54 protein-coding genes, 1 tRNA gene, 1 other RNA gene and 4 pseudogenes (2 of these 60 running past the window's edge) are annotated in these 57,391 nt (G+C 48.7%); 40 read left to right on the top strand and 20 right to left on the bottom strand.

From position 1 onward, the window contains the following. Positions 1-837, bottom strand: partial view of a sugar ABC transporter ATP-binding protein gene (locus ACX1CU_RS19100; RefSeq protein ID WP_459399806.1) — the 5' portion only. Its footprint begins 705 nt before the window's first position; 837 of the gene's 1,542 nt are visible here — the first part of the coding sequence; its start codon is at positions 835-837; its stop codon lies off the left edge, out of view. 374 nt (positions 838-1,211) lie between these two features. On the opposite strand from ACX1CU_RS19100, the gene ACX1CU_RS19095 reads away from it, so the two are divergent. The 3 genes from ACX1CU_RS19095 (at position 1,212) to ACX1CU_RS19085 (ending at position 3,616) form a co-directional block, all read left to right on the top strand. Further along, on the top strand, positions 1,212-2,030 hold the full coding sequence (locus tag ACX1CU_RS19095) for an IclR family transcriptional regulator (protein ID WP_459399805.1): 819 nt from the start codon (positions 1,212-1,214) through the stop codon (positions 2,028-2,030). Positions 2,031-2,187: 157 nt separating this feature from the next. Then, positions 2,188-2,805, top strand: a complete 618-nt coding sequence (gene argO, locus ACX1CU_RS19090; protein ID WP_459399804.1) for an arginine exporter ArgO — start codon at positions 2,188-2,190, stop codon at positions 2,803-2,805. A gap of 82 nt (positions 2,806-2,887) precedes the next feature. Continuing rightward, positions 2,888-3,616, top strand: coding sequence for an oxidative stress defense protein (locus tag ACX1CU_RS19085; RefSeq protein WP_459399803.1), 729 nt, complete (start codon positions 2,888-2,890; stop codon positions 3,614-3,616). Between the two features lie 225 nt (positions 3,617-3,841). On the opposite strand, the gene ACX1CU_RS19080 is transcribed toward ACX1CU_RS19085, so the two are convergent. Beyond that, the gene (locus tag ACX1CU_RS19080) at positions 3,842-4,735 is read right to left on the bottom strand and encodes a LysR family transcriptional regulator ArgP (RefSeq protein ID WP_459399802.1); all 894 of its coding nucleotides are present in this window, start codon (positions 4,733-4,735) and stop codon (positions 3,842-3,844) included. A gap of 153 nt (positions 4,736-4,888) precedes the next feature. On the opposite strand from ACX1CU_RS19080, the gene rpiA reads away from it, so the two are divergent. After that, positions 4,889-5,548 (top strand): ribose-5-phosphate isomerase RpiA, encoded by a 660-nt coding sequence (gene rpiA, locus ACX1CU_RS19075; protein ID WP_459399801.1) that lies wholly within the window; start codon positions 4,889-4,891, stop codon positions 5,546-5,548. Positions 5,549-5,990: 442 nt separating this feature from the next. Next, entirely contained in the window at positions 5,991-7,229 is a 1,239-nt protein-coding gene (gene serA / locus ACX1CU_RS19070) for a phosphoglycerate dehydrogenase (RefSeq protein ID WP_459399800.1), read from the top strand. 46 nt (positions 7,230-7,275) lie between these two features. Here the strand turns inward: serA and ACX1CU_RS19065 are convergent, their stop codons facing one another. From ACX1CU_RS19065 to zapA, 3 genes are all read right to left on the bottom strand, one after another. Continuing rightward, positions 7,276-7,884 carry a 5-formyltetrahydrofolate cyclo-ligase gene (locus ACX1CU_RS19065; RefSeq protein ID WP_459399799.1) on the bottom strand — a complete coding sequence of 203 codons (609 nt, stop codon included), beginning with the start codon at positions 7,882-7,884 and terminating at the stop codon, positions 7,276-7,278. Between the two features lie 34 nt (positions 7,885-7,918). Beyond that, a non-coding RNA gene (gene ssrS / locus ACX1CU_RS19060) (6S RNA) lies at positions 7,919-8,102 on the bottom strand. Between the two features lie 41 nt (positions 8,103-8,143). After that, complete coding sequence (gene zapA, locus ACX1CU_RS19055; RefSeq protein WP_021179791.1) at positions 8,144-8,473, bottom strand: cell division protein ZapA; 330 nt, start codon at positions 8,471-8,473, stop codon at positions 8,144-8,146. A gap of 309 nt (positions 8,474-8,782) precedes the next feature. Here zapA and ACX1CU_RS19050 point away from each other — a divergent pair, with 309 nt between their 5' ends. Genes ACX1CU_RS19050 through ubiI form a run of 4 tightly spaced genes read left to right on the top strand, consistent with a single transcriptional unit; the run spans position 8,783 to position 13,161 of the window. Continuing rightward, positions 8,783-9,361, top strand: coding sequence for a YecA/YgfB family protein (locus ACX1CU_RS19050; protein WP_459399798.1), 579 nt, complete (start codon positions 8,783-8,785; stop codon positions 9,359-9,361). Positions 9,362-9,419: 58 nt separating this feature from the next. Then, positions 9,420-10,733, top strand: coding sequence for a Xaa-Pro aminopeptidase (pepP, locus tag ACX1CU_RS19045; RefSeq protein WP_459399797.1), 1,314 nt, complete (start codon positions 9,420-9,422; stop codon positions 10,731-10,733). Between the two features lies 1 nt (position 10,734). Next, positions 10,735-11,913 carry a 2-octaprenyl-6-methoxyphenyl hydroxylase gene (gene ubiH / locus ACX1CU_RS19040; protein ID WP_459399796.1) on the top strand — a complete coding sequence of 393 codons (1,179 nt, stop codon included), beginning with the start codon at positions 10,735-10,737 and terminating at the stop codon, positions 11,911-11,913. Between the two features lie 45 nt (positions 11,914-11,958). After that, entirely contained in the window at positions 11,959-13,161 is a 1,203-nt protein-coding gene (ubiI, locus tag ACX1CU_RS19035) for an FAD-dependent 2-octaprenylphenol hydroxylase (protein ID WP_459399795.1), read from the top strand. Positions 13,162-13,377: 216 nt separating this feature from the next. Here the strand turns inward: ubiI and ACX1CU_RS19030 are convergent, their stop codons facing one another. Together ACX1CU_RS19030 and ACX1CU_RS19025 are read right to left on the bottom strand one after the other, a co-directional pair. Then, positions 13,378-13,830: an outer membrane lipoprotein gene (locus ACX1CU_RS19030; protein ID WP_459399794.1), complete on the bottom strand. Its 453-nt coding sequence runs from the start codon at positions 13,828-13,830 to the stop codon at positions 13,378-13,380. A gap of 3 nt (positions 13,831-13,833) precedes the next feature. Next, positions 13,834-14,394 (bottom strand): YajG family lipoprotein, encoded by a 561-nt coding sequence (locus ACX1CU_RS19025; protein WP_459399793.1) that lies wholly within the window; start codon positions 14,392-14,394, stop codon positions 13,834-13,836. 717 nt (positions 14,395-15,111) lie between these two features. On the opposite strand from ACX1CU_RS19025, the gene gcvT reads away from it, so the two are divergent. From gcvT to gcvP, 3 genes are all read left to right on the top strand, one after another. After that, on the top strand, positions 15,112-16,209 hold the full coding sequence (gene gcvT, locus ACX1CU_RS19020; RefSeq protein ID WP_459399792.1) for a glycine cleavage system aminomethyltransferase GcvT: 1,098 nt from the start codon (positions 15,112-15,114) through the stop codon (positions 16,207-16,209). 30 nt (positions 16,210-16,239) lie between these two features. Then, positions 16,240-16,626: a glycine cleavage system protein GcvH gene (gcvH, locus tag ACX1CU_RS19015; protein WP_459399791.1), complete on the top strand. Its 387-nt coding sequence runs from the start codon at positions 16,240-16,242 to the stop codon at positions 16,624-16,626. A 92-nt stretch (positions 16,627-16,718) separates the two neighbouring features. Then, positions 16,719-19,598 (top strand): aminomethyl-transferring glycine dehydrogenase, encoded by a 2,880-nt coding sequence (gene gcvP, locus ACX1CU_RS19010; protein ID WP_459399790.1) that lies wholly within the window; start codon positions 16,719-16,721, stop codon positions 19,596-19,598. A 101-nt stretch (positions 19,599-19,699) separates the two neighbouring features. On the opposite strand, the pseudogene ACX1CU_RS19005 reads toward gcvP, so the two are convergent. The 7 genes and pseudogenes from ACX1CU_RS19005 to ACX1CU_RS18975 all read right to left on the bottom strand — a co-directional run. Next, positions 19,700-20,038: pseudogene (locus ACX1CU_RS19005) on the bottom strand (sensor histidine kinase); the annotation flags it as partial. 58 nt (positions 20,039-20,096) lie between these two features. Then, positions 20,097-20,330, bottom strand: a pseudogene (locus tag ACX1CU_RS19000) (DDE-type integrase/transposase/recombinase); the annotation flags it as partial. Between the two features lie 544 nt (positions 20,331-20,874). Then, a complete protein-coding gene (locus ACX1CU_RS18995) occupies positions 20,875-21,066 on the bottom strand; it encodes a YlcI/YnfO family protein (protein ID WP_459399789.1) in 192 nt (63 codons plus the stop codon). 100 nt (positions 21,067-21,166) lie between these two features. After that, a complete protein-coding gene (locus ACX1CU_RS18990) occupies positions 21,167-21,637 on the bottom strand; it encodes a hypothetical protein (protein ID WP_459399788.1) in 471 nt (156 codons plus the stop codon). A gap of 149 nt (positions 21,638-21,786) precedes the next feature. Beyond that, positions 21,787-22,410 (bottom strand): helix-turn-helix domain-containing protein, encoded by a 624-nt coding sequence (locus tag ACX1CU_RS18985; RefSeq protein ID WP_459399787.1) that lies wholly within the window; start codon positions 22,408-22,410, stop codon positions 21,787-21,789. 147 nt (positions 22,411-22,557) lie between these two features. Continuing rightward, positions 22,558-22,821: a hypothetical protein gene (locus ACX1CU_RS18980; protein WP_459399786.1), complete on the bottom strand. Its 264-nt coding sequence runs from the start codon at positions 22,819-22,821 to the stop codon at positions 22,558-22,560. A gap of 539 nt (positions 22,822-23,360) precedes the next feature. Next, positions 23,361-24,048 (bottom strand): annotated as a pseudogene (locus ACX1CU_RS18975) (IS6 family transposase). A 771-nt stretch (positions 24,049-24,819) separates the two neighbouring features. On the opposite strand from ACX1CU_RS18975, the gene ACX1CU_RS18970 reads away from it, so the two are divergent. From ACX1CU_RS18970 to ACX1CU_RS18950, 5 genes are all read left to right on the top strand, one after another. After that, positions 24,820-25,341, top strand: a complete 522-nt coding sequence (locus ACX1CU_RS18970) for a fimbrial protein (RefSeq protein WP_459399785.1) — start codon at positions 24,820-24,822, stop codon at positions 25,339-25,341. Positions 25,342-25,408: 67 nt separating this feature from the next. Beyond that, positions 25,409-26,143 carry a fimbrial biogenesis chaperone gene (locus ACX1CU_RS18965; RefSeq protein WP_459399784.1) on the top strand — a complete coding sequence of 245 codons (735 nt, stop codon included), beginning with the start codon at positions 25,409-25,411 and terminating at the stop codon, positions 26,141-26,143. A gap of 40 nt (positions 26,144-26,183) precedes the next feature. Continuing rightward, on the top strand, positions 26,184-28,751 hold the full coding sequence (locus tag ACX1CU_RS18960; protein ID WP_459399783.1) for a fimbria/pilus outer membrane usher protein: 2,568 nt from the start codon (positions 26,184-26,186) through the stop codon (positions 28,749-28,751). Further along, a complete protein-coding gene (locus ACX1CU_RS18955) occupies positions 28,748-29,923 on the top strand; it encodes a fimbrial protein (RefSeq protein ID WP_459399782.1) in 1,176 nt (391 codons plus the stop codon). The genes ACX1CU_RS18960 and ACX1CU_RS18955 overlap by 4 nt, the downstream gene beginning before the upstream one ends. Before the next feature lie 615 nt (positions 29,924-30,538). Then, complete coding sequence (locus ACX1CU_RS18950) at positions 30,539-31,168, top strand: LuxR C-terminal-related transcriptional regulator (protein WP_459399781.1); 630 nt, start codon at positions 30,539-30,541, stop codon at positions 31,166-31,168. A 577-nt stretch (positions 31,169-31,745) separates the two neighbouring features. Here the strand turns inward: ACX1CU_RS18950 and ACX1CU_RS18945 are convergent. Then, a complete protein-coding gene (locus ACX1CU_RS18945) occupies positions 31,746-33,167 on the bottom strand; it encodes an EAL domain-containing protein (RefSeq protein ID WP_459399780.1) in 1,422 nt (473 codons plus the stop codon). Positions 33,168-33,698: 531 nt separating this feature from the next. On the opposite strand from ACX1CU_RS18945, the pseudogene ACX1CU_RS18940 reads away from it, so the two are divergent. The 3 genes and pseudogenes from ACX1CU_RS18940 (at position 33,699) to ACX1CU_RS18930 (ending at position 35,306) form a co-directional block, all read left to right on the top strand. Continuing rightward, positions 33,699-34,389, top strand: a pseudogene (locus ACX1CU_RS18940) (IS6 family transposase). A gap of 3 nt (positions 34,390-34,392) precedes the next feature. Then, positions 34,393-34,539, top strand: coding sequence for a MipA/OmpV family protein (locus ACX1CU_RS18935; protein ID WP_459402860.1), 147 nt, complete (start codon positions 34,393-34,395; stop codon positions 34,537-34,539). 20 nt (positions 34,540-34,559) lie between these two features. Next, positions 34,560-35,306 (top strand): SDR family oxidoreductase, encoded by a 747-nt coding sequence (locus tag ACX1CU_RS18930; RefSeq protein WP_459399779.1) that lies wholly within the window; start codon positions 34,560-34,562, stop codon positions 35,304-35,306. 32 nt (positions 35,307-35,338) lie between these two features. Here ACX1CU_RS18930 and ACX1CU_RS18925 read toward each other — a convergent pair whose 3' ends face one another. After that, complete coding sequence (locus ACX1CU_RS18925; RefSeq protein WP_459399778.1) at positions 35,339-35,947, bottom strand: HD domain-containing protein; 609 nt, start codon at positions 35,945-35,947, stop codon at positions 35,339-35,341. A gap of 213 nt (positions 35,948-36,160) precedes the next feature. On the opposite strand from ACX1CU_RS18925, the gene trhA reads away from it, so the two are divergent. Continuing rightward, positions 36,161-36,817, top strand: coding sequence for a PAQR family membrane homeostasis protein TrhA (gene trhA / locus ACX1CU_RS18920; RefSeq protein ID WP_459399777.1), 657 nt, complete (start codon positions 36,161-36,163; stop codon positions 36,815-36,817). A gap of 44 nt (positions 36,818-36,861) precedes the next feature. Here the strand turns inward: trhA and ygfZ are convergent, their stop codons facing one another. Then, positions 36,862-37,854: a tRNA-modifying protein YgfZ gene (gene ygfZ, locus ACX1CU_RS18915; protein WP_459399776.1), complete on the bottom strand. Its 993-nt coding sequence runs from the start codon at positions 37,852-37,854 to the stop codon at positions 36,862-36,864. A gap of 367 nt (positions 37,855-38,221) precedes the next feature. Here ygfZ and sdhE point away from each other — a divergent pair, with 367 nt between their 5' ends. The 5 genes from sdhE (at position 38,222) to creD (ending at position 42,480) form a co-directional block, all read left to right on the top strand. Continuing rightward, on the top strand, positions 38,222-38,488 hold the full coding sequence (gene sdhE / locus ACX1CU_RS18910; RefSeq protein WP_459399775.1) for an FAD assembly factor SdhE: 267 nt from the start codon (positions 38,222-38,224) through the stop codon (positions 38,486-38,488). Then, complete coding sequence (locus tag ACX1CU_RS18905; RefSeq protein WP_459399774.1) at positions 38,469-38,885, top strand: protein YgfX; 417 nt, start codon at positions 38,469-38,471, stop codon at positions 38,883-38,885. The genes sdhE and ACX1CU_RS18905 overlap by 20 nt, the downstream gene beginning before the upstream one ends. Further along, entirely contained in the window at positions 38,885-39,580 is a 696-nt protein-coding gene (gene creB, locus ACX1CU_RS18900) for a two-component system response regulator CreB (RefSeq protein ID WP_459399773.1), read from the top strand. Before ACX1CU_RS18905 ends, creB begins: the two co-directional genes overlap by 1 nt. Next, positions 39,577-40,995 carry a two-component system sensor histidine kinase CreC gene (gene creC / locus ACX1CU_RS18895; protein ID WP_459399772.1) on the top strand — a complete coding sequence of 473 codons (1,419 nt, stop codon included), beginning with the start codon at positions 39,577-39,579 and terminating at the stop codon, positions 40,993-40,995. The genes creB and creC overlap by 4 nt, the downstream gene beginning before the upstream one ends. Positions 40,996-41,079: 84 nt before the next feature. Continuing rightward, on the top strand, positions 41,080-42,480 hold the full coding sequence (gene creD / locus ACX1CU_RS18890) for a cell envelope integrity protein CreD (RefSeq protein WP_459399771.1): 1,401 nt from the start codon (positions 41,080-41,082) through the stop codon (positions 42,478-42,480). A 35-nt stretch (positions 42,481-42,515) separates the two neighbouring features. Here the strand turns inward: creD and fldB are convergent, their stop codons facing one another. Further along, positions 42,516-43,034 (bottom strand): flavodoxin FldB, encoded by a 519-nt coding sequence (gene fldB / locus ACX1CU_RS18885; protein ID WP_459399770.1) that lies wholly within the window; start codon positions 43,032-43,034, stop codon positions 42,516-42,518. Between the two features lie 106 nt (positions 43,035-43,140). Between fldB and xerD the strand changes: the two genes are divergently transcribed. From xerD to ACX1CU_RS18850, 7 genes are all read left to right on the top strand, one after another. Beyond that, on the top strand, positions 43,141-44,040 hold the full coding sequence (xerD, locus tag ACX1CU_RS18880) for a site-specific tyrosine recombinase XerD (RefSeq protein ID WP_459399769.1): 900 nt from the start codon (positions 43,141-43,143) through the stop codon (positions 44,038-44,040). A 27-nt stretch (positions 44,041-44,067) separates the two neighbouring features. Next, on the top strand, positions 44,068-44,781 hold the full coding sequence (gene dsbC / locus ACX1CU_RS18875; protein WP_459399768.1) for a bifunctional protein-disulfide isomerase/oxidoreductase DsbC: 714 nt from the start codon (positions 44,068-44,070) through the stop codon (positions 44,779-44,781). A gap of 6 nt (positions 44,782-44,787) precedes the next feature. Then, positions 44,788-46,521: a single-stranded-DNA-specific exonuclease RecJ gene (gene recJ / locus ACX1CU_RS18870; protein WP_459399767.1), complete on the top strand. Its 1,734-nt coding sequence runs from the start codon at positions 44,788-44,790 to the stop codon at positions 46,519-46,521. Positions 46,522-46,669: 148 nt separating this feature from the next. Further along, a protein-coding gene (gene prfB / locus ACX1CU_RS18865) for a peptide chain release factor 2 (RefSeq protein ID WP_459399766.1) occupies positions 46,670-47,768 on the top strand; the annotation gives its coding sequence in 2 pieces (ribosomal slippage) (positions 46,670-46,744 and positions 46,746-47,768; 1,098 coding nt in all). A gap of 9 nt (positions 47,769-47,777) precedes the next feature. After that, a complete protein-coding gene (gene lysS, locus ACX1CU_RS18860) occupies positions 47,778-49,295 on the top strand; it encodes a lysine--tRNA ligase (RefSeq protein WP_459399765.1) in 1,518 nt (505 codons plus the stop codon). 166 nt (positions 49,296-49,461) lie between these two features. Next, a tRNA-Gly gene (locus ACX1CU_RS18855) sits at positions 49,462-49,535 on the top strand. A gap of 623 nt (positions 49,536-50,158) precedes the next feature. Then, the gene (locus ACX1CU_RS18850) at positions 50,159-50,980 is read left to right on the top strand and encodes an RES domain-containing protein (protein ID WP_459399764.1); all 822 of its coding nucleotides are present in this window, start codon (positions 50,159-50,161) and stop codon (positions 50,978-50,980) included. Positions 50,981-51,115: 135 nt separating this feature from the next. Here the strand turns inward: ACX1CU_RS18850 and ACX1CU_RS18845 are convergent, their stop codons facing one another. Beyond that, positions 51,116-51,814 carry a HEPN domain-containing protein gene (locus ACX1CU_RS18845; RefSeq protein ID WP_459399763.1) on the bottom strand — a complete coding sequence of 233 codons (699 nt, stop codon included), beginning with the start codon at positions 51,812-51,814 and terminating at the stop codon, positions 51,116-51,118. A 101-nt stretch (positions 51,815-51,915) separates the two neighbouring features. After that, positions 51,916-52,464 carry a tyrosine-type recombinase/integrase gene (locus tag ACX1CU_RS18840; protein ID WP_459399762.1) on the bottom strand — a complete coding sequence of 183 codons (549 nt, stop codon included), beginning with the start codon at positions 52,462-52,464 and terminating at the stop codon, positions 51,916-51,918. A 773-nt stretch (positions 52,465-53,237) separates the two neighbouring features. Here ACX1CU_RS18840 and ACX1CU_RS18835 point away from each other — a divergent pair. The 7 genes from ACX1CU_RS18835 to ACX1CU_RS18805 all read left to right on the top strand — a co-directional run. Beyond that, on the top strand, positions 53,238-53,858 hold the full coding sequence (locus ACX1CU_RS18835; protein ID WP_459399761.1) for a hypothetical protein: 621 nt from the start codon (positions 53,238-53,240) through the stop codon (positions 53,856-53,858). Between the two features lie 1,103 nt (positions 53,859-54,961). Beyond that, positions 54,962-55,171, top strand: a complete 210-nt coding sequence (locus tag ACX1CU_RS18830; RefSeq protein ID WP_459399760.1) for a hypothetical protein — start codon at positions 54,962-54,964, stop codon at positions 55,169-55,171. A 178-nt stretch (positions 55,172-55,349) separates the two neighbouring features. Then, positions 55,350-55,505 (top strand): hypothetical protein, encoded by a 156-nt coding sequence (locus ACX1CU_RS18825; RefSeq protein WP_459399759.1) that lies wholly within the window; start codon positions 55,350-55,352, stop codon positions 55,503-55,505. Further along, a complete protein-coding gene (locus ACX1CU_RS18820; RefSeq protein ID WP_459399758.1) occupies positions 55,483-56,181 on the top strand; it encodes a DUF6945 domain-containing protein in 699 nt (232 codons plus the stop codon). Before ACX1CU_RS18825 ends, ACX1CU_RS18820 begins: the two co-directional genes overlap by 23 nt. 500 nt (positions 56,182-56,681) lie before the next feature. Continuing rightward, positions 56,682-57,047: a hypothetical protein gene (locus tag ACX1CU_RS18815; protein WP_459399757.1), complete on the top strand. Its 366-nt coding sequence runs from the start codon at positions 56,682-56,684 to the stop codon at positions 57,045-57,047. Further along, positions 57,040-57,357 (top strand): hypothetical protein, encoded by a 318-nt coding sequence (locus tag ACX1CU_RS18810; protein ID WP_459399756.1) that lies wholly within the window; start codon positions 57,040-57,042, stop codon positions 57,355-57,357. Before ACX1CU_RS18815 ends, ACX1CU_RS18810 begins: the two co-directional genes overlap by 8 nt. After that, on the top strand, positions 57,354-57,391 hold the beginning of the coding sequence (locus tag ACX1CU_RS18805; RefSeq protein WP_459399755.1) for a hypothetical protein. 295 nt of this gene lie beyond the right edge of the window; the window shows 38 of its 333 coding nt (coding positions 1-38); the start codon lies at positions 57,354-57,356; its stop codon lies off the right edge, out of view. Before ACX1CU_RS18810 ends, ACX1CU_RS18805 begins: the two co-directional genes overlap by 4 nt.

The following is a 57,391-nucleotide window of genomic DNA, read 5'->3' as shown; positions in this document are numbered from 1 at the left end:
ACTGACCGGGCCGATCTCACCGATCACCACGTTACTGAGCTGTAGCACCGGCGGTTGCAGCTCCGGCAGCGGTTCGCGCTGATCGCCCGTCATCGCTTCACCGACGATCGTCTGTACCAGATCGCGCAGGGAATAATCGGCGGTATTGCCCCCGGCGACGTAGCGCCCGTCGCGCATCACGCACACCCGATCGGCAATCTCTATCACTTCATCCAGACGATGGGTGACATAAATCATGCCGACCTTTTTGGCCCGCAGCCGGTTGATGACGGCGAACAGATGGCGCACGTCGTTGGCGGGCAGTGATGCGGTGGGTTCATCCAGCACCAGCAGTTCGGCGTTCACCGCCACCGCCCGCGCGATCGCCAGCAGCGATTTCTCGGTGCGGGAAAGTTCGAACACCCGAGCATCCGGATCCAGCGCAATGCCGACATCCTGCAAGGCCTCGCTGGCACGTTGGCGAATGGCGCGCCAGTCGATCAGCCCGAAACGGCGTGGGAAGCCCATCACCAGCGCCATGTTTTCCGCCACCGTCATCCATTCAATCAGCCCCAAATCCTGATGGATAAAGGCGATCGGCTGGCGGCTGGCGCTTTTTAGCGCTGCTGCTGAAACAATACTCTGGCCCTGAAAGCGAATATCACCGCCGTCGCGCGGGTAAACGCCAGCCAGCACCTTGATCAACGTCGATTTGCCGGCACCGTTTTCACCCAGCAGCGCCAAGACTTCACCGGGCATCACCTGCAAGCTGACATCGTTAACCGCGATGTTGCCGCCAAATCGCTTCACGATGTTGCTGAGTGTCAGAATGGGTTGATCCGCATTGCTATGAGTCATGTGATGCACCCTTTGTGTCCGGTTCGCGCAACTTGTTTGTGGCAAGTTAGTGAAAATATGGTGATTAAATCTACGGTATATTTCATTATGCGAAATTCAATTTCAAAAATGATATGCCGAACGCTGAGCTAAAGCAAAGCCGGCTGGGTTTTAATTGTTATTAATAAACAATGGGTTATTTTTATCTTTGCGAATTTGTGACCTATAACTCACTTCGTAAGTTGCCAAAATGTTGCGCGTTTTAACGCTGCTGCTGACAATGAAACGGCGTTCCATCTTCACCTGATGCAACCATTGGAGTAACATCCCCGGTAATGAGCCTGCTGATCGTGCCGTAGCCTAGACGGGTGGTTCGACATTGGAGAGATTTCGCTATGAGCCTGAAAGCTGTTGATGAAAAAGATGATAAGAAAGACAAACCGTTGGGCAGCCAAAGCCTGTTCCGTGGATTGCAACTGATTGAGATATTGAGCAATTTCCCCAATGGCTGCCCGTTGGCTCACCTCTCCGAACTGGCAGAGATGAACAAGAGCACGGTACACCGCCTGTTGCAGGGGTTGCACGCCAGCGGTTACGTCACCCAGGCACCGTCCCCCGGCAGCTATCGCCTGACCACCAAGTTCATTTCTATTGGCCAGAAGGCGCTTTCCTCGCTGAATATTATCCACGTGGCAGCACCGCATCTGGAGCAGTTGAATCTGGAAGTGGGCGAAACGGTGAACTTCTCCAGCCGCGAAGACGATCACGTGATCCTGATCTACAAGCTGGAACCGACCACCGGCATGATGCGTACCCGTGCCTATATCGGCCAGCACATGCCGCTGTACTGCTCGGCGATGGGCAAGATTTTCATGGCCTACGGCAAGAGCGATTACCCGGATCATTACTGGCAAACCCATCAGCAGACAATCCAGCCGTTAACGCGCAATACCATTACCCAATTGCCGAAAATGTATGAGGAACTGGCGGATATTCGCAAACAGGGCGTGGCGATGGACCGTGAAGAGAACGAACTGGGCGTCTCCTGCATTGCCGCGCCGGTGTTCGACATTCAGCAACGGGTGCCTTATGCGGTGTCGGTTTCTCTGCCGACCGCCAAGCTGCAACAGGTTGGAGTGAAATCGCTGATGAAACCGGTACTTGCCACCGCGCAGCGCATTTCCCAAGAACTGGGGTTTGTGACCCACGGTTGAGCATTAGCCTAACTGATGCCTGATTAGAAATATCCATTTCCCCTAATAATTATCTCTTCGTATGATGCGCGTGTTGAACAGCACGCGCCGCTTTTCTGGCATTATCGCCTTCGAGGCATCGCCAAAAGCCCTGCATTCTATCGCCAGAGGAAACAAAATGTTAACCATCTTTTTGCAAGGCTTTGCCTTGAGCGCCGCGATGATCCTGCCGCTGGGGCCGCAAAACGTATTTGTGATGAACCAGGGGATCCGCCGCCAATATCATCTGATGATCGCTTCGCTGTGTGCGTTGAGCGATATCGCCCTGATCTGCGCCGGTATTTTCGGCGGCAGCGCCTTGCTGAGCCGTTCGCCGCTGTTGTTACTGTTGGTCACCTGGGGCGGGGTGGCGTTTCTGCTGTGGTACGGCTGGGGCGCTTTCCGCACCGCGTTCAGCCAGCACTTGGCATTCGCCACCGCCGAAGAGATGAAGCAAAGCCGCTGGCGCATTGTGGTCACAATGTTGGCGGTCACCTGGCTGAACCCGCATGTGTATCTCGATACCTTTGTGGTGCTCGGTAGCCTTGGCAGCCAACTTGCACCGGAGATCCGCTCCTGGTTTGCCTTAGGTGCGGCCAGCGCATCGATCACCTGGTTCTTCGCCCTGGCTTTGCTGGCTTCCTGGCTGGCTCCGTGGCTGCAAACTCAGACCGCACAACGGATTATCAACGTTCTGGTCGGGCTGGTGATGTGGGCCATTGCGCTACAATTAGCCTGGAATGGCGCAAATCTATAGAATTTGTCACTAATCCGAATTTAAATCTCCGCCGGATATGTTAGGTTTTAGGCTCAGTAATGAGCCATTTTAAGGAGACACCGTGAAGCTGAAAGCATTGGCCATGGCCGCAATGATTGGATTTGGGGCGTTACCTTTAGCGTTGCAGGCGGCAGAATTACCCGAAGGGCCGCACGTAGTCACTTCCGGTAGCGCCAGCGTGGACGCTACCCCGGATATCGCCACGTTGGCGATCGAAGTCAGCGTTACCTCCAAAGATGCCGCCCAGGCGAAAACGCAGGTCGACGAGCGCGTGGCGCAATATTTCGATTTCCTGCAAAAAAACGGTATTGAAAAGAAAGATATCAACGCGGCCAATCTGCGCACGCAGCCGGAATATGATTACCTGAAAACCGGCGAGTCGGTGCTGAAAGGCTATCGTGCGGTGCGTCAGGTGCAGGTGACGTTGCGCCAGTTGGATAAGCTGAATGCACTGCTGGACGGGGCGCTGAAGTCTGGCCTCAATGAGATCCGCTCGGTTGAGCTGGGTGTGGCCAATCCGGACGTTTATCGCGAACAGGCGCGCCAGAAAGCGATTGAAGATGCCACTCAGCAGGCGGCTTCATTGGCGAAGGGCTTTAAGGTTACCCTGGGGCCGGTTTACAGCATCCGCTATCACGTCGCCAACGCTCAACCGATGCCGGTAGCGCGCATGTTTAAAGCGGCTGCTGCACCGGAAAGCGATGCGGCGCAAACCTACGAGCAGCAGAGCATTCGCTTTGACGATCAGGTAGATGTGGTGTTTGAGTTGCAGCGTAACGCAGCACAGTAATAGCCCGCAGGGCGCAGCCATTGCGCCCTCTATACCCGTCATACTTCAAGTTGCTTGGGTGTTGGCTGCCCTCGCTCACCCCAGTCACTTACTGGAGTAAGCTCCTGGGGCTTCGCTCTGTTGCCGCCTACAAGCAACTCGAATTATTTGGGTATATACCCAATAGATTTCAATATGCAGGAAAGCGCAACCAACATACCTGCAACTTGAAAGATGAAGGGTATATCAGTCTTGCCTTAGTACCTGATGCCCATGAGCTAACAGCGCGTCGGTAACCTTGCGCATCATGCGGCTTTCCGGAGCAAAACGGTGCCAGAACAGCATGCGGCGCTGGAACAGACCCGGCGTCAGATCGATCAACTCCCCTGAAGCCAGTTCTCTCTCTATTTGCAGATGCGGGATCATACAGCAGGTGGTGCCTTGCCTTGCCAACTGCACAAAGGCTTCTGAAGAGTTAACGATATGGCACGGCACGCTGCCCGGTGAAAGATCGAAGTTCTGCTGCAAAAATGCCTGATGCATATCGTCGAGGTGATCAAACGCTACCGCCGGGGCTTTCAGCAGGGCGGAGCGGGTCACGCCGTTGGGGAAATAGCGCTCGGCAAACCCTTTGGACGCGACAAACAGATAATCCAGTGCGCCCAATTGATCCACCAGGCAGCTCGGCAGCGGCTGCGGTTGGATACTCACTGCGCCCACCACTTCACCCCGGCGCAGGCGCTCTTGGGTGCGGGTTTCGTCTTCGACCTGCAAATTCAGGCGGATCGGCGAGTCTGTCAGGACGGATTGCAGCGCCGGTAACAGCCAGGTTGCCAGACTGTCGGCGTTGACCGCCAGCGACAGCAGCAACGGGGTATCGACGCCGTTATCATTCCCCAGCCACTCTTCTTCAAGCAGTTCAACCTGATGCAGCAACGCCAGCAGTTTCTGCCCCTGTTCTGTTGGGCGCGGCGGCACGGTGCGCACCAACAGCGGTTGGCCGAACAGGTTTTCCAACTGTTTGATGCGCTGGGATACTGCCGATTGGGTGATACACAGTTTTTGTGCCGCGCGCTCAAAGCCACGCTCACGGATCACCGCGTCCAGCGCTTGCAGCGTTCGATAGTCTGGGCGTTTCATCGGAGATATATCCCTATAAAAAGAAATTGATACCGGCACTATGCCACATTTCTACGCTTTTTCGGGTGAAATAAGTGTGATCCCGTCTGAGTGCAAAACGGCGATTTACCCTATAATACGCACACGTTTTCGCACATAGGCAGTAAACACATCATGACTCAGGATGAACTGAAAAAAGCGGTAGGTTGGGCGGCGCTGGAATATGTGAAACCAGGCACCATTGTGGGGGTCGGCACCGGTTCTACGGCGGCTCATTTTATCGATGCGCTCGGCTCGATCAAAGATCAGATCGAAGGTGCGGTGTCCAGCTCCGACGCCTCTACCGCCAAACTGAAAAGCCTGGGGATCCACGTTTTTGACAGCAACGAAGTGGATTCGCTGGATATCTATGTTGACGGCGCGGATGAGATCAACGGCCATATGCAGATGATCAAAGGCGGTGGCGCAGCCCTGACCCGCGAAAAAATCATTGCCGCGATTGCCCGCAAGTTCATCTGCATTGTCGATTCAACCAAGCAGGTTGATGTGTTGGGCAAATTCCCGCTGCCGGTGGAAGTGATCCCGATGGCGCGCTCTTATGTGGCGCGTGAGCTGGTGAAGCTGGGCGGCCTGCCGGAATATCGCCAGAACGTGCTGACCGATAATGGCAACGTGATTCTGGACGTGCATAACCTGAACATTCTCGATGCGGTTGAGCTGGAAAACAAGATCAACAGTATCGCCGGTGTGGTGACCGTCGGCCTGTTTGCCAACCGTGGTGCGGATGTTGCGCTGGTGGGCACGCCGGATGGCGTTAAAAAAGTGGTGAGATAACCACGCTTGCAGGGGCGCAGCCAATCGCGCCCTGATGATTTGCCGCTTGCCTGTTTCTTGAGATTTTCGGCTAAAAAATATCTTATCTTAAAACCGCCAAATTTAGTGATATATGTCACGTTATGGCAATAATCTCCGCTAAGCTCCTACCAAATTCTTTCACTATGGCATCTTCCACCAGAAACCACCGGCATCAATGAGCCTTGTGCTGATCGGCGAGCAATCGTTTGTATTGCCGGGCGCGTTATTTTTGTTATGTTGGGGGGATGTGCTGTTTTATATACCCAAAGTACTTGGAGTTGCCGCTAGGCGGCAAGGGCGCTCACCCCTGGGGCATAGATAACTATGTGACTGGGGTGAGCGCCCGCAGCCAACAACGCTGCAGCTTCAAGTAAGAAGGGGATGACAGTCGTTTCTGAAGTCTGAATATAGGGTCGGGTAAATGGCAAAAGTATCATTGGGAAAAGACAAGATTAAATTCTTGTTGGTGGAAGGGGTTCATCAAAGCACGGTAGATAGCTTGCGTGCTGCCGGATATACCAACATTGAATACCATAAAGGTGCGTTAGACACCGAAGCGCTTAAGGCATCGATCCGCGATGCGCATTTCGTTGGTATTCGTTCGCGTACCAATCTGACCGAAGAGGTTTTTGCTGCTGCAGAGAAACTGGTGGCAGTGGGCTGTTTTTGTATCGGCACCAACCAGGTTGATTTGAAAGCGGCGACCAAACGCGGTATTCCAGTGTTTAACGCGCCATTCTCCAATACCCGTTCCGTGGCTGAAATGGTGCTGGGCGAACTGCTGCTGATGCTGCGCGGTATCCCAACGGCTAACGCCAAGGCGCACCGTGGCCAGTGGCAAAAACTGGCTGTGGGCTCGTATGAAGCGCGTGGCAAGAAGCTGGGGATTATCGGCTACGGCCATATCGGTACTCAGCTCGGTATTCTGGCGGAAGGCCTGGGTATGAAGGTGTTCTTCTACGATATCGAAAACAAACTGCCGCTGGGTAACGCTCAGCAAGTGCGCCACTTATCCGATCTGCTCAATATGAGCGATGTGGTAACGCTGCACGTGCCGGAAACGCTGTCGACCAAGAATATGATTGGTACCGAAGAGCTGGCACTGATGAAGCCGGGTGCGATCCTGATCAACGCCTCACGCGGTACCGTGGTGGATATTCCTGCGCTGTGTAATGCGCTGGCGAGTCATCATCTTTCAGGGGCGGCGATTGACGTCTTCCCAGAAGAGCCTGCGACCAACAGCGATCCGTTCAATTCGCCGCTGTGTGAGTTTGACAACGTGCTGCTGACGCCGCATATCGGTGGTTCGACCGAAGAAGCGCAGGAGAACATCGGTGACGAAGTGGCCGGGAAACTGGCGAAATACTCCGACAACGGTTCTACGCTGTCTGCGGTTAACTTCCCGGAAGTTTCGCTGCCGATGCATGGCCCGAACTCCAGCCGCCTGCTGCATATCCATGAAAACCGCCCAGGCGTTCTGACGCAGATTAACCAGATTTTCGCGGAAGAAGGTGTGAACATCGCCGCTCAATATCTGCAGACCGGTGCGGAAATCGGCTACGTGGTGATCGATATCGAAGCAGAAACCGAGCGCGCTGATGCGGCGTTGCAACGTATGAAAGCGATTGAAGGCACTATCCGCGCACGCCTGCTGTTCTGATAAAGGCTGTGCGAGATCTTAAAGGCCGGAGAAATCCGGCCTTTTGCTATTTTACCGTTTGCCATACCCAGATTTGCGAAGGCGTCACGATCTCCGGCAGCGGGATATCCCAGTGTTCTACTGGCAGTTGTTCTACCTGCTGGCAATCATGCGCCAACCCCATCGGGTACGGGCCGCCATACTGCCAGTTCTGCAAGGTGCGATCGTAAAACCCGCCGCCCATTCCCAACCGTTGGCCTACAGCGTCGAACGCTACCAGCGGCGTCAGAACCACATCTAGCTGCAACACCGGTAACACGTGGCGCACATCCAGCGCGGGCTCCAGAATATTGAAGCGGTTGCGCACCAGCGGCGTATTTGGGGTATACCGCAGAAACAGCAGATTGCCGGGGCTGAACGGGTGCAATACCGGCAGGTAAACCTGCTTGCCCTGTTGCCATAGCTGCTCAATCAGCGGGCGGGTATCCAACTCACCGTCAAAAGAGAGAAACACCGCAATGCGTTGTGCTGCTTGTATGCGAGGATGTTGGGCCAGGCGTGCTGCAATCTGCAACGCAAAGTCATGCTGCTGCGCGGGCGTTAAAGCGCGGCGCCGTTGGCGGATTTTATTACGGAGTGTTTGGCGTTGCTGAACGAACTGTGGTTGAAAAGACATAATATCGAACTTGCGTGGTAAACCACGAGTGAAGGGAATCTCCGAGATGCCGTCGCAGGCTGTAACCCTTGAACCCATGGTTCAAGGTGAACATGATGTCGCAACCTTAAGGCTTCTCGGACGGGCCGAGCATGCACACCGGTCACGAGTCATCACATTCTATTGGTACTAAATATCGGCTCAGGGGACGGGCCCGCTGGCAAACATCTCAGAGAAATTTTTTACTCATTGCCGAAACCTTCAACTTCAGCAACTTAAGTTATTCGAATTGTGCATCCTGACGTTCAGAGATGCGACCCTGTTCAAGCAATGCCTGTTCAATGGTCTGTTGCAGCATACGAATTCGTTGTTCCATATTGGCCGCATAGTCACGGGTTTTCAAGCGCTCTTGAGCAAGTTCGTGACAGACGTTCAATGCTGCGATGAAAACAAGTTGTTCTGTATTTGTGACTCTAGTGCGAACTTTAAGATCTTGCAACCGCTGGTTAAGATCTTCTGCTGCCATGTTCAACGCATCTTGTTGTTCTGGCGGGCAATTAACTCTTAACGAACGGCCAAAAATTTGAATATCTACCGGTTGTGCAGACATGCCACCTTCCTGCCTAAATTTCGCGCCAGCTCCGGCCAGCCTGTGCCGTGCAACTCAAAGCGGGCGCCACTATATATACCTCGGTACCAAGATTCAACACTTTTTCAGCATCTGGTTTTAATCGATCGTGCTTAACATTACCAGATAAAAAAGGGTTTCAAAATGCATACTTACCGCGATTTAGTCTGTTGGAAATGCCAAGATGCTCTGATTATAACCTGCCACTGAGGTAGTGCGCTCAACTGGTATAGCGACGGACCTTGGTGGTAGCATAACACGAACTTATCCTGCCAACGACGACGAATGCGCATGTCCATACAGAATACATTTCCAAGTTACCAATCTTTGACCGTTGCTCTCAACCAGCAGGCGGTAGCCTTAACGGCCGCAGAAATGCACGGCTTGATCAGCGGCCTACTGTGCGGCGGCAACCGTGATGCCAGCTGGCGGACGCTGGTGTTCGAACTGACCAACGAAGGTGAGGCCTTCCCACAGGCGCTGGGCTTGCCGTTGCAGCAACTGCATGAAGTGACCCGCGATACGCTGGAAGACGACGAGTTCATGTTCCAGTTATTGATGCCGGAAGGCGATACGGTCAGCGTCTTTGAGCGTGCCGATGCGTTGGCAGGATGGGTGAACCATTTCCTGCTGGGGCTGGGCATGATGCAGCCCAAGTTGGCGCAGATGAAAGACGAAGTGGGCGAAGCGATCGACGATCTGCGCAATATCGCTCAACTGGGCTACGACGAAGACGAGGACCAGGAAGAGTTGGAGCAGTCGCTGGAAGAAGTGGTTGAATATGTGCGGGTTGTTGCGCTCCTTTGCCATACTGAATTTACCCGTCATAAGCCGACGGCACCGGAAATGAACAAACCGACATTACATTGATTGCGCAGTTAAGCGTGGCTGCCCATGAGCACAGGTAAACCGATTTCAGGAGAAGGTGATGACTCAGCAGGAATTTCACAACCGCCGTCAGGCGCTGTTGGCGAAGATGGCTCCGGGCAGCGCAGCGGTTGTTTTCGCTGCCCCGGAAGTGGCACGTAATGCGGATTCTGAATACCCCTATCGTCAGAACAGTGATTTCTGGTATCTGACCGGCTTTAACGAGCCGGAAGCCGTGTTGATTCTGGTGAAAAGCGATGAAACCCATAATCACAGCGTCCTGTTCAACCGGGTGCGCGATCTGACGGCAGAAATCTGGTTTGGCCGCCGTTTAGGGCAAGAGGCCGCGCCAGCAAAACTGGGCGTGGATCGCGCCTTGGCATTCAATGAGATCAATGACCAACTGCACCTGTTGCTCAACGGCCTGGACGTGGTGTATCACGCACAGGGGCAATACGCTTATGCGGATGACATCCTGTTTGCTGCGTTGGATAAATTGCGCAAGGGTTTCCGCCAGAACCTGCAAGCCCCGGCGACCATCACCGATTACCGCCCGTGGCTGCATGACATGCGCCTGTTCAAATCGCCAGAAGAAGTGGCCGCTATGCGCCGCGCCGGTGAGATCAGCGCGCTGGCCCATACCCGCGCGATGGAAAAATGCCGCCCAGGGATGTTCGAATATCAACTGGAAGCAGAAATCCTGCACGAATTCGGCCGCCTCGGCGCGCGTTACCCTTCTTACAACACCATCGTCGGCAGCGGTGAAAATGCATGTATCCTGCATTACACCGAGAACGAATGCGAAATGCGCGATGGCGATCTGGTGCTGATCGACGCGGGTTGTGAATATCGCAGCTATGCTGGTGATATTACGCGCACCTTCCCGGTAAACGGCAAGTTCAGCAAGCCGCAGCGTGCGGTGTATGACATCGTGCTGGCGTCGATCAACCGTGGTTTGGAGATGTTTAAACCGGGGATCAGCATCCGCGAGGTGAACGATCAGGTGGTGCGCATCATGATCACTGGCCTGGTTGAACTGGGCGTGCTGAAAGGTGAGGTGGAACATCTGTTTGCCGAACAGGCACATCGCCCGTTCTTTATGCATGGCCTGAGCCACTGGCTGGGATTGGATGTGCATGACGTCGGTCACTACGGTTCCCCAAGCCGCGATCGTATTCTGGAGCCGGGAATGGTGTTGACGATCGAACCTGGCCTGTATATCGCGCCAGATGCCGACGTGCCGCAGGAATACCGTGGTATCGGCATTCGTATCGAAGATGACATCCTGATTACCAAAGACGGTAATGAAAACCTCACCGCCAGCGTAGTGAAGGATCCTGATGCCATTGAAGCCCTGATGGCGGCGGCAAGATAGTATGAGCATCATTATTGTTGGCGGCGGGATGGCGGGCGCAACGCTGGCGTTGGCGATTTCATCCCTGACTCAGGGTAAGGTGGCTATCGATCTGGTTGAGGCAACTCGGCCCGACGATAGTGCTCATCCTGGTTTTGATGCCCGAGCCATCGCTCTGGCGCAGGGAACCTGCCAGCAGTTAGCGCGCATCGGTATCTGGCCCGCGTTGCGTAGTTGCGCCACGGCGATTACCCATGTACATGTTAGCGATCGTGGTCATGCCGGGTTTGTGAATCTGCATGCGCAGGATTATCAGGTTGATGCGCTGGGGCAGGTGATTGAACTGCACGACGCCGGGCAGCGGCTGTTTGCGCTGCTGGCGAAAGCGCCAGGCATCACGCTGCATTGCCCGGCTAAAGTGGTCGATGTGCTGCGTACGGTGACTCATGCTGAAGTGAAGTTGGACAATGGGCAGCGTTTAAGCGGGCAACTGTTGGTGGCGGCGGATGGTTCACGCTCGGCACTGGCGCAGGCCTGTAATGTGCAGTGGCAGCAACGTGATTACCCGCAGTTTGCGACCATTGCCAACGTCACCACCGCAGAAGCGCCGCAGGGGCGAGCCTTTGAACGCTTTACCCGCTTCGGGCCGCTGGCGCTGCTGCCGATGTCACAGGGGCGCAGTTCGCTTGTCTGGTGTCATGCCAGAGCAGATCGGGCACAGGTGGATAGCTGGGACGATGAACGTTTCCTTAGTGAACTACAAAAGGCGTTCGGCTGGCGGTTGGGCAAAATGCTGAAAGCGGGCCAGCGCCACAGTTATCCTTTAAGTCTGTTGATGGCTAACCAACATGTCAGCCACCGTTTGGCGCTGGTGGGGAATGCGGCGCAGACGCTGCATCCGATCGCCGGGCAGGGTTTTAATCTGGGCCTGCGCGATGTGATGTCGTTGGCAGAAACGCTGGCAAAAGCAGCACAGGCCGGTGAAGATCTGGGCGCTTATGCGCTATTGAGCCGTTATCAGCAGCGGCGGCAGCAGGATCAACAGGCGACCATCGGCGTGACCGACGGTTTAATCCGCCTGTTTGCCAACGACTATGCTCCACTGGTTGCCGGGCGTAATCTGGGGCTGATGGCGATGGAGCAGTTACCGGCGGTGCGTGATGCTTTTGCCAAACGCACCTTAGGCTGGGTTGAGCGCTAAATATCCCGTTTTTGGGTGTCCGCTAATTTAAGGAATTCAAGCAGCATGCAATCATTTGATGTGATTATCGCCGGTGGCGGTATGGTGGGACTGGCGCTGGCCTGCGGTTTGCAGGGCAGCGGCCTGCGCGTGGCGGTGCTGGAACAGCGGCAGCCGGAAACATCGCCGCTGCAAGAGCTTCCGGCGCTGCGCGTCTCCGCCATTAATGCTGCCAGCGAGCGCCTGCTGCAACAGATTGGCGTGTGGGATGATATCCGCAATCTGCGCGCCAGCGCGTATAACGCGATGGAAGTCTGGGATCGTGACAGTTTTGGCAAAATCGCCTTCCGGGGCGATGAATGCGGCTTCAGCCATTTGGGCCATATCATTGAAAATGAAGTGATTCAGCAGGCGCTGTGGAAAAAGGCGCAAGCGCTGGCCGACGTAACGCTGATCGCCCCTGCGGCGCTGAAACAGGTGGCATGGGGCGAAAACGACGCCTTTATCACGCTGGAAGATGGCCGCATGTTGACCGCCCGCTTGCTGGTGGGGGCAGACGGTGCCAATTCCTGGCTGCGCCAGCATGCCGATATCCCGCTGACCTTCTGGGATTATCGCCACAGCGCGCTGGTGGCCACGATCCGCACCGAAGAACCGCATTTGGCCACGGCACGCCAGGTTTTCCACGGCGACGGTATTCTGGCCTTCCTGCCATTTAACGATCCGCATCTGAGCTCGATCGTCTGGTCAGTAGCACCGGAAGAAGCGGAACGGCTAAAGCAGCTTGAGCCAACAGCTTTTAACCGCGAACTGGCCATGACCTTTGATATGCGTTTGGGCAACTGCGTGCTGGAAAGTGAGCGCTTAACCTTCCCGCTCACCGGGCGTTATGCCCGCAGCTTTGCCGCCCATCGTCTGGCGCTGGTGGGGGATGCGGCGCACACCGTGCATCCGCTGGCCGGGCAAGGGGTGAATCTGGGCTTTATGGATGCCGCCGAGCTGATATCCGAGCTCAAGCGCCTGCAACGTCAGGGTAAAGACATCGGCCAGCACCTGTATCTGCGCCGCTATGAGCGCCGCCGTAAGCATGGTGCCGCGGTAATGCTGGCCAGTATGCAAGGGTTCCGCGAGCTGTTTGCCGGTAACAACCCAGCCAAAAAGCTGCTGCGTGACGTCGGCCTATGCTTGGCAGACAGCCTGCCGGGCGTGAAGCCAAAACTGGTGCGCCAGGCAATGGGGCTGAATGATTTGCCTGAGTGGTTGGTTTAAAATATGAAAGGCGATAAAAGCTCCCGTAGGAACTTTTATCGCCAGACTATGCTAGTGGGGCTACTGATAAACTTATTCTTAAAACGGGTGTGGAATATCAGATAAAAACCGAATTTTTACAGCATTATTGATTGTTCTGATTTATATCAGCAGTCAATTGCCGCTTATTAGTCCCATAAATACGAAGTGGGAATTATTTGTGCGGTTTTTTATAATTTAAACCCTTGGGTCGAGAATGATTCTTGATGGACTGCCATAAAGAACTAACACTTTGGTTCCTATAATATAAGAAGGCGTATCTCCTTGTACAATTGTCATCAAGTTTCCATTTTCGGTTTGAATAACATATTCCATTCCTACCTGTTTAGTCATAGCGTTCTCAGCTAAAGCTCCCGCAACTCCTCCAATCAAGGCACCACCAACGGCTCCAGTAATATTGGAACGAACACCCCCACCCAATGCTGAACCTGCAGTGGCACCAACAACAGTACCTGAAGCGCTACCAAGTCCTGATGTTCCATCAATTTTTACGCTTCTTGCACTGATTATAGTTCCAGCCACTGTACGGTTAACCTCTCCTACAGAACCGACAGAATAACTATTCGGAGAGACGTTTGGTGCACATCCCATGAGTAGGAAAAGGGCGAAAAATGCTATTGTAGTTCTCATACTTTAATTTTTTACTGGGAACATGGGTTTAGAAATATCAACTGTTTCTAGCGCTTGCAAGAACTGAGTTATATTATTCTGCACCGCTCTATTAAGTGACTCTCTTCCCCTCACAACACCAACAATTGTATAACTCATAGGTACAGTACCAGTAGAGGATATGTCTTGAGTGTAGATAATACTACCATTCGAACGGCTAATCAGTTCATATCGGGCAATCGCCTTTGTAGTAACGGAAGCGCCAAAAGAGGGAACATCAATGGCAAGGATTTTTACTGAAAGGCTGATTTTTTTATCCGAGTTGTCGTTAAAAATAGCCATCCGGTTAAGTGACTCCTCTAATGAGCTTTTCCATAATGGCGGAATCTCTTCCATTCCAAGCTGAATATCACCTTTCTGCTCATCTGGCCTAGCAAGAGAAACTGTTATTGATTTAATTTCGGCATCAATTTTTTTATTACTTACACCTACATTAGGCACTGAGAAATTCATTGGAGGAACAGAAACGCATCCCGTTAAAATAAACGTTAGAAACAAGCAAGCAACTATATTAACTATTTTCATTTCTTTTATCCTGTCCTTGATACATAGAGAAATTAAAATTTATCATAAATATTTACAAAGAGAAATAATGTCTTGATGAAATGAAGTAGACACGGAAATGATGGGGGCTAAATGACGACAAGATGAGCAAGCCTGTTTTGTCACTGCGCTGCTTCAATTTTCTTGCAGGGCCCGGGGAGGATCCTATTTTTGTTGTATGGGTAGCCTAAGGAAATTCGTAATGTTCAGCGAGCGGCAAGCTGAACTCTCAATTAAATAGAGTACCCATAGCTTTCTTTTATCTCCCCTTCATTTGAGAAATTCTAATTTCAGCTGGTTTTTACCATTACTTTTTCTAATCCTATGTTTCGTTCTGAAAAGCCAAAACTCTCCTGCTTATCGATTGTTTGTTACATAACTTCGGATTTATACCGCTTTAATTGTGTCTTTTGTGCTTATAAGCGCAGTTTTCCAGTGAAAAACTCCGCACACTAGCGTGGCAATTTACTGGCCTTGAACGAAGTTGAGTATATTTTAACTTATGGTTAACGCGTTCGTTCAGTGATAAGTTCAAGGTCAAGGTATCGTTTGCGTCGTGCTGATTGTCAGCACGGCAATGTGTATTGAGCAGTCAGCGTGCGCCACGTAATCAGGCCCGTGAGACGTTCCACGAGCCACACCTGCCTTATTGCGTAGCAACACCCTGTCTTCGGCTTTTTGAGTGGAAAGAGGGAAAAGATGACAAAGCAAACCCCACTGTACGATCAGCACGTGGCGTGCGGTGCGCGCATGGTCGATTTTCATGGCTGGATGATGCCGCTGCATTACGGCTCTCAGCTTGATGAGCACCACAGGGTGCGCCAAGATGCGGGCATGTTTGATGTTTCCCACATGACCATTGTGGATCTGCACGGTGCCCGTACTCGCGAATTTCTGCGTTATCTGTTGGCGAATGATGTCGCCAAACTCACTCAATCGGGTAAAGCGCTGTATAGCGGCATGCTGAATGCGTCCGGCGGCGTGATTGACGATCTGATCGTTTACTTCTTCACCGAAGATTATTTCCGCCTGGTGGTGAACTCCGCCACGCGTGACAAAGACTTAGCCTGGATCGAACAACATGCGGCACCCTACGGCGTTGAACTGACGGTGCGTGACGATCTGGCGCTGATCGCGGTGCAAGGCCCGCAGGCCAAAGAGCGTGCCGCCACCTTATTTACTCCGCAGCAAAAGCAGGCCGTGGAAGGCATGAAGCCCTTCTTTGGCGTGCAAGCCGGGGATCTGTTTATCGCCACCACCGGTTACACCGGTGAAGCCGGTTATGAAATCGCCCTGCCAAAAGAGCGGGCGGTTGATTTCTGGCAGCAGTTGCTGGCCGCTGGCGTCAAGCCTGCCGGGCTAGGCGCGCGTGACACTCTACGTTTGGAAGCCGGTATGAACCTATACGGGCAGGAAATGGACGAGGGGATTTCACCGCTGGCCGCCAACATGGGCTGGACGATTGCCTGGGAGCCGCAGGATCGCCAGTTTATTGGCCGTGAGGCGTTGGAGCAGCAGCGTGAGCAGGGCACCGAACAACTGGTCGGTTTGATCATGACGGAAAAAGGCGTATTACGTAATGAGTTGCCGGTGCGTTTCACCGATGCAACGGGTCAGGTGCATGAAGGTGTGATTACCAGCGGCTCCTTCTCACCGACCTTGGGCTATAGTATTGCGTTGGCGCGTGTGCCTGCCGGTATTGGCGAGCAGGCGGTTGTACAGATCCGTAACCGGGAAATGCCAGTAAAAGTGACTAAACCTGGTTTTGTGCGCGCCGGTAAGTCCCTGATCAATTAGTTTCTATTTTTTCGAAGGAGTAGTAGGTCAATGAGCAATGTGCCATCAGAACTGAAATACGCCGCATCCCATGAGTGGGTGCGTGACGAAGGTAACGGCGAATACGTGGTAGGTATCACCGAGCACGCGCAGGAGCTGTTGGGCGATATGGTATTTGTCGATCTGCCGGAAGTGGGCACCACCGTTTCTGCCGGTGATGATTGTGCCGTAGCGGAGTCCGTGAAGGCCGCTTCGGATATTTATGCGCCAATCAGCGGTGAAGTCATTGCCGTCAATGGCGATCTGGAAGTCTCTCCAGAGTTGGTCAACAGCGAGCCGTATGGCGATGGTTGGCTGTTCCGCATCAAGGCTTCTGATGAAGCTGAGCTGGACGATCTGCTAGATGCAGATGCGTATCAAGCCTCCATCGAAGAGTAATCAGTTTAACGCCCCGCATGTGACTCCACAGCGGGGCGTTTTGCAGTTCAGGCGCTATCCCGTACCCCGCAAGCATTCAGGAATCTGTAGCAATGACCCAGACACTCAGCCAACTTGAACACAGCGAAGCGTTTATCGAACGCCACATCGGCCCTTCTGCAGAGCAACAGCAGCAGATGTTGGACGCGGTGGGCGCACGCACGCTCAGCGCGCTTATCCAACAGATTGTGCCAGCAGACATTCAACTGCCTGGGCCACCGCCGGTGGGCGATGCGGTCACTGAACATCAGGCATTGGCCGAGTTGAAGGCGATTGCTGCGCAGAATCAGCGCTACAAATCCTATATCGGTATGGGCTACAGCGCGGTGCTGACGCCGCCGGTGATCCTGCGCAATATGCTGGAAAATCCAGGCTGGTACACCGCCTATACCCCTTATCAGCCAGAAGTGTCGCAAGGCCGCTTGGAGGCGTTGCTCAACTTCCAGACCGTGACGCTCGATCTTACCGGGCTGGATCTGGCTTCCGCCTCGTTGCTGGATGAAGCCACAGCCGCAGCAGAATCAATGGCGTTGGCCAAACGTGCCAGCAAGCTGAAAGACGCCAACCGTTTCTTTGTCGCTGACGATGTGCATCCGCAAACGCTGGACGTGGTGCGCACCCGTGCCGAAACCTTCGGTTTTGAAGTGATCGTCGACAAACCGGCGAAAGTGCTGGAACTGCAAGGCGTGTTTGGCGTGCTGTTGCAGCAGGTGGGTACTACCGGTGAACTGCATGATTACAGCGCTCTGCTGGCTGAGCTGAAGAACCGCAAAATCATCACCAGCATGGCGGCGGACATCATGGCGCTGGTGCTGTTGACCGCACCTGGCAAACAAGGTGCAGACGTGGTGTTTGGCTCCGCTCAGCGCTTTGGTGTGCCGATGGGCTACGGTGGCCCACACGCGGCGTTCTTCGCCTGCCGTGACGAATTCAAACGCTCAATGCCGGGCCGGATCATCGGTGTTTCCCGTGACGCTGCCGGTAACACCGCGCTGCGCATGGCGATGCAGACCCGCGAGCAACATATCCGCCGCGAAAAGGCCAACTCGAATATCTGTACTTCGCAGGTGCTGCTGGCCAATATCGCCAGCCTGTATGCGGTGTACCATGGTCCACAAGGCCTGCAACGTATCGCCGGGCGCATCCATCGCCTGACCGATATCCTGGCCGCTGGTTTGCAACAAGCGGGTCTGCAACTGCGTCACAAAACCTGGTTCGATACCTTGACCGTGGAAGTGAAAGACAAGGCGGCGGTGCTGGATCGCGCGCTGAGTTTTGGCATCAACCTGCGCACCGATATTCACGGCGCAGTGGGTATCACGCTGGATGAAGCCACCTCGCGTGAAGACGTGCAGGCGCTGTTTGCCGTGCTGGCGGGGGATAACCATGGGCTGGATATCGACGCGTTGGATGCGGCAGTCAGCAGCGGTAGCTCATCAATCCCGGCGGCGATGCTGCGTAAAGAGCCGATCCTCACCCATCCGGTATTCAACCGTTACCACAGCGAAACCGAGATGATGCGCTATATGCATCGCTTGGAGCGCAAAGATCTGGCGCTGAATCAGGCGATGATCCCGCTGGGCTCCTGCACCATGAAGCTGAATGCCGCAGCGGAAATGATCCCGATCACCTGGCCTGAGTTCGCTGAACTGCATCCGTTCTGCCCGCCAGAGCAGGCTGCTGGTTATCAGCAGATGATTGGTCAACTTTCTCAGTGGCTGGTGCAACTGACCGGCTACGATGCGGTATGCATGCAGCCGAACTCCGGCGCGCAGGGCGAATATGCCGGTTTACTGGCGATCCGCCGTTATCACGCAAGCCGTAACGAAGCGGGCCGTCATATCTGCCTGATCCCAAGTTCCGCGCACGGCACTAACCCAGCTTCTGCCCAGATGGCGGGCATGAGCGTGGTGGTGGTGGCCTGTGACAAGAACGGCAACATCGATCTGCACGATTTGCGGCTGAAGGCCGAGCAGGCCGGGGACGAACTCTCCTGCATCATGGTGACCTACCCGTCGACCCACGGCGTGTATGAAGAAACCATCCGCGAAGTGTGCCAGATCGTGCATCAGTTCGGCGGCCAAGTGTATCTCGACGGTGCCAACATGAACGCTCAGGTGGGCATTACCACGCCGGGCTATATCGGTGCTGATGTCTCACACCTTAACCTGCATAAAACCTTCTGTATCCCACACGGCGGCGGCGGCCCAGGCATGGGGCCGATCGGTGTTAAAGCACATCTGGCCCCGTTTGTTCCTGGTCACAGCGTGGTGCAGATCGACGGTGTGACCACGCAGCAGGGCGCAGTGTCTGCCGCACCGTTCGGCAGCGCCTCAATTCTGCCGATCAGCTGGATGTACATTCGCATGATGGGAGCGGAAGGCCTGAAGCAGGCCAGCCAAGTGGCGATCCTGAATGCCAACTACATCGCGACTCGCCTGAAAGACGCTTATCCGGTGCTGTATACCGGCCGCGATCACCGCGTGGCGCACGAGTGCATTCTGGATATCCGCCCGCTGAAGGAACAGACCGGCATCAGCGAAATGGATATCGCCAAACGCCTGATCGATTACGGTTTCCATGCGCCAACCATGTCGTTCCCGGTAGCGGGCACGCTGATGGTGGAGCCGACCGAGTCGGAAAGCAAAGTGGAGCTGGATCGCTTTATTGAGGCGATGTTGGCGATCCGCAGCGAGATCGACCGGGTGCATAAAGGCGAATGGCCGCTGGAAGATAACCCACTGGTTAATGCGCCGCACATTCAGGCCGAACTGGTCAGCAACTGGCAGCATGCATACAGCCGCGAACTGGCAGTATTCCCGGTGGCCGGTGTGCGTGAGAACAAGTACTGGCCGAGCGTGAAGCGTCTTGATGACGTTTATGGCGATCGCAATCTGTTCTGCTCTTGTGTACCGATGAGCGAATACGAATAACACGATCCGTAAAATGAATGATCGAGGGGCACTGCATGATGCGGTGTCCCTTTTTTATTGCAGCACCGCAGTTGCAGATCTTGGGCGGCCCAATCTGGTATTCAGTTCCCCGCAGGCAGTTGGCAATGTTGCGGCAGAACGATAGTAAAGCCAATCCCGCGTTCATCCAGCCCTTCGGTTATGCGTAGTTGCGCGCCAATTTTATCCGCCAGATTTTTAGCGATCGCCAGCCCCAGACCGCTACCGGTTTGCAGCGTGCCAGGGACGCGATAAAAACGCTCAAACAGTGGCTTATGATATTCTGCGCCTATCCCCAGGCCGTTGTCGCGCAGGGTGATATAACACCCTAGCGGGGCGAGCGAGCGGATATGGACCTCGACTTGCCCTCCCGCTGGGGTATATTTAATTGCGTTTTCCAGTAGATTGGTGAAGATCGCCACTATCGATGGCTTTGTCGCGTTAACGTAGGGAAGACGAAAAATGTGAGCTGCCTATTTTTCAGGCGGCCAACAGATAAAATTGTTCCGCCGGGTACAATCCGTCGCCAGTTGGATGATGAAGCTGTTCTTTGCGTATCATGTGGACTAACTCAATGTCCGCCAATATCGTCTGCGCACGCCTAAATGATTTGAACCCCAGTATCGGTCGTGTCCGCCGTTTGATATTTCGGTGATCCTGCTCCACCAGGTTGTTCAGGTATTTGCTCTGCCTGATGGTCATGGCTTCTTCTTCTAGTGAATGTGGGCAGCATGTGACAGCAGAGTTTTGTTAAAAATATGAGTTCGCCGGACACTTACAGTTATATATTGAGCTATTTCTCAGTAAGCTTTTAAATTCTAATCTCATTAAACACAGTGCATATATTTAGAAAACATTCTGTGCCTGTCATAATTCCCATCCCCCAACTAATACTGTTATTTCCAGTAGTTACATGGGTGTGAAAAGTAATTTATTTAAATTGTCAACAGATAATTTTATTTTCACTTAGGCAGGGAGCTGATATCTTCTTGAAAAATTATTATGAAACATGAAATTTATTAGTATCATTGTTTCCTCTTAGTATGATAGTGATATGAACGCCTTGATTTTGGTAACCGTTGTTGACATACCTTTCGATAATGCATATAGAATGAAGTCACTGTAATAATTATTAGTACTAATAGGGTTGTCAATTCAAACATGCATCCTCACTCAACAAAACACTGTTATATACTTACTCTACACAGCACAAGGCGCCATGCGATTTAGGTTCTCAACTACAGCACATGAAATTTCCCTAAGGTAAATCCTTAGATCCTTTCTTCTCTTCTCTATTCTGCCTGCGCTTAATTTCAAACTGTATAGCTGTAACAATAAACTGACCGGTGCTTTCACCTACTTCTTTTGCTTTTTCCATTGCGCCAACAACATTGTGCGGAGTCCGCGCTTGTACCTTTCTCGATTTCGTATTGATTGCATTGCTTGCCATTGATATTACTCCTCCGTTTTTTCTTTCCCTACTCGCACTGGAGTCTACCACCACAAGATTTGACTTCAGAATGCTACTTAACTACATAATTTAATAATACTCATTCAAAAGATGATGCAATAATGTAGCCCGTATCAGCATTGAAAACACAAAAATATTGCAATGGCATTATCATTCCAAAATTATTTATAACCTTTGCATGCTGTCCAAATATTTGGATGGTTTTCTTTCCTTCATCAAGCCATAAGTACGTTGTAAACACTGGTATTGATAGGGGTGCCGACCAGAAATAGCTGAATGCAGCCTTTTCATCAAGAGCTCGCTGGCACTCTCGAACTGGATTGTGATTATTTTTTGCATAGCACTCAGGACTGGAATCACACGTTGTATTTATGGTTTTTTCTATACTCCAAGCATTGAAGGAAAAACCTCCAAAGATTACGAAAAATATACCTGCATACGAAAGTGAAATTATGCGAAGAGTATACCTTCTACATATCATGGACAGGTGGCTAACCAATTTAAATACCATAATGACTATCAATGTGAGCATGAGAATTCCCATATCCATTTATTTATATTTTACCTGGTTAAATATTTACCTGACTTTAGCACTAAGGATGATATCATATAATGTCAAGATTAGGCTCAGCGCCTTGATAATTTTTTTTCAAGGGTGGTTTTTAAAATATATAAAATACATACCCTGCCGATTGCCAATTAATATACATTCCTTCCTGACTCTATAGTGCAGTTATGGAGCCCAAGCATCATTAGTCCATGCAATGAACGTATCCCAAACTTCATTAATGCAGTACGTTTATGACTACTTATCGTCTTGTAATTCAATTTTAACTCGCATGCTATCAGGCTAGTGCTTTTCCCCATTAATAAGGATCTGATCACAACCCGCTCCTGCGGAGAAAGCTTCATAATTTTTTTCATCTGATCAGGAATGCGGTGTTCGAGTATATCCATCAATTTATTCTGTAATCTTATGACTGAAACTGTGGGGCTATATACAGCCCGTACATTCATCATTTGACTTAAATAATTACTCACTCCATCAGGATAGTTAAACGGAGTCAACAACACCATATTCACGCCTTTCCATCTGCTTATACTACTGTTCAGTTGAGTAACCATGTGGTTAACCGTCGGATCAAGTACAAGAATAAGGATATCAATGCCAAACCCTACACACTCACTATCGTTGAGCCAATTCACTGGCCAACTGACAACATCAGTTTTCGCTGAAAGGCTTGGATCACTGCTGATTACATATTCTAACCCTGCTAGGGTAAACTGGCAGTTACTACTCAACATGACTTTATACTTTTTCATACATATGCTCTCTAAGGTACTGGGTGAATTAAGTAAATTTCAACCCAACTGGTAGAGTGAAAGGTGCAGACGTGCATTATCCTAGCTAATCAACGACATGGAATTTATTAGAAATAAATTTCTACTATAATTTTACCTAATCTCGTATTAAAAAAGTCGTATAAAGTACACTTTAACAACATTCAGATAATTACCGCCAATCCTTTCAGAGCTGTTGAATAAGTCACCCCTGCGAAGATCATTGTCCAAAAAGCCAATTTTCATTGGTGTAAAAATCATCATTTCACGAGGATGATTTCTGCCAAGCCATCCAAAGTAGCTAGAATTAGCTCCATTCAACGCAGCTACATCAACGAGAAGAAGCATTCTTACTGTATCAGATAAATCGTAACTGGCAATGATTGCAGGCATTCAAAAATGAATGAATTACTGCATTCCATCATGCTACATCGATGGAGATAATTTAATTCAACACATTGATGAAAATGAATCATAGAGAAAAATCAGACTATAAAACAACAAGTAATGACACTCAGCAAATAAATTATTTTTGACCAAGGCGATAAACCCACAAACAACCACCTCAATATTGCATTGATTATTATTAAGTAAAATCCCATCAGTTATAGGAAGAATCCCACATTCGTTTGGGAATATATACATATACTAAGGAAGTGAAAAATAACTACTATACAGAGGAGGTGAAATATTAAATTTACTAGATTTCATCTACATGTATAAATATTTCGCTACAGCACGGGAAATTCATTCCACAGAGAGTATCACAACAACAGCTGCTTAATTAACAGTTAGTAACAGAGTGGAAATAATTAAAACCAGTGCTTGGTAGTAGTTCACTGAAGTTAACTCACCAAGCTTAAGCGATTTTACTATACCCGGCTTTGTCGTGTTAACGTAGGGAAGACGAAAAAATGTGGACTGCCTATTTTTTAGGCGACCAACAGATAAAATTGTTCCGCCGGGTACAATCCGTCGCCAGTTGGATGATGAAGCTGTTCTTTGCGTATCATGTGGACTAACTCAATGCCCGCCAATATGGTCTGCGCACGCCTAAATGATTTGAACCCCAGCATCGGTCGTGTCCGCCGTTTGATATTTCGGTGATCCTGCTCCACCAGGTTGTTCAGGTATTTGCTCTGCCTGATGGTCATGGCTTCATCTAGTTTGTCGGCGTTGAGTGTGGACAGCGCTGCCGTGTTGGCACCACTTTTATCAATAAATTTCTGGCTCATCGTGGTGTCGAATGGCTTTGCGAAAGAAACGCAGTGCGGCTGCGGCATCACGTTTGGTGGTCAGCAGAAAATCGATGGTTTGGCCGTTGCTGTCAACTGCCCGATACAGATATTTCCACTGGCCTTTGATTTTTATATAGGTTTCATCCATTCGCCACCGCCGACCCACTGCGCGCTTATGTCGGCGAAATACCTTATCCAGCAAGGGCGCCAGGCGAATAATCCAACGGTGAAGCGTGGAATGGTCAACAAGAATACCGCGCTCTGCCATCATCTCTTCCAAATTGCGCAGGCTCAGGGCATAAGCGAGATACCAGAGAACACACTGAGCGATAACATCAGTGGGGTAATGCAGACGACGGAAGGCTATTCGGATTAGTGACATGGGTAGGCAACATCGTAAAAAAAACAGCATGTTATCTGACGACGCCCTAATGCGACAGGACCATTTTATGGGATTCTGGCGGAACAAGCTGCAACGCTATTGGGCGGCTGAGGGGGGAATAACTAGATTTGAAAGAAGCGATTTAACAGGAAATATAGCAGGATGGATTTTTACGGCCCTATTTTTTAATGTGACCAGTTGTTTAAAAAATCAGTATGTCATACATGGCCATGAGTTTCTCACTTGCAACTCCATTAATGAAGCATATGGGTAAGCAACGGATTTTATAGTGTATGAAAGTTACGGCATTAATACGATTGTCTGATAACGGTGGTTTCGCTGCTTTTTCAATGTGGTTCTTACTCCTTTTTATTATATGGGGATTAATTCACATGGTTATTTTATGTAATATTTTGTTTTTACTTAAGATGTAATAATTAATCGATTGCTATAGTTTATACATTTTTAAGTAAAAAGTTAATAACTTTAAGTTATTTTGAGGTAATTATTAGTATAAGGGTATCTATATTTATCTGACATGTTTTAAGTAAAATCCCATTACGTGTAAGAAAAATCCCACGTGACAATGGGAATATGTAGATATACGTAAATCGAGAAAGATAACTATGATATGTATGAATTGAAAGATTCAATGATTTTGGTTTTCATGCATGCATAATTTCTTGTAGTGAACTATAAAATTACCAATATAGATGTGATCCATTCCACAGTTTACATAATAGCCCTTATTTATATACACGGTGTCTCTAAATGAAAAAAATTGCGATAGTACTGTCACTTATCCTAGTCGGGGCCACTAATTTGGCAAATGCTGCAGATGGGCAAATCGATTTTACCGGAAATATCACAGCGAACACTTGTTCAATTAATGGTGGCCTAACGGGTTCACAACTAGTAAATCTTGGTGCGGTTCCGGCATCATCTTTAGCATCTGTAGGGCAAACCGCAGGTTCGCAAAACTTTGCGCTGACACTTACCCAGTGTGCTGGTGGTTCAACGGCTGTTGCCGCTCGTTTTGAATCCCTTACTCTGGGCAATGCCGATGGCCGTCTGAATCTGGATGCGACATCTACTGCCAGTAATGTTGAAGTGGCACTGTATGACAGCCAAGGCGTTGCACAACCGGTTAATGGTACAGTTCCAGCATCAAGCTATGTTACTCTAGCTTCAGGCAATGCAACTCTGAATTATATTGCATCTTATTATGCTACCGGTGAAGCGACAATAGGGATTGCAAACTCAGAGGTTTCATACACTCTGTCATATCAGTAAAATAGCTAACTGATTGTAGAGGGGATATTATCCCCTCTCTATTCATTGCGTTATATCTGAGAGTGAAATGAACAAAATAAAAATGAATGCTATTTTAGCATTGTTATTCAGTAGCTATACACCCTACGTACCAGCAAATGTTATTTTGCATGGTACCCGTGTGATTTTTCCAGGCGATAAGCAGGAAGTTTCTCTACGTACTGAAAATGATAATACATTGCCTGTTCTCGTACAAACATGGGTTGATGATGGTAATCCTACTATGTCAGCCAATATGCCTAAAACGCCTTTTATCATTACACCGCCAATGTTCCGCATGGAGCCAAGGCAAGGGCAGTCATTACGCATAATCTATAATGGCAGTATATCGGTGAAAGATAGAGAGTCTGTATTTTGGGTGAATGTGTTTGAAATACCACCAACAGACACTAAGAATAGGGGAAATAGTTTGCAACTTGCATTCAGGAGTCGGATAAAGTTATTTTATCGCCCTGCCAGTTTGGCAACACCTAAAACAGATGATTTGGCTAAACAGATGCAGTGCACCAGTAATAAAGAGGCTGCGAAAATCCTGATTCTTAGTTGTAAAAATACATCACCTTATTATTTGTCTTTTTCTCAGGTAAATGTCATGGTAAATAATAAGCCTGTGACAGTATCATTGGAAAGCTTTGGCATGATATCTCCCTTTGGGTCGTTGAGTACCAAAGTTAAAGTTCCTGAAAGTACTGCACCAATGAAGTTAAGCTATCGACTGATTAATGATCAGGGTGGTGCGACGGAATATACAACGACACTTTGATTGTCTGCTTTATCTTCACACATGGGCACACTGTTTATATATGAATTGGCTAATTAAATGGCGCGCTAAAAATAATGCTAACTATAATTTACTTATCGCTCAATTTATATTTTTAGCAAATATATTTACTGTGGAATTAGCTTCTGCTGCCGATAATGAATCGGTATCAAAAGATAATTTTCAAGGACAGTCATATCTGTATAACACTGGTTTCCTGGTTGGTTCGGAAAAAGTCGATGTAGCTCGATTTGCACATGGGAATGATATTTCTCCAGGTAATTACAGTATGTCGATCTTGGTTAATCAACAACGTGTTGGCCATGCCAATGTACTGATTAAAGAAGTAGCTAATAAGAAAGTTATCTGTCTGGATAAAGAGCTAATCAACTTGTTGAATATCAGGGTTGAAAATCGTTCGCGTGCATCTGACCTAGATAGCTGTATTATATTGGAATCACTGGTTCCTTCAGCGACTTACGTGCTAAATATGCCTGATCTAGCCGTGAATTTTGCAATTTCTCAACTCTACCTGCAACGTCAATCTCAGGGAAGTGTCAACCCTGAACTATGGGATGCGGGTGTTAATGCGGGTTTTATTAACTATAATACCAATTATTATGAGTCCCGCTTTAACAGTAACCAACAGACACAAACCACGACTAACTTTTTTAGCGTACTCAACAGTGGTGTAAACGTTGGCCTGTGGCAACTGAGAAATAACTCTAACTACAGCACCAGTAACGCAGGTGGCAGTAACTGGACAACGCTGAATAGCTATCTGCAACGCCCGTTACCCGTGCTAAATGGGATATTGGTAGCCGGTGAATACAATACTTCCGGGCAATACTTTGATAGCCTGAGTTTTCGCGGTATTCAACTTGCTTCCGATGACCGTATGCTGCCAGCTTCGCAACAGGGGTTTGCTCCCGTAGTGCGTGGTATCGCCCGTACTAATGCTCTGGTACAGGTTAGCCAGCGCGGTGTTTTGTTGAGTAAAACGACCGTTGCTCCCGGTGCCTTTATGATCGACGATTTATATCCTACCGGATATGGTGGTGAACTTGACGTTGTCATCGCAGAAACTGATGGCACAATACAGTCATTTTCTGTGCCCTATTCTTCAGTTGCCTCACTGTTACGTGAGAATAGTTCACGCTATGCGGTGACTTTAGGCCAATTGAATAACCGTATTTTACGCAACCAGCCAAAATTCGTGCAAGCACTCTATTCCCGTGGGTTATCCAATCGCGTCACTGCTTATCTAGGAAGCCAGCTCTCAGAGAATTATCAGTCCGCAGTGATTGGGTCCGCAGTTAATACCCGTTTAGGTGCTCTGGGGGTAGATATTACTGGTTCATCGGCAGATTTACCAACAGGTAATAGCAATGGCTGGAGTGTCAAAGCCTCCCACAGTAAATTTTTTGAAGCTAGCCAGACGTTTCTGTCTCTGGCAACTTATCGATATTCTGATAGAGGCTACTATGGCTTTAATGAGGCTGCGCAGCAACGGGATCAGGCATATGATAATGTATTTCGCCAGAAGGGGCGCTTTGAATTATCAGTCAGTCAACAAGTTGCGGATTACGGCAGCCTGTTTTTATCCGGCTCAATCCTGTCTTATTGGGACAGGCCAGGTTCATCGAGCAATTATCAGGCTGGATACTCGGTTGTTATAAAAAATATTAGCATTGGTGTCTCTGCTTCCCGAGTAAATAATAATTTAGGTGTGAATCAAAATCAATATATGTTGACATTGAGCTTGCCATTTGGTGGTGAAGGTAATAGTCGTCACAATATGACAACCAGTTTTAACACCAACAGTGAAGGGGAATCTCAGGCTACGTTGGGTATTAATGGTTCATTAGGGCAAGATAATGACTTCTCCTATGGCGTATCAACCAGCACTGATAATCGTGATCAGCACTCCATATCTGGAAATATGACAAAAAGTTATTCACAGGGGCAAGCTTCATTGTCCGCTAGTCAAGGTAAACAATTCCAGCAATATGCGCTGGGGATGTCTGGTTCAGCAATCGTTCACTCTGGAGGCCTGACTTTAGGCCAGTATGCCGCAGACTCCATGGCTTTAGTCGAAGCGAAAGATGCTACAGGCGCCAGAGTAGAAAATATTCCTGGTGTTACTATTGATCCTTTTGGTTATGCCATCGTGCCTTATTTGAGTGCGTACCGTACTAACACCATTAATATCGATCCTCAAGGTATGCCCGAAAGTACAGAACTACTAAGTAGCGGAACCACTGTGGTGCCTTATAGCGGTGCAATTGTTAAAGTGAAATTCAATACCCGCTCAGGTATTAAGGCATTTATCGAAAGTACCACCGCCAGTGGTGAACCTTTGCCAATGGGGGCCATGGTGACGGATGAGAAGGGTAATAATGTCGGTATGGTGGGGCAGGGGGGTATATTGTATGCCGCCGGGTTAAATGATGATGGCGTATTGATAGTCTCTTGGCGCTCGGATTTAACCGGCCGGTGCCGTATTGGTTATCATTTTGATAAAGAGAAACCAGCCGGTAATACTCATGGGATTCGTCAACTTTCCCTGCCATGTGAGTCCATGAAAGAAACACTTAGAGAACAAAAATGAAATCATTTTTATTAAAAATTCTTCCTAATAAACGAGTAATAGGAATATTGTCTATCACTCTTTTTTTTGGACTATTGTCGCAACAGGTATTGGCTGTTCGCGCTTGTAACTGGATACCAGGTCAAACTCTAGGGAATCAAAATATAGATATACCTTCCGCAAGTGGTATTGTTGCTGTGAATGATGGTAAGTATCCCAACCCAACCAATAACACCTATGCAAACGTATTACCTAACGCAGGCTGGGGTATGAGCTGTACTGCACCTGTATTAGTTACTCCGGTATTATATACCCACCTGCCATCAGATGTTCGTTTTACCAATAGCGGTTATCCGAATCTACAGCGAACTTCTATCGCCTATTATTCGGCAGAAATGTGGTACAACAGTCCAGCGGGAGATAAAGTTTGGTTTACAGGTCTGCAGAATAATACAACGCGAGGGGCTACATTTATTCTGGCTGCTAATGCTAGCCCAAGCAATCCAGTTGTGATCCGCATGCAGGATTTCGGGATCCAGAATATTGGTTTCCAAGGTTACCAGGCTGCCAATGCAAATGCCGGTACGATTAATTGGGGGACTGGTGGACTTCTTCAGTACATGAGCTTTCAAATGGTGAATTACACCAGTAGCGATAATACTGCCTATAATGATTTTGTCTTTTATTTTTACATTCAGACTGTGAATTTTTTGGTGCGTACCTGCGGAATTATTTCTAACGATCTGTATAAAACCGTTAATCTGGGTAATCGTATTTCTGCTGACTTCTCCAGCCAGAATGTGGGAGCGACCACTACTGCTGTACCATTTCAGATTGGTTTGCGTTGCCTGCCGAATACCGCAGTCACCTATCGAGTGAACGCAAATCAGCGGGATACTGTCAATGACCCCAATAATTCGCTAGGCCTGATCGCACTCAATGGCAGTAATGTGGCGAAAGGTTTTTCTCTTCAGTTAAGTGAGTTACCTTTTGGCCAAGCCGGTGGGCAGTATCTACCAATTAATTTTGGTAGGTCAAATACCTCATCAATACTTGCCATTGGTGATGCGGTAGGAAGTGTAACTTCTGATGTTATTCGATTTTCAGCTAACTATTATAGAACCGCCAATGCGCAGAACTCCCTCAGTGGGACAGCAAATGCTACAGCAACAATAGATATTAATTATCAATAAGGTCCAGTCGCGATACGGATTTATTGGGCACGATGAAGGAAGAGGCATATGCCGATAATTTGATTGAATATTCCCTCTGATATTTAAAAGTATGGGCCTTTACAAGTAAGGCTCTTGATGCATGTTCACAGGCTGAAATTATGCCATTTTTTCTGCCAAGTATGTTGTTACTCCCCCTATGATTTGCTGATTCGAGTAAGGTGTCGTTAGCGGTCTGCTTCAGAAAAATTTTTAAGTGCCGGTGAATTATGTTAATGTTGACGCTAAATACTTTTGTCGAATATTTTTATTCTGATTTTTTCATTACTATCTCGGCGATACTACGGTATATATCTGATTTGATACTATACTGAGTAGTAGGGTGCTCGAAAGGGAAATAATTATAATTAAGCGTTGTGATTAATTGCTAACCACTTGATGCGAATATTTTTTCATTAGGCATCTTAGTTTTCGGCATAAAAAGTATATACAGTACATAAATTCGCTATCAAGGATAGTAAAAAAGGAGTTTATTTTATGCAAAATATAATCCCTAAAGTTTTATTTAAAAATAGACTTAGATACCAAGGGGTGCAAACTTAAAATTGGATTTATCTCATTTGAAAAAGGTTTTTTATGGACATTAAAAGAAAAGTCGTAAATATGTCAGTTTACATCATTGATGAACATCCTATAGTACGCGAATCTTTAGCGACATTGATTCACACCCGCTTAGGTATGCGAGTTATTGGTAGTTCTGAAACCCATCCAAATCTTTTTACGGATATAGCTAAGGAAAAACCGGGGCTGGTTATTGTTGATGCTAATATGTCAACAGCAAAGATTGTTTCCAATATAAGAAAAGCGCATTTGGCAGCTAAGATACTGATTTACTCAGGGAGTAACGAGAGGGTTTATTCAAGTAGGGCTTTTCAAATTGGGGTCAATGGTTTTGTTTCCAGAAGGCACTCTTTTGATATACTTTTAAATGCAATAAAATTAATCACTAATGATTTCAATTGCTTTCCATCCTATAGTGATGAAAATGATGAGGTTACGCCTAGTGTTCTCAGTAATCTTTCAAAGCGAGAAATTTCTATCGCCATAGCTTTAACCAAAGGTCTTAAAAACAATGAGATATCGAGATTCTTCAATATCAGTGAGAAAACGGTAAGTTCTCATAAAAAGAATATACTCGCTAAGTTGCGCATTGATAGTGTTATTGGTCTCGCCGGATTATTTGAATCCAGTGACTTCATTAATTAGTAATTTAACTCTCAAAGTGTGTGAGCTACTTTTATATTTCAGATTAATACTTTTATATTTCTCTTTCTATAATTGAATGATTTTATGTGTGTAAATTACGAAGGCAATACCAGGTGTTTATAGATATAAATAAATGTGCAACTTCATTTTTGTCAGCGTGCTAGGCTATACCTATTGATTTTATAGTCGACTAAAAACAGCCTAGTACATCCAAAATTTACTATGCACAGGTAGTTCCTGGCTGTTTTTTGTATCGTGAGTTAGTTCGCAATCTCCCTTCAAAAAAAGTAAACTTTATTTCATTGTCAAACACTGCTTTTCATAATGCTTTATTTAAATTACGGATTTTTCCTGAGGAGCCTTCTCAAAAAAACGCCACTTCAATACACTGTTTCATAAATCCATTTTGCGCTGAGTGATAATGCCTTCTTAGATTGTTTAGCATGTGGGTGATATGCCAAGGTTGAGCGTAATTATTAATGGGGGTGTTATTTAATAAGTTAGAGTGGTTTTCTATTTTTTATAATTATAAATTTCATATAAAATAAATTCATTATACAAGAAATATACCATGGCTTTATTTAGGTGTAGGTATGTACGATCGCAACCAATGCTCTAATTGTTGAGGAGTCATAGGATGAGCAAATAAAAACCCCTGTTTTTCATCAACACCTGCGCAATCGAGGAAACGACTCTCACTTTCTGTTTCAATTCCTTCGGCAATGACCCGAAATTGCAGTGCTTTGGCTACCGCTATAATAGCCTGTACTAAGGATTGTGTTCTCGGTTGCTGAACCACTCCATGTACAAAGCTCTTATCCAGCTTGATGGCATCGAGAGGGAGTCGTATCAATTGAGAGAGTGAAGAGTAACCTGTGCCAAAGTCGTCCAGATGTATCTGTGCACCGAGTACTCGAAGTTGTGTAATCACCTCACAGGCGTGTTTTTCATTTTCGAGCATGTAGCTTTCCGTCAGTTCAAAATCCAGTGGGCAGTGTGTGAGCTGGTTTTCTTTCAAGACGTTGATGAGGTCGCTAACAATCCTATTATCTACCAATTGCTGGCCAGAAAGGTTCACTGCGACGCGCAGGTCTATGCCTTGGTGTTGCCAGTTTGCTACCTGCCTGGCGACTGTTTCTAGTACCCAGCGTCCTAACGGGATAATCAGTCCAGACTCTTCAGCATAAGGAATAAATTCTAATGGCGAGATTAAGCCACGTTCAGGCGAGTTCCAGCGAACCAGTGACTCTACGCTATGTACTTGACCACTTTGAGTGCTGATCTTCGGTTGGTAGTACATCACCAGTTGATTCTGAGCCAGTCCTTTACGCAGGTTGGTGTCCATCCACATATCATCAGCAAGACTTTGGTTCATTATCGGTGAAAAGAGGCTAAACCTGTGCTTACCGTTCTTTTTGGCACTATACATGGCAGTATCTGCGTTACGCATCAGACTGTCGAGATCACAACTATGTTCTGGACACAGTGAAATACCGATAGAGCAACTGATGTAAATTTCAATCTGGTTGATCTGGAAGGGGGAGACCAAGCGGTCAATAATCCGCTGTGCAATTTTTTGTAACACGAGTGGCGTCGCTTGATAGACCAGAATCAGAAACTCATCGCCCCCTGAACGAGCCAGCATTTCTCCATTTTCTAGGCAATCGCGGAGAGCGCGCGAAACCTCTGCCAACAGGCTGTCACCGAATCCGTGTCCATATGCGTAGTTCACTTTTTTGAAGTTATCGAGGTCGATATACAAGAGCCCAATATTGCTGTCATGGCACCCTAAGATAGCCTCGCTGATAGACCTCTGAATGGTGTAGCGATCTGGCAAACCTGTAATAGGGTCTTGATTAGTCTGTGTGGATGGATTTTCATAAGTAAGGCGTTCTGCAGTAATCGGAAGCCCACGACTAATCAGGAGTTTTTCGCCCCTCCACTCATTGCCCGTGAGCGCACTTTTGCGATTCTTAGCCTGCTGAAAAAATATTTTCATTTGCCAGGTCCAACTTCCACAGTCATGAGTCTTTTTCGCTGAGGTGACTAAAATACGATATGCTCCGACGCTTAGCCGTAGTTACAGTCGGGCGTTAAGTAATACTATCGAGGTGCGATACACAAAATGATCACCCTTAAAAAATAAGTGCAATCCTATACTAAAAATAACCAAGAGAAAGATTCCAAACTCTATAACTTCAATATCATTACTTATAAAATACTGCTTGCCTGATGGATGAGTGTGAAGTAATGGATACTACTTGCAGTCAATCGCCACAATAAATGAGTTTCTCTGATTTGGTATTTTATAAACTAAATCCATTGTAGCATTCTTTTTTGATGCATCAGTAAAGCCATGAAAGATTATTAACTTTTAAGAATTATCCTTGATGGTTGTTATTTATTATGATGTTCCTCGCCCTGCTTCTGCAGCGGATATGAAATATCCAGTATGTGTATCGATGAACGGTCCTGTCGCATTAGGGCTTCGTCAGGTAACATGCTGTTTTTTTTACGATGTTGCCTACCCATGTCACTAATCCGAAAAGCCTTCCGTCGTCTGCATTACCCCACTGATGTTATCGCTCAGTGTGTTCGCTGGTATCTCGCTTATGCCCTGAGCCTGCGCAATTTGGAAGAGATGATGGCAGAGCGCGGTATTCTTGTTGACCATTCCACGCTTCACCCTTGGATTATTCGCCTGGCGCCCTTGCTGGATAAGGTATTTCGCCGATATAAGCGCACAGTGGGTCGGCGGTGGCGAATGGATGATATCTATATAAAAATCAAAGGCCAGTGGAAATATCTGTACCGGGCTGTTGACAGCAACGGCTAAACCATCGATTTTCTGCTGACCGCCAAACGTGATGCCGCAGCCGCACTGCGTTTCTTTCGCAAAGCCATTCGACACCACGATGAGCCAGAAATTTATTGATAAAAGTGGTGCCAACACGGCAGCGCTGTCCACACTCAACGCCGACAAACTAGAAGAAGAAGCCATGACCATCAGGCAGAGCAAATACCTGAGCAACCTGATGGAGCAGGATCACCGAAATATCAAACGGCGGACATGACCGATGCTGGGGTTCAAATCATTTAGGCGTGCGCAGACGATATTGGCGGGCATTGAGTTAGTCCACATGATACGCAAAGAACAGCTTCATCATCTAACTGGCGACGGATTTTACCCGGCGGAACAATTTTATCTGTTGGCCGCCTAAAAAATAGGCAGTCCACATTTTTTCGTCTTCCCTACGTTAACGCGACAAAGCCTTGGGTTATATACTCTGTTGGGCGATGCCGCTGATAGCCCAATCGTCGAGAAGAAAGTTGCCGGTATTGCCTTCATGAGTGCCAGCTATCGTTTCTGATCTCAACAGCAAGGAACAGTATGAGCAAAGTTGCATTAGTTACCGGTGCCAGCCGGGGCATAGGCCGCGCGACGGCGTTATTGCTAGCTCAACAAGGCTATGCGGTGGGCGTCAATTATTTGCGCGATAGTGCGGCTGCGGAGCTGGTAGTCGCGCAGATCCGCCAGCAAGGGGGCAGGGCGCAGGCCCTGATGGCAGACATCGCCGAGGAAGCGGAAGTGGTGGCGATGTTCGCTGAACTGGAGGCCACGCTGGGGCCAATTGGCGCTCTGGTGAATAACGCAGGCATTCTGTTCCAACAGGCGAGCATTGAGCAACTCACCGCCGAGCGTATCAATAAAGTGTTGAGCACCAACGTCACCGGTTATTTTCTCTGCTGCCGCGAAGCGGTAAAGCGTATGGCGCTGCGCCACGGGGGTAAGGGCGGAGCGATCGTCAACGTTTCTTCGGCTGCGGCACGCTTGGGTGCGCCGTGGGAGTATATCGACTATGCGGCGTCGAAAGGGGCGGTGGATACGCTGACTACCGGTTTGGCGCTGGAAGTGGCGGCGCAGGGGATCCGCGTCAACGGCGTGCGGCCGGGTTGTATCTATACCGAGATGCACGCCAGCGGCGGTGAGCCGGGGCGGGTAGATCGGGTGAAGGCGGCGTTGCCAATGCAGCGGGGTGGTCAGCCAGAGGAAGTTGCGCAAGCCATTGCTTGGCTGCTTTCCGATGCGGCGTCTTACGTCACCGGCACTTTTATCGAGGCCGCTGGCGGGCGCTGAATCAGCAAGGGCACCCGCAGTGCCCTTGTCTCTTACTTCAGCCAGCCTTTACGCTGTGCATCCTGCAAATGCTGCTCCAAATGTTGCCACAGCTCGGGATGGATATCGGCAATCATCGTATTGCGTTCCAGCACCTGTTCCAGGCTGATACCATTTTCTACCCAGCTCTGACCTTTATTGTGCAAGTTCATCAGCATCGGCAGGCTGCGATCCAGCACCAGCGCAAAGCGGGCATCGGCGCTTTCGCCGTCTTCATATTCCTGCCACAACGCGCTGAAAGACGCACGCTGAGGTTCCGGCAACAAACCAAACAGGCGTTTCGCTGCCGCAACTTCCTGATCGTGGATCGCTGCACGTGCAGCCAGATCGTAAACCATCACATCACCGGCATCGATTTCGACGATGTCGTGCAGCAGGGCCATTTGGATCACGCGTTGAATATCTACCTCTGCACTGGCATAAGGGGCCAGGCTTAAGGCCGCAATAGCAAAATGCCAACTGTGTTCGGCCGAGTTTTCCTGCCGTTGGCTGCCCAGCACCTTGGTACGGCGCTGTACATCTTTCAGTTTGTCGATTTCCATCAGGAATTGGATGACTTGAGTCATGGAGCCAAAATCTAAGGCGGGTACAGCGGATGACATGGGGCGAACCTCGAGGTTAGTAGCGGGAAAAACCCGTCGATTGTAGCTCAGCGTGCCGATAATTTCGACGCTTGTGCGGTGTTACAAGCGTTCACAGTTTTATTTTAGCGTACACGTGTACACTGAAATTATTCTCAGTTAAGCTCTTTTGCGGTAATTTCAAACAATATTGGCTGTTTTGAGGGTTTGCGCATTATGGGTAAAGCGGATGAAATGAAGACCGAGTCTGATAAGCTTGCTGGCACGGTTTATCCATGGGCTGAAGAGATTGCGAACAGCATAACCCACGGCATTGGGTTGGTTCTGGGGATTGTCGGTTTGGTGTTGTTACTGGTTCAGGCGGTGAATACCGGTGCTGATGTGACCGCCATCACCAGCTATAGCCTGTATGGCGGCAGCATGGTTCTGCTGTTCCTGGCTTCCACCTTGTATCACGCTATTCCCCATCAAAAAGCCAAACACTGGCTGAAAAAATTCGACCACTGCGCCATTTATCTGCTGATTGCCGGGACCTATACGCCTTTCCTGCTGGTGGGGTTGGATTCACCGTTAGCCAAGGGCCTGATGGTGGTGATCTGGGGGCTGGCGCTGTTCGGTGTGATCTTTAAACTGGCATTTGCGCACCGTTTTGAGGTGCTGTCGCTGGTGACCTATCTGACCATGGGCTGGCTGTCGCTTATCGTGATCTACCAACTAGCCACCCGGCTGGCGATCGGTGGGGTAACCCTGTTGGCCGTCGGTGGTGTGGTGTATACGCTGGGGGTGATTTTCTACGCCTCGAAGCGTTTTCGCTTCGGCCACGCTATCTGGCACGGTTTTGTGCTCGGCGGCAGTCTGTGCCACTTTCTGGCGATTTATCTCTATGTCTAAATGATTAAGGCCGCAGACTCTATGCTTGCCTGCGGCCGAATCAGCTACTTCTCTTCAGCCAGTGAGTACGGCAGCGGTTTGATAGCTAACTGGCTGCCCGCATCGTCCCGCGCGCGCAATACGCTATCGGCATCCAGATCGTTGTTAAGAATCGCCTGCACCCACAGCGTGCCGTTATCCAGCAGGCTTGCCGCCAAAACGGTGCCGGTACGCCGCCAATTTTCGCCCAGTTGCAGCTCCAGATCTTCGCCCGCCAGCGGTACTCGCTCCGCATTGCCTTCCAGCCAATACAAAGCACGCTTGTTGGCGCCACGGAACTTGGCGCGCGCCACCATTTCCTGCCCGGTGTAGCAGCCTTTGCTGAAGCTGATGCCTGCCAGTGCCTGTAGGTTGGTGGCCTGTGGCACCAACTGCGCGCTGTTGGCTGCGTCAATGACCGGGTAACCGGCTTCGATATCTAACGCTAGCCACTGTTGGCTGTTGTTCAATGCGGCTTGGCCATCGAGTTTGGCGTTAAGTTGGCCCACGATTTCTGCCGTGGTGATCAGCAGAAAACGTTCTGCCGGCAGGGCAAAGTGCAGTAAGGTGGTATCCCCCTCTTCCACCACCTGGTGCTCTGCATTTGGCAGGGTCGTGAACATTTCTGCCAGTGCGGCACGCGCCTGTAAGCCAGCCACGCCCAGCAACACGGCATCATTATCCGCGGCGATGGTCACTTTGGAGAACACGGCGTATTTCTTGATTTCCGCCAACTGGCTATCCAGCACGCTACGCCGCTCCAGATAGGCAAAACCTTCACCGTAATGGAACAGACGCAGGTTGCTCCACATCTTGCCTTTGGCATCGCAATGGCCGCACAGCACATGTTGGTCGGCCGCCAGTTTGTCGATATCGGCCGTCACCTGGCCCTGAAGGTACTTCACCGTATCCGGTCCGTTAAGCCGCACCAGCGCCCAATCTTCTAACGAGATCAGCGTCAGTGGCAGATGGGCGGAGGCGGAAGGTTGACGAGATGGAAAAGGAATATTGAACGCCATAATGAGTTCCTGCTTCATGTACACAAAATAATTCGAGTTGCTTGTAGGCGACAGAGCGTAGCCAACACCCAAGCAACTTGAAGCGTGAAGTGTATATTCAGATTGCCTGAAAGGGTTAACTGCATGGTAAAAGAGGTGGCTCTGTTTGCAAACAGTTATTATGGCATAGTGCTTTTTCTGACATTTTTGCGCTTTAGATCGGAGAACTGCCTTTCCGGCGAGTATGTCAAATTGTTACCCTATATACTGATGGTCAGCGATAACACTTCGTGAACCGATGGAATTATATTGCGCGCGTGTTGCCTACAGAGTGTCGGTTGAACCCTGCGTTGGCAAGACATGCCGAAAAGAGGTTAGTCATAACAACATGGATATTAATAACAAAGCACGCATTCACTGGGCCTGTCGCCGTGGGATGCGTGAGCTGGACATTTCGATCATGCCGTTCTTCGAGTACGAATACGACACGCTGAACGACGAAGATAAAGCACTGTTTATCCGCCTGCTAGAGAATGACGATCCCGATTTATTCAACTGGCTGATGAATCATGGCGCTCCGCAGGACACAGAACTGCAGAGAATGGTCTCCCTGATCCAAACGCGAAATAAAGACCGTGGCCCAGTGGCGTTGTGATGTCCGTATTTCCTGGCGTACCCAGCTATTCTCGCTGTTGACCCATGGCGCACTGATCCTCCTGATCCTGATCTCGCCTTGGCCAGAAGGCTATGGCCCGGTTTGGCTGGTGTTGCTGACGCTGGTGGTATTTGAATGCATTCGTAGCCAGAAGCGCATTGGATCAAGGCAAGGGGAGTTACGGTGGCTGGCGGAGCGGCGGGTTGAGTGGCACGGCCAGGAATGGCTGATGCTGAAAAAGCCGTGGATGCCGGGGTTTGGTATTTTGCTGACGTTGCAACAGGTTAACGGCAAGAAACGCCATCGGCTGTGGCTGGCTTCAGACTGCTTGAACAAAGCAGAATGGCGCCATCTGCGTCAGTTGTTGCTGTCTGCACAATCCGCTGAGAGCGAATAATGAAACCGCTGCTCTGGCTGGTGGAAGATGAGCCCAGCATTGCTGATACGCTGATTTATACTTTGGAGAGCGAAGGTTTTCAGGTGCGTTGGTTTGAACGCGGCGAGCCCGCGCTGCTGGCTTTGCAGCAAGGGGCTCCGGCGTTGGCGATCCTCGACGTCGGCTTACCCGATATCAATGGTTTTGAACTTTGCCGCCGGCTGTTGGCGCAGGCGGCAGATTTACCCATTCTGTTTCTTACTGCGCGCAGCGATGAGGTCGATCGCCTGATTGGCTTGGAAATCGGTGCCGATGACTATGTCGCCAAACCCTTTTCCCCGCGAGAAGTCAGCGCCCGCGTCAGGACCATCCTGCGGCGGTTGCAAAAGCAACAACGCTTGCAACAGCCCGCCTTGTATCAGTTCGGTGCTTTTACCCTCGATGAAGAGGGCGCTGCTATCAGCTATCACCACCAACCGTTGCCGCTGACCCGCTACGAATTCCTGCTGCTGAAAACCTTGTTGTTGGCGCCAGGGCGGGTATTTTCGCGCCAACAACTGATGGACAGCGTTTGGGCGCAGGCGGAAGAGAGCCTGGATCGCACCGTGGATACCCATATCAAAACGCTGCGCGCCAAACTGCGGGTGATTGATGCCGGGGAACCGCCGATCCATACCCATCGCGGGCTGGGTTACAGCGTGAGCCGCCAACCATGAGGATCGGCCTGCGCCTGCTGTTGGGGTATTTCCTGATTGTGGCGGTGGCCGGTTATTTCGTCTTGAGCATTTTCGTGCAGGAAGTGAAGCCGGGGGTACGGCGCGCCACCGAAGGCACGTTGGTGGATACCGCCAATCTGCTGGCACAGATCGCCCGTTTGGATATGAAACGCGGCGACGCCGCCTATGGCCAACTGGCGCAGGCCTTTGCCCAGCTTAATCAACGGCCGATTGGTGCCAATATTGCCGGGATCCGTAAAGATCGTAATGAATACCGCGTTTATTTGACCGACAGCCGCGGCAAGGTGATTTTTGATTCTGGCGGCCAGGCTTTGGGGCAGGATTATTCGCGTTGGAATGATGTTTATCTGACGCTGCGCGGCCAGTACGGTGCCCGCAGTACGCGCATGATCGCAGATGATGAAAACAGCTCGGTGATGTACGTGGCCGCTCCGGTGATCGAGCAGGGGCAGATTATCGGCGTGCTGAGCGTTGGCAAGCCGAACAGCAGCATGACGGCGGTTATCCGGCGTAGCGAGCGGCGGATCCTGCTGGCGGGAGCCGTACTGCTGGGGATTGCGCTAGCTATTGGATTGGGGTTTGTCTGGTGGATCAACCGCTCGATTAACCGCCTGGTACGCTACGCCGACGGTGTGGCGCAAGGGGGGGCCATTCCGCTGCCGCAGATGGGCAGCGTTGAGTTGACACAGTTGGCGCAGGCGTTGGAAAGCATGCGTATGAAGCTGGAAGGCAAAGCCTATATCGAGCAATACGTACATACCTTGACCCATGAGCTGAAAAGCCCGCTGGCGGCGATTCGCGGTGCGGCCGAACTGTTGCAGGAAATGCCGCCACCGGCAACCGCCAAGCGCTTTCTGACCAACATCGAACAGCAGAGCGTGCGCATCCAGCAATTGGTCGACAAACTGCTGATTCAGGCGCGGTTGGAAAGCCGACCGGGTCTCGAATTAGCACCGGTGGTGCTGGAGCCGTTATTGCGGCAGGTGATTGCTGGCAAAGAGGCGCAGGCCGCACAGCGCGGTGTCACGCTCCGCATTGGAGAACTGGCCGAAGCCACCCTGACCGGCGATGCCTTTCTGCTCAGCCAAGCGTTGAGCAACCTGCTGGATAATGCGCTGGATTTTACCCCAGCGGGCGGAACCATCAGCATTCAAGGGGTGCGGTTGGAACAGCACTACCAGATCACCGTCAGCGATACCGGCAGCGGTATCCCAGATTACGCGCTGGATAAGGTGTTTGAACGCTTTTATTCGCTGGCACGCGCAGATAAACTCAAAAGCAGCGGCCTGGGGCTGAACTTTGTGCAGGAAGTGGCGCGTCTGCACCGTGGCACCATCCATTTGCACAACCTGCAACCGCATGGTGTGGCGGCAATTTTCACTTTATCAGTCTGACTTCACCTTCCCTTCACATAACCACATTCTGTTTTCACTTGCCGGTTCTATCGTTGCGTCATTACCTACAAGGAGTATGCAGCGATGTTTAAATCGGTATTGTTTTGGAAAATAACCACCCTGTTAGGATTGATGATCCTGATGATGATCCCCGTAGCACAACTGATGGAGGTGGTGCAGGAGCGCAGCGGCTATCGCCAAAGCGTGGTTGGGCAGGTGAGTGAAAGCACCAGCCGGGCACAGCGGATCCTCGGGCCGCTGATCGTAATCCCCTATACCCTGCGGGAAGAGCAGAAAGATGATAAAGGGGAAATCTACCTACAGGTGAGCCGCCATCAGCGCTTTGTGCTGCCTGAATCGTTGCTGGTGGATGGCAAGCCCAACGTTGAAGTCCGCAAGTTGGGGATCTACCAGACGCAGGTGTATCAAGGGCCACTGAAGTTTCAGGTAAAATTTGCTCAGCCCGAACTGGAAGATTTGCAAAGCAGCAATGTCACCATCGGCCAGCCATTCCTGCTGGTGTCACTGAGCGATTCACGGGGCATCAAGAGTATTTCAACCTTGAACGGCACGCAGCAACAGGCGGCGTTTGAACCGGGTACTATGGTGGATGGGCTTTCTCAGGGCATTCATGCGCCGTTGGCGCTGGAGTCTTTGCAACAGCACGGGTTAGAGGCGGACTTTACGCTGACTCTGGCCGGGACCAGCAGCCTGTCATTGGTGCCGCTGGGGCGCAGTTCTGAACTGGTATTACAGAGCAACTGGCCGCACCCGAACTTTCTCGGCAATTTCCTGCCTGATGAGCGCAAAGTGACGGAAAACGGTTTCACCGCTCGCTGGCGCAGCACCTGGTTTGCCAACAATATCAACAGTGCGTTTCTCTATGATAATGGCGGGATCGACGAGGACAAATTGCCTACTTTCACTACCAGCCTGATCGAGCCAGTGGACCACTATCAACTGACCGAGCGCGCGGTGAAGTATGCGGTGTTGTTCCTCGGATTGACGTTTATGGCGTTCTTCCTGTTTGAAACCCTCACCGGGCTGCGGGTGCACCCGATTCAATACCTGCTGGTGGGGGCGGCGCTGGTGTTGTTCTATCTGATTCTGCTGGCCTTCTCGGAGCACCTTGGCTTTAACGTGGCCTATTTGCTGGCCAGCCTGGCTTGCAGCGGACTGATTGCTTTCTACCTGAGTGCGGTGCTGCGCGGCAAGTTGCGTGGTGCATTGTTTGCCGCCAGCCTGTTGCTGCTGTATGGCGTGCTGTATCTGCTGTTGCAGTCGGAAGATAACGCGCTGGTGTTAGGGTCGGTACTGCTGTTTGGCGTTCTGGCGGGCATCATGTTGCTGACGCGTAAGCTGGACTGGTATCAGGTGGCCGATGCGGCGCGGCTGAAAGGAAATAGCGTTACAACAGAAGCGGCTGTAGAAGCTGGCGAAACACCGGCCAGCAATGGCGAGAATCGTTTCAGGTTGTGGAAATAACGTTTTTTTGGGCGCACATTGTGCGCCCACTGATCTTACAGCAGTGGCTCCATCTCCAGCAGGATCTGTTCGCACCACTGTTGCAGGCGATCTTCGCTCAGGTCGTACTGATTCACCTCATCCAGCGCCAGGCCGACAAAGTGTTTACCGTCGTCGCTGAGGGGTTTTGGGCTGGTGAATTCAAAGCCTTCGGTCGGCCAGAAACCGATAAACTGCACGCCAAGCGGAACCAGACGATCGTGCAGCATCCCTAGCGCATCCAGGAACCATTCGCCGTAGCCTAACTGATCGCCCATCCCGTACATGGCAACAATCTTGCCTTGCAGGTCAAGCTCGCCCAGTTGCGGCCAGATAGCCTCCCAGTCTTCTTGCAGTTCGCCGAAATCCCAGGTAGGAATACCAAGGATCAGAATGGTGTAATCTTCCATCAGCTTGGGGGATACGTCTTTCAGGTTGTGCAGGTCGACTAGGTCTTCACCCAAAATCTCACGGATTTTTTCTGCTGCCATTTCGGTGTAGCAGGTGCTGGAGCCGTAAAACAGACCAATCTTCATGTGTAAACCGTTATATAACCGTACCGAGAATGACCAGGAGTGTACCAGATTTGTGCTGGCTTCAGGCATAATGCCGGGGCATAAACGTAACAAGAGAGAGGAGCCGATGCGACAGCAAGAAAGTGCGCTGATTGAGCAATTCCTGGATGCGCTATGGCTTGAACGCAATCTGGCGGAGAATACGCTGGCTTCTTACCGGCTGGATTTGCAGGCGTTGGCAGGCTGGTTGGAGCACCATAGCAGCAGCCTGTTGCAGGCCGAAGCGCTGGACTTGCAGGCATTTCTTGCCGAGCGGATCGAGGGGGGATATAAGGCCACCAGCTCCGCCCGCCTGTTGAGTGCCATGCGCCGTTTATTCCAATATTTTTACCGTGAAAAGCTGCGGGAAGACGATCCTACCGCGCTGCTAGCCTCGCCCAAGCTGCCGCAGCGGCTGCCGAAAGATTTGAGCGAGGCGCAGGTTGAAGCTCTGTTGCAGGCACCCTGTGTCGATCAGCCGCTAGAACTGCGCGATAAAGCGATGCTGGAGGTGTTGTACGCCACGGGCTTGCGCGTATCGGAACTGGTGGGGTTGACCATCAGCGACGTTAGCCTGCGGCAAGGGGTGGTACGGGTGGTCGGCAAAGGCAATAAAGAGCGATTAGTGCCTTTGGGGGAGGAAGCGGTGTACTGGATCGAAAATTATCTGGAGTATGGCCGCCCGTGGATGTTGAATGGCCAAAACCTGGATGTGCTGTTCCCCAGCAACCGCAGCCAGCAAATGACCCGGCAGACGTTCTGGCATCGCATCAAACACTATGCGATCCTAGCCGGTATTGACAGCGAGCGGCTGTCTCCGCATGTGCTGCGCCATGCTTTCGCCACCCATTTACTGAACCATGGTGCCGATCTCCGTGTCGTACAGATGTTATTGGGGCATAGTGACCTCTCGACCACGCAAATTTATACACATGTAGCGACCGAACGATTGAAACAGCTACATCAACAGCATCACCCGCGCGCTTGACGCCCAGGGTTAGAAAGGATTGGAAGAATGAAAAAAGGTTTATTGCTGCTCTCTATGCTGGTGGCTTCATTTACCGGCGCGGTTCATGCTGACGACGCGGCGATTCAAAAAGCGCTCGGTAGCCTGGGTATCAAGCAGGCCGACGTGCAACCTTCACCGGCTGCTGGCCTGAAAACCGTACTGACCGAGAACGGCGTGCTGTATATCACGGAAGATGGCAAACATGTGCTGCAAGGGCCGCTGTATGATGTCAGCGGTGCCGAGCCGGTGAACGTGACCAACCAACTGTTGATCACCAAGCTGGAAGCGCTGAAAGATCAGATGATCGTCTATAAAGCCGCAAAAGAAAAACATGTGATCACTGTGTTTACAGACATCACCTGCGGCTACTGCCACAAACTGCACGAGCAGATGAAAGAGTACAACGCACTGGGGATCACCGTGCGTTATCTGGCGTTCCCACGTCAGGGGCTGAATTCACCGGCAGCTAAAGACATGCAGTCTATCTGGTGTACTGCCGATAAGGCCAAAGCCTTTGATGCTGCTCTGAAAGGCGATGCGGTTTCTCCGGCCACCTGCAAAACCGACATCAGCAAGCATTATCAGCTGGGTGTACAGTTTGGCGTTCAGGGCACCCCCGCTATCGTTCTGCAAAATGGCATGATGATCCCAGGCTATCAAGGCCCGAAAGAAATGGCCGCGATGCTGGATGCGCAAGCCACCTCAGTTGCAAAGAAATAACCATCAGTGAGTATTAAAACCCAATTACGCCGCCGCGAGGCGGCGGACGTTAGCCATTTGCCTGCCAGTTTGCCGCCGTTGCTGCGCCGCCTCTACGCTTTGCGTGGTGTTAAGGGGGAACATGAACTGGAACGTGGCGTTAAAGGTATGTTGCCTTGGCAACAGCTGGAAGGCATTGACGCTGCGGTAGACATCCTGCAGCAGGCGATGATCGACCAGCACCGCATTATGGTGGTGGGTGATTTCGATGCCGATGGGGCCACCAGTACCGCATTGACGGTGCTGGCATTGCGCAGCATGGGTTGCCGTGCGGTCGATTATCTGGTGCCAAACCGTTTTGAAGATGGTTACGGCCTGAGCCCGGAAGTGGTGGAGCAGGTGGCTGCGCGCGGGGCTGAGCTGATCGTCACCGTGGATAACGGTATCTCTTCCCATGCGGGCGTTGACTTGGCGCACGCCAAGGGGATGCAGGTGCTGGTGACCGATCACCACCTGCCGGGCGAAACGCTGCCTGCGGCGGAAGCGATCGTTAACCCCAACCTGCGTGGCTGCGAGTTCCCTTCCAAATCTTTAGCCGGTGTCGGCGTGGCGTTTTACCTGATGCTGGCGCTGCGTGCTCGGCTGCGCGACAGCGGCTGGTTTGAACAGCGGACACTGGCGGTGCCTAATCTGGCAGAGCTGCTGGATCTGGTGGCGCTGGGCACGGTGGCGGACGTGGTGCCGCTGGATGCCAATAACCGTATTCTGGTGCATCAGGGCCTGAACCGCATTCGCGCTGGCAAATGCCGGCCCGGCATCCGTGCCTTGCTGGAGGTGGCAAACCGTGATGCGCGCCAGCTAGCGGCGAGCGATCTCGGTTTCTCTCTTGGCCCACGGCTCAACGCAGCCGGGCGGCTGGATGATATGTCGATCGGCGTGGCTTTGCTGCTGAGCGACGACATCGCTCAGGCGCGCATGCTGGCCAACGATCTCGACGCGCTGAATCAGACCCGGCGTGAAATTGAGCAGGGCATGCAGGTTGAAGCGCTGCAACTGTGCGATCAACTGGAGCGCTCTACTACCGCGCTGCCTTATGGCTTGGCAATGTACCATCCGGAATGGCATCAGGGCGTAGTCGGCATCCTGGCTTCACGCATCAAAGAACGTTTCCATCGCCCGGTGATTGCCTTTGCCCCGGCGGGTGACGGCATTCTGAAAGGTTCTGGCCGTTCGGTGGCCGGGTTGCACATGCGTGATGCGCTGGAGCGGCTCGATACCCTGAACCCTGGGCTGATGCTGAAGTTTGGCGGCCACGCGATGGCGGCCGGTTTATCGCTAGAAGAGGCCAAATTTGATGAGTTCCGCCAGCGTTTCGGCGACTTGGTGGGCGAATGGCTCGATCCGGCGATGCTGGAAGGGGTGATCTGGTCCGACGGCGAACTGGCAATGCAGGAGCTGACGTTAACCACGGCAGAACTGCTGCGCGAGGGGGGGCCATGGGGGCAGGCATTCCCAGAACCGACCTTCGACGGCAAATTCCGTATTCTGCAACAGCGGCTGGTGGGGGAAAAACACCTGAAACTGATGGTGGAACCGCTCGGCGGCGGCCCGTTGCTGGATGGCATCGCCTTTAACATCGATACGGCGCTGTGGCCTGACAGCAGCGTGAAAGAAGCGGAACTGGCCTACAAGCTGGAGGTCAACGAATTCCGTGGCAACCGCAATGTGCAGTTGCTGATCCAACATCTCTGGCCGCGCTAGTCTTTTCTAGGGGTACCTTTAGGCGCCCCTACCACTCTCCCCACAAAAACTGACCAACTCGCTATAAACTGGCGGCGCGATCCGCTAGAATTACCGGTTCCAATGGCATTTCGCCATCGACGACATCAACGTAAGAACGCTAAAAATCATGTTTGAAATTAATCCGGTAAAAAACCGCATTCAGGACCTGTCCGAGCGGACGGCCGTTCTTAGGGGGTATCTTTGACTATGATGCCAAGAAAGAACGCCTAGAAGAAGTTAACGCCGAGCTGGAACAGCCGGACGTCTGGAATGAGCCCGATCGCGCGCAGGCGCTGGGCAAAGAGCGCTCGGCGCTGGAAGCTATTGTTGAAACCATCGATCTGATGGAGCAAGGCTGTGAAGACGTTTCCGGCCTGCTGGAGCTGGCGGTCGAAGCGGAAGACGAAGAAACCTTTAATGAAGCGGTGGTTGAGCTTGATCAACTGACCGTCAAGCTGGAGCAGTTGGAATTCCGCCGTATGTTCTCTGGCGAATACGACAGCGCGGACTGCTACCTGGATATCCAGGCCGGTTCCGGCGGCACCGAAGCGCAGGACTGGGCCAGCATGCTGCTGCGTATGTACCTGCGTTGGGCCGAGTCGAAAGGCTTCAAAACGGAAGTGATTGAAGAGTCCGACGGCGACGTCGCGGGCCTGAAGTCTGCCACCATCAAAATTATCGGCGACTACGCGTTTGGCTGGTTGCGTACTGAAACCGGCGTGCATCGCCTGGTACGTAAGAGCCCATTCGATTCCGGTGGCCGCCGCCACACCTCGTTCAGCTCGGTGTTTATTTACCCGGAAGTGGATGACGATATCGATATCGACATCAACCCGGCCGATCTGCGCATCGACGTGTACCGTGCCTCTGGCGCGGGTGGTCAGCACGTGAACAAAACCGAGTCAGCGGTGCGTATTACCCACTTGCCGACCAACATTGTGGTGCAGTGCCAGAACGATCGCTCTCAGCATAAGAACAAAGATCAGGCTTTCAAACAGCTGCGCGCCAAGTTGTATGAATATGAGATGCAAAAGAAAAACGCTGACAAGCAAATGCTGGAAGACAGCAAATCCGATATCGGTTGGGGTAGCCAGATCCGTTCTTACGTGCTGGATGACTCTCGTATCAAGGATTTGCGCACCAGCGTAGAAACGCGTAATACGCAGGCCGTACTGGATGGCGACCTGGATAAATTCATTGAGGCAAGTTTGAAGGCCGGGTTATGAGGAACAGAAATGTCTGAGCAACAAGCACAAGGCGCCGAGCAGGCGTTGGATCTCAACAACGAGCTGCAGTCACGCCGTGAAAAACTGGTCGCGCTGCGCGAGAACGGCATTGCGTTCCCGAATGATTTCCGTCGTGATACCACATCCGACAAATTGCACGCAGAATACGGCAGCAAAGACAACGAAGAGCTGGAAGCACTGGGCATTGAAGTGACCGTGGCTGGCCGCATGATGACCCGCCGTATCATGGGTAAAGCCTCGTTCGTCACCTTGCAGGACGTGGGTGGCCGCATTCAGCTTTACGTGGCACGCGACGATCTGGCCGAAGGTATCTACAACGAGCAGTTCAAGAAATGGGACCTGGGCGATATCCTCGGCGCACGCGGTAAGCTGTTCAAAACCAAGACCGGCGAGCTGTCCGTTCACTGTACCGAACTGCGTCTGCTGACCAAAGCGCTGCGCCCGTTGCCGGACAAGTTCCACGGCTTGGCGGATCAGGAAACCCGTTATCGCCAGCGCTATCTGGATCTGATCGCCAACGACGAATCCCGCAACACCTTCAAGATCCGTTCTCAGGTGATGGCGGGGATCCGTAACTTCATGGTGGGCCGCGGCTTTATGGAAGTCGAAACCCCAATGATGCAGGTGATCCCTGGCGGTGCGTCTGCTCGCCCGTTTGTCACTCACCATAATGCGCTGGACATCGATATGTACCTGCGTATCGCGCCAGAGCTGTATCTGAAGCGCCTGGTGGTGGGGGGCTTTGAGCGCGTGTTCGAAATCAACCGTAACTTCCGTAACGAAGGCGTTTCTCCGCGCCATAACCCAGAGTTCACCATGATGGAACTCTATATGGCGTATGCGGATTACAAAGACCTGATCGAACTGACCGAGTCGCTGTTCCGCACGTTGGCGCAGGATGTGCTGGGGAATACCCAAGTGCAGTACGGCGATGAAGTGTTCGACTTCGGCAAACCGTTTGAAAAGCTGACCATGAAAGAGGCGATCAAAAAGTATCGCCCTGAAACCGATCTGAACGACCTGAACGATATGGCTAAAGCGGTAGCGATTGCCGAAGCCATTGGTATCAAGGTTGAGAAGAGCTGGGGCCTTGGCCGCGTGGTTACCGAGATCTTCGAAGAGACAGCGGAAAGCCACCTGATCCAGCCAACCTTTATTACCGAATACCCGGCGGAAGTTTCCCCGCTGGCGCGCCGCAACGACGAGAACCCGGAAATCACCGACCGCTTTGAGTTCTTTATTGGCGGCCGTGAAATCGGTAACGGTTTCTCTGAGCTGAATGACGCAGAAGACCAGGCACAGCGTTTTGCTGACCAGGTAGCCGCGAAAGACGCAGGCGACGACGAAGCGATGTTCTATGACGAAGACTACGTGACCGCGCTTGAGCATGGCCTGCCACCAACCGCAGGCCTGGGCATCGGTATCGATCGTATGGTGATGCTGTTAACCAACAGCCACACCATCCGTGACGTGATCCTGTTCCCGGCCATGCGCCCGACCAAGTAACATTACGTGAATCTATCAACCGGTGCAGGCAACTGTGCCGGTTTTTTTGTTCCCGAAGTGGGCGAAAGGGCGGTGTTGTTGCTAACTGCTTAAAACATCAGCAGTTAAATGCTTTCTCCGCTTGCCCGGCGCGCATAACCGGTTATAATGCCAGTCGCACACCAAAGCGGGTGTAGTTCAATGGTAGAACGGCAGCTTCCCAAGCTGCATACGAGGGTTCGATTCCCTTCACCCGCTCCAAATTCTCCTTATAAATCAACATGCTGATTTATAAGCGCTTCCAGCAAAGGTGATTCATCACCTACAATGCTTTCAGCCCCATTGAACTACACCTGTAACTGTCACTGTTTGGTGTGTGGTTCTGGGAGCATATCAAACCGTTGGCGGTCGTTCCAGCTTCTTACCGCGATAGCTTAACAAGAACAGCATGCCGTGCCATCGGCTCTAAACACTCCCAAAGCATAGTACATCGCAGCATTCAGCCCCGATGCCCCTTCACAGGGATAAACAGGCTAAAGTGATACGCACCGGTAGCGAAAGACCCGGCTCTATCTCCGGCTGGCCCACGGTTCCATTAGGATGCACGGGCGACCTGATAACGATGATGTACGTTGAAAATCTGATGCTGTCGCTATGCTCCGCTGCTTAGTTATCACTAACCGGGGCTTTATGGCTGCTATTGCCGATTATTACCTACTAAGTGTTATAACTATTTTGCGGGATGTTAGCCGGTTGCGGCTGTAATATAGGATAATTATCTATGCTCGACGGATGCGTCTTGTGACTTACTCATTCTTATGCATGTAATGTCTCAAAGTATGAAACCTAGGATCTCTAATACCCAAAAATCTAATGGAGTGGACGTGGCAGAGACAAAGTTAGTTCTTGATTTGGACTATATGCATAATTTAGCTATGAAAATAAAAGCTAGCCGTTCTGACAGCTTTGTTCATGATGGCTTAAGCTATGCGCTTAGATTTTACGACATAGTTAATTTCGTCTTTAATTACGAAAGATCATTTCTTAGAGCGAGAGTTACAGAGGAGGGGCGAGGGTTTAGCAGCACATCAGAAATCTACTATCCCCCACGGCATTTAACTAGAGTTGGACGAGTCAATGAAAAAGGCAACCCAGTTCTATATTTAAGTCTTACGGTAGATGTAGCATTGGCTGAAATTGGAGCCAAAGAAGGTGATATAGTTCAGATTAGTGCGTTCAGACCAAAGGATAAACCAGTACGCGTTGGTATAATCGGAGAAAAATATAAAGCTTCAAGAGGAAGCGGTAGCTTCTTGACAGGGGAGCTTGTTGAGATTGTATCTAATCTTGTGACAAAAATGGAAAAAGAAGATAGAAAAAAAGCTATGGCTTATCTGTATCCTGATATGTTTTTTGATGAAATAATAACTAACCCTCGTGCATATGAAAATGAATACATTCACTCTAGAATACTAGCTAAACTAATTTTCGAGAAACAAAAAACACTTGATGGTATTCTATATCATAGTGTTGCCAGCTACGGAGGTATTAATGTCGCGCTTCCTAGTTACAAAGCTGATAGCCTTTTAGGCTTAGAGTACACATTTCTTGTAAAGATTAAAAAAGCATATTCTTACGGGTTGTTCGATATTGAAATAATAGGGAGGCCCAAGAATATTCTTAAAAATGGAAGCGTTATCTGGTGAAGTTAGTCGGATGGTAAACAACGAGCTAGTCCATAATCCTGTGTAACTGCCAGCCTATTATAGGTGAGCGTTTAAACGCTCACCGAACTTAATCAGAGGGTGTCTAACAATTAACAGTATCAAAGCGGTTTATTATTATCTACCTCCTGCTAACTCCTGTCTTAAACCTACGTGAAAACATTCAAGCCAATCACAAGCTACTTTCAAGGTATTTAACTCATCTGTAAAAATTTCATTCTGATAGTTAAACGACTCAGTGATGTTATCATTATCATCTACCAGTACTAGAGCTTTAAGGTATCCTCTTTTTTCTGTATCCCAACTCATAAGCTCTTCAGGATGAACTTTTCTATACTTTGATTTTAATTCATCTTTGTTAGTACCCTTTGTATCTGGATATCTAAAGAAAAAACTGCCCTCATCTAATGCATCTATTGTGCTGATTGCCTCGGTAAGTTCAGGGGGAAGAGGGAGCCAGTTCGTTCTACATGTTTTTTCTAGTTTATCAGAGTTATGATTTAACATCATCGATAGTTCATAATAAAGTGCTTTCAAATTATGAACCGTTGTTAGTGGCTTTATTTTATCTTTAATTTTTATTTTAGGTGCGGATTTTTTATCTTGATTTAATAGATATCGATGAGTAACTATTAATAGTGATTTTAAATATAGTTCACAAGCATGTCTTAAAAGATAGCAAGCAGATAACTCAACTCCAAAAAAATTGTCTTCTGGATGCTTTAGTAAAACTTCAGCACTTTCTTTAAAGGACTCAGCCATTACGCCAAAACCATCATCAGAATGTTTGTTAAAAGGTAGCATCATCCATTCCATAGAAACCTACTATCATTTTCTGTTCAATAAAAGTTATCGTACTATCTCTGAACTGAGTATTAAAGGCAATATTAGGAAAAAAAACAATAAGTTGTGCAGTGTTAAAACTTCACATCCATCATTGCTCTCTCGACATCCTGATCAGTGATCCCAATATAGGCTTGTGTAACGGCGGCGTTGCTGTGGTTCAACATTTTCATTACCAAACCGATATCCCTGTTTTGCTGGTAGACGTGATAACCAAGGGATTTACGTCCGCTATGTGTACCTACTTTCAATCCCAGTCGCTCACCAGCCTCACGAAACGCCTTGCTGACAGACTGGCGGCTAACTGGTCTGCCTTTTGCCCTGTTTGTCTCGACTTGGAATAGGTAGTTGTGGTGAGGGTGTTTCTCCCTCCGCTCTGCGGTCATTTTTATGACTTCACCATGTAGGCGGATAAGCCGATACTTACCCGTTTTCTTTTCCAATATTTCCAGCTCTTCGCCTTGAACATCCTCGTACCGAACAGCCAATGCATCACTGATACGGAACCCGGTATAAATCAAGAATGTAAAAACATCCCTGTACAGAGTGCTGTTGTTCATCTCAACCAGCAGGTTACGCAACTGCTGGATCTCTTCCCGAGTTTTGATTGGTTGTACCTTCACAAATCCCCCCATTTTAATTTTATACGGAATCTAACTGACAATTTATAAATTAAAGGAATTATTGATCGTAACTTGATCATTGTAAATGAATTTCTAACTGACATAGTGATTTTTTAGTGGGTGTTTAAGGGTTATTTAGAGGGTATTTAAAAGGATTAAATGGCTATTTTCCCCGTATTTTCGGTAGTTTGGAAACTTGGTGGTTGGTGTTCGTTCTGGTTTTTAAATATGAATTAAATCAATTAGTTAATCGATAAATCCATTAAGTGGGGGGGTATCCGGCAAATGAGAATTATTCCTGTTTTTTCAAAATATCATCCAAAAAAATTCCTTTTAAAATTGCATAAATCATGAATAAACAGTGCATAAATGTGTTTTTCATACTCTGCGCTTAAAATCTGTTGCACCAATAATACTCCGATCCTTTGTGTATCAAGGCTTCGAGGCCTGTTCATGCTTTCTAACTTACAATTCATACTATTGTCAGATACCAAGATCATGCCGATCCGGCCTTATGAGATTAAATCTTATTTGCATTTAAATTGAGAGGGATTATCATTCAATTTGTAAGTGAAATTTAACAATAACTTGAGGGGTTAGGGAATAGATAGTGTTCAGCAGTTATAATTCAGTAAAAAATAATAAGTTATATTATTATATTCTTGCCATCTAAATGTAGGTGGTTCACATCTTTTATATAAAATTCAGGTTATTGCCAAAATAAATATTTCATGGATAATTGTGATTATGAACTAACTGATAGGAGAGATGCAATGACGAAATTAACGAGTGTATATACAAAACTGTTGATTTTTTCCTTATTACTTCTCTTTATTTCGCCTTGCCCTGCATTTTCAAATGAAATTACAGATGAACAACTCAATTCATATTGTGCCTTAATTCAATCAAACTTAACGGGTGATTTGTTAGTAGATGTATCAGCATATGATGCTTGTCTTAAGTTAAAGAGGAACGTTAATGCAAGTGTCCTGGATGATATGGTTAATAGATATAAAATAAAGACAGCGTCTGAGGTTCATAAAGTTGCATCTAAAAATGAGTTCGCAGCAAAGGAGTTAATTGGTTCTCCTTATGGAATGGTAACAATACAGATAAAACGAGTGTCTGCTATCTCAGGAGAGAATGCAGCTATTCTGGAGATTTACAATGGTGATAAAAACCCTTATGTATTTAGTCGGGTTATCGTGCCATTTGAGTTTAACTATCCAGGGTTGGAATACTGGGATGAAAAAGCAAAGAATGCGAAAAAAAACATATCAAAAATGAATGATGGGGATATTATTGATGTGATTTGTAAATCAGATAACTTCAGAGCAATAGGGAGCTTATCTGAGGATTATGGTTTATGCTTATATTTCGCATCAGCTAAATAATTTTTACTAGCGGGAGGAGTATGGGTAAAAGTAGTAATCATAGTCTCATTAAAACTTAGGCCAAGGTTCTAATATAACTTAGGCCATAGTCCTGATAGAGTCATTATATAAACCAACTAATTATACAAACCTATTAATTATTTAAACTTATTTTAATATAATCATTATAATTGATTAATATATTATACTATGATCTTTGAATAGCTATTTATCAGCGTATGTTCTCTTCTCTGTGAACTGGTCACGCTGATGATATTTTATTGCCATTATCAAATTGATTACGCTACACTCCATCAACCTGATACTGTGCAATAGAACTGTAATAGTTCTTGCCTATGGTTAACTCGTAAACTCATTAACCATGCAAACCCTATAACACTAATTTACCAATCATTGATTAATTGATAAATCAATAATAATCAATTTATTGTATTCGTGTTTGCAGTTCTTACTTTATTGTGCAAATTTATTTTGATATAAAACCTATGCACAATAGATCATAGGAGAGTGACAAATAGTTACTATAATCCATTAGCTCTCCTATTGTACATGTCATAGATCTCTTTTAAAGATCATACTATATAATTCTTATTATAATAAAGTGTAGTATTAATAAATATATATTAAGAAGTATATTATAATAAATTGTATGTTAAAGAGTAAATATCAAGTATATTATTATCTAGTATCTTGTACGCAAATCTTGCGCATACGTATACGCAAATTATGCGTGTACTTGTAACTGCCAGCCTTTATGACAGCTTCATAAAAGGAGGGGTATGAATGGCTCCTGTAAGTCCCTATACTAAATTTAATTCTGCAATCCACCTTGCACTATGCCTTTCCTATTAAAAGCCCCCATAATCGCCTCTAAGCGTTTCTATAGGATATTCAGTATCACGTTCTGCCACAACTCCATCCTTACCTGATTTACAACGTCAATGTACACTAGAAATAGGATCTAGATGATAGGTAAGCTATATTTCTATTGACACAAACATAATAAAATGGTATTATAAAGATAGAGTTTAAATAAATTTAAGTATATCGCCAGAGCAGGTTTATAACTGCTCTGGGTTTTCTGCTGTGGAAATGGAGGGTAATTGAAATTTAAAAAAACTGCTATGTTTGAGACACCACAAGAGGTTTGCGATGCACTACTATCCGGGAAAATCACTTGTTCCAATGCTGTCACAAAATGTACACCATCATGTAAAAATAAAGAAGAGTATAAAGATATTATTAGAGAGGGGCTTAAACTCTATCGCGTGGAGAGACTGAGACGTAAGCTTTCAATAATGGAGGATATTTGAGGGAACTAGATCATAACTTTTATATCAATGGTGTGTTGAATGGATTATATACCTATTTCGATCTACAGGAATGTTTGAGTTACCCCCACCTAACTGAAGAAAATTCTAACCAAATAGAAATTGCCGTGAGCATTCTTGCTCAACAGTTTGATTATCCACAATTGAATAGAGATGAATAATGTTAAACCTAAGATTGAAACCAGAAATATATGAAAAGTTGAAAGAGATTTCTGGGAATAACATTTCTCCTGCTGCACTGATTGTAAAAATGATAGAAGAAAATTTAAATAATCCTAAATATAGAGGAAGCTATGAACGAGAACGAAAAGAGTAAAATTGGTTACATTGACAGTAACAAACATAAATATGCATCAATAGAGAAATTATTAATTTCAACCCCCAGCATTACACGTATTTCAGATAACCTAAAAATGAATATTGATCCGTACGATAAACTCGTTTATATGACGATGCGCGATTCATATTATGGCTATAAAAACTCTGGGTTGGTCTATTATGAGGATCAGAAGGACATTGCGGCTGCGGCTGGAGTGAGCCTCAGTAAACTGAAAAAAAGCATAAAAAAATGGGCTTCACTTGGTCTGATCGAGGTGACGACGATTCGAACAGCGTCGGGCAATAAATCTAATTCATACTCTGTTATATCATTTTCAGATGTGTCAGAATTTTATCAATTGGATTGTGCTGATAGATTTAAAACACAAAATGACGCTGCTCCGTCAAATCTTGATGATGTACCAAACCCTGAAACAGCAGAATTAGCCTACGGTATAGTTGAAAAAAAACAAAATATTGGTGTTAGGATAATTTCATATGTGCAGGTCAAAAAAGTGATTCGATCAGATTCGACGCTTGAGGGATCAGGAATGACGGTGGATGAGATTATTAACAACCTGGCCGTTGGGAATATCAAAATGACATCTGAGGACATTGATAAACTACGTCGTGATGCAGGGATAAAATGCTATCTCGAGCAACCTCCATTTTAGCAATAGGTAACTAACATGAACGAATTTTTATTAATGATAAATCAGATAGCAATATTTTGGATGATGGTTGAAATGTCAGGTACATATTGGAGGGAGTATTAGATGTAAAACAATAATTTGTAGAACGAAAAAAATGTTCGAGCATGTTCAGAAACTTATAGAGGCTGAAAAGCAGTATGTAGACGTATTGAGCGGCGAGCCAGTGATTTATTTAACTATGACATATAGCCCAGATTACGATAATCCACAAAATGAAGAATATTTTAAACTGGCAGTCAGGGAATCATTTATTAAAAAACACAACTCAGACCTTTTTGGCTGCTGAATATTTCAGACTCTTACACAAAACACGAAAAACCCCCTAATTTTCCTGAATGTGCACCATTCTAAGCCATTTTAATGTTCAAAAATAACTAGCCTGTGGTCGAGTTCATATTTCTTGTTTTTAGGGTTTAAAACGCGCTATAAGGCGCAGAGAGAATAATTTTTTTGGAGGTGTATTGGCGAGAAATGCAAAGAAGAAAGTAATTAATGAAAATTATTATTACAATGTAAAGGTTCGCAGAAAAAATGGCGCTGCTAGTATTAAAGCGGAGCCTGCCGCTGTTATAAAACCCCGTTATAAACTCAGTCCCGCGTTGACTAATTATGAAAAAGAAATAATCAGCTCCATGCCAAACGTGATATTTAAGCCTAGGCCACGATTTCTGGGATATACATACTCTAAAGAGCCCCTACGCTGGCAGGCGTTTGGTTTTATCTCTAATTACGAATATCAGGAATGGGTAGAGTATAACAAACTGGATAACGAAAATTATAGCCTAGATTTGATTGCCTATTTTAGTATGGGAGATGGCGATGAGTGAAATAGAAATCAATAATTACCTTCAGTATCTAAAAGATGTATTTTCTATTTTAGCTAGGAAGAAAATTAAAAATAAAGGTCTTATAGAGAAGGGGCTTGATAATGTAGTGCAGGATATTGAATGGTTGTTTCAGAAATACAGTAAAAATAATAGTATCAATGAAGAATTTGAGCAGGGAGTAATGGAACTTTTGAACGCTATAACAGCATATAGACAAGTTTTAGGAAATCATTATGCCATAGTATCTGTGTTTCCGGCTAATTTCGATATTGCGGAGGTTAGGCAAATGGAGAAGGATTTTATAAAATGAAACTAAAAGAATTGTTAATTAATAAAACAAAACG

The sequence above is a fragment of the Serratia sp. D1N4 genome, assembly GCF_054552755.1.
Note: the sequence above shows the minus strand (reverse complement) of the source record. Positions and strands in the feature narration are given on the sequence as shown.

Excerpts from the sequence above, each read along its gene's own strand:
- ACX1CU_RS19095 (WP_459399805.1), top strand. The coding sequence starts at position 1,212 with ATGAGCCTGAAAGCTGTTGATGAAAAAGATGATAAGAAAGACAAACCG.
- argO (WP_459399804.1), top strand. The coding sequence starts at position 2,188 with ATGTTAACCATCTTTTTGCAAGGCTTTGCCTTGAGCGCCGCGATGATC.
- ACX1CU_RS19080 (WP_459399802.1), bottom strand. The coding sequence starts at position 4,735 with ATGAAACGCCCAGACTATCGAACGCTGCAAGCGCTGGACGCGGTGATC.
- rpiA (WP_459399801.1), top strand. The coding sequence starts at position 4,889 with ATGACTCAGGATGAACTGAAAAAAGCGGTAGGTTGGGCGGCGCTGGAA.
- serA (WP_459399800.1), top strand. The coding sequence starts at position 5,991 with ATGGCAAAAGTATCATTGGGAAAAGACAAGATTAAATTCTTGTTGGTG.
- ACX1CU_RS19065 (WP_459399799.1), bottom strand. The coding sequence starts at position 7,884 with ATGTCTTTTCAACCACAGTTCGTTCAGCAACGCCAAACACTCCGTAAT.
- zapA (WP_021179791.1), bottom strand. The coding sequence starts at position 8,473 with ATGTCTGCACAACCGGTAGATATTCAAATTTTTGGCCGTTCGTTAAGA.
- ACX1CU_RS19050 (WP_459399798.1), top strand. The coding sequence starts at position 8,783 with ATGTCCATACAGAATACATTTCCAAGTTACCAATCTTTGACCGTTGCT.
- pepP (WP_459399797.1), top strand. The coding sequence starts at position 9,420 with ATGACTCAGCAGGAATTTCACAACCGCCGTCAGGCGCTGTTGGCGAAG.
- ubiH (WP_459399796.1), top strand. The coding sequence starts at position 10,735 with ATGAGCATCATTATTGTTGGCGGCGGGATGGCGGGCGCAACGCTGGCG.
- ubiI (WP_459399795.1), top strand. The coding sequence starts at position 11,959 with ATGCAATCATTTGATGTGATTATCGCCGGTGGCGGTATGGTGGGACTG.
- ACX1CU_RS19030 (WP_459399794.1), bottom strand. The coding sequence starts at position 13,830 with ATGAGAACTACAATAGCATTTTTCGCCCTTTTCCTACTCATGGGATGT.
- ACX1CU_RS19025 (WP_459399793.1), bottom strand. The coding sequence starts at position 14,394 with ATGAAAATAGTTAATATAGTTGCTTGCTTGTTTCTAACGTTTATTTTA.
- gcvT (WP_459399792.1), top strand. The coding sequence starts at position 15,112 with ATGACAAAGCAAACCCCACTGTACGATCAGCACGTGGCGTGCGGTGCG.
- gcvH (WP_459399791.1), top strand. The coding sequence starts at position 16,240 with ATGAGCAATGTGCCATCAGAACTGAAATACGCCGCATCCCATGAGTGG.
- gcvP (WP_459399790.1), top strand. The coding sequence starts at position 16,719 with ATGACCCAGACACTCAGCCAACTTGAACACAGCGAAGCGTTTATCGAA.
- ACX1CU_RS18995 (WP_459399789.1), bottom strand. The coding sequence starts at position 21,066 with ATGGCAAGCAATGCAATCAATACGAAATCGAGAAAGGTACAAGCGCGG.
- ACX1CU_RS18990 (WP_459399788.1), bottom strand. The coding sequence starts at position 21,637 with ATGGATATGGGAATTCTCATGCTCACATTGATAGTCATTATGGTATTT.
- ACX1CU_RS18985 (WP_459399787.1), bottom strand. The coding sequence starts at position 22,410 with ATGAAAAAGTATAAAGTCATGTTGAGTAGTAACTGCCAGTTTACCCTA.
- ACX1CU_RS18980 (WP_459399786.1), bottom strand. The coding sequence starts at position 22,821 with ATGCCTGCAATCATTGCCAGTTACGATTTATCTGATACAGTAAGAATG.
- ACX1CU_RS18970 (WP_459399785.1), top strand. The coding sequence starts at position 24,820 with ATGAAAAAAATTGCGATAGTACTGTCACTTATCCTAGTCGGGGCCACT.
- ACX1CU_RS18965 (WP_459399784.1), top strand. The coding sequence starts at position 25,409 with ATGAACAAAATAAAAATGAATGCTATTTTAGCATTGTTATTCAGTAGC.
- ACX1CU_RS18960 (WP_459399783.1), top strand. The coding sequence starts at position 26,184 with ATGAATTGGCTAATTAAATGGCGCGCTAAAAATAATGCTAACTATAAT.
- ACX1CU_RS18955 (WP_459399782.1), top strand. The coding sequence starts at position 28,748 with ATGAAATCATTTTTATTAAAAATTCTTCCTAATAAACGAGTAATAGGA.
- ACX1CU_RS18950 (WP_459399781.1), top strand. The coding sequence starts at position 30,539 with ATGGACATTAAAAGAAAAGTCGTAAATATGTCAGTTTACATCATTGAT.
- ACX1CU_RS18945 (WP_459399780.1), bottom strand. The coding sequence starts at position 33,167 with ATGAAAATATTTTTTCAGCAGGCTAAGAATCGCAAAAGTGCGCTCACG.
- ACX1CU_RS18930 (WP_459399779.1), top strand. The coding sequence starts at position 34,560 with ATGAGCAAAGTTGCATTAGTTACCGGTGCCAGCCGGGGCATAGGCCGC.
- ACX1CU_RS18925 (WP_459399778.1), bottom strand. The coding sequence starts at position 35,947 with ATGTCATCCGCTGTACCCGCCTTAGATTTTGGCTCCATGACTCAAGTC.
- trhA (WP_459399777.1), top strand. The coding sequence starts at position 36,161 with ATGAAGACCGAGTCTGATAAGCTTGCTGGCACGGTTTATCCATGGGCT.
- ygfZ (WP_459399776.1), bottom strand. The coding sequence starts at position 37,854 with ATGGCGTTCAATATTCCTTTTCCATCTCGTCAACCTTCCGCCTCCGCC.
- sdhE (WP_459399775.1), top strand. The coding sequence starts at position 38,222 with ATGGATATTAATAACAAAGCACGCATTCACTGGGCCTGTCGCCGTGGG.
- creB (WP_459399773.1), top strand. The coding sequence starts at position 38,885 with ATGAAACCGCTGCTCTGGCTGGTGGAAGATGAGCCCAGCATTGCTGAT.
- creC (WP_459399772.1), top strand. The coding sequence starts at position 39,577 with ATGAGGATCGGCCTGCGCCTGCTGTTGGGGTATTTCCTGATTGTGGCG.
- creD (WP_459399771.1), top strand. The coding sequence starts at position 41,080 with ATGTTTAAATCGGTATTGTTTTGGAAAATAACCACCCTGTTAGGATTG.
- fldB (WP_459399770.1), bottom strand. The coding sequence starts at position 43,034 with ATGAAGATTGGTCTGTTTTACGGCTCCAGCACCTGCTACACCGAAATG.
- xerD (WP_459399769.1), top strand. The coding sequence starts at position 43,141 with ATGCGACAGCAAGAAAGTGCGCTGATTGAGCAATTCCTGGATGCGCTA.
- dsbC (WP_459399768.1), top strand. The coding sequence starts at position 44,068 with ATGAAAAAAGGTTTATTGCTGCTCTCTATGCTGGTGGCTTCATTTACC.
- lysS (WP_459399765.1), top strand. The coding sequence starts at position 47,778 with ATGTCTGAGCAACAAGCACAAGGCGCCGAGCAGGCGTTGGATCTCAAC.
- ACX1CU_RS18845 (WP_459399763.1), bottom strand. The coding sequence starts at position 51,814 with ATGGAATGGATGATGCTACCTTTTAACAAACATTCTGATGATGGTTTT.
- ACX1CU_RS18835 (WP_459399761.1), top strand. The coding sequence starts at position 53,238 with ATGACGAAATTAACGAGTGTATATACAAAACTGTTGATTTTTTCCTTA.
- ACX1CU_RS18825 (WP_459399759.1), top strand. The coding sequence starts at position 55,350 with ATGTTAAACCTAAGATTGAAACCAGAAATATATGAAAAGTTGAAAGAG.
- ACX1CU_RS18820 (WP_459399758.1), top strand. The coding sequence starts at position 55,483 with ATGAACGAGAACGAAAAGAGTAAAATTGGTTACATTGACAGTAACAAA.
- ACX1CU_RS18810 (WP_459399756.1), top strand. The coding sequence starts at position 57,040 with ATGAGTGAAATAGAAATCAATAATTACCTTCAGTATCTAAAAGATGTA.